The sequence below is a fragment of the Janthinobacterium sp. OK676 genome (assembly GCF_900103595.1).
Taxonomy (GTDB): domain Bacteria; phylum Pseudomonadota; class Gammaproteobacteria; order Burkholderiales; family Burkholderiaceae_D; genus Janthinobacterium.
In genome coordinates, this window is sequence record NZ_FNHA01000006.1 from 115,343 (window position 1) to 171,185 (window position 55,843).

62 protein-coding genes and 1 tRNA gene (2 of these 63 cut by a window edge) are annotated in these 55,843 nt (G+C 59.8%); 19 read left to right on the forward strand and 44 right to left on the reverse strand.

What is annotated here, in order from left to right; genetic code table 11:
* On the forward strand, positions 1–367 hold the 3' portion of the coding sequence (locus tag BLU39_RS13725) for a cupin domain-containing protein (protein ID WP_092713848.1). The gene continues 50 nt to the left of window position 1, outside the view; the window shows 367 of its 417 coding nt (coding positions 51–417); the start codon falls outside the window, past its left edge; it ends in the stop codon at positions 365–367.
* 313 nt (positions 368–680) lie between these two features.
* A complete protein-coding gene (locus BLU39_RS13730) occupies positions 681–1,136 on the forward strand; it encodes a hypothetical protein (RefSeq protein ID WP_092713850.1) in 456 nt (151 codons plus the stop codon).
* A 164-nt stretch (positions 1,137–1,300) separates the two neighbouring features.
* Here the strand turns inward: BLU39_RS13730 and BLU39_RS28175 are convergent, their stop codons facing one another.
* The gene (locus BLU39_RS28175; protein ID WP_139178265.1) at positions 1,301–1,732 is read right to left on the reverse strand and encodes a hypothetical protein; all 432 of its coding nucleotides are present in this window, start codon (positions 1,730–1,732) and stop codon (positions 1,301–1,303) included.
* 109 nt (positions 1,733–1,841) lie between these two features.
* Positions 1,842–2,630, reverse strand: a complete 789-nt coding sequence (locus tag BLU39_RS13735; protein ID WP_092713852.1) for a DNA adenine methylase — start codon at positions 2,628–2,630, stop codon at positions 1,842–1,844.
* Between the two features lie 374 nt (positions 2,631–3,004).
* Between BLU39_RS13735 and BLU39_RS13740 the strand changes: the two genes are divergently transcribed.
* Positions 3,005–3,520, forward strand: a complete 516-nt coding sequence (locus BLU39_RS13740) for a hypothetical protein (RefSeq protein WP_092713854.1) — start codon at positions 3,005–3,007, stop codon at positions 3,518–3,520.
* Between the two features lies 1 nt (position 3,521).
* Here the strand turns inward: BLU39_RS13740 and BLU39_RS13745 are convergent, their stop codons facing one another.
* The 33 genes from BLU39_RS13745 to BLU39_RS13900 all read right to left on the reverse strand — a co-directional run bounded on the left by BLU39_RS13745 (position 3,522) and on the right by BLU39_RS13900 (position 31,288).
* Entirely contained in the window at positions 3,522–3,764 is a 243-nt protein-coding gene (locus tag BLU39_RS13745) for a hypothetical protein (RefSeq protein ID WP_092713857.1), read from the reverse strand.
* Positions 3,761–4,156 carry a hypothetical protein gene (locus tag BLU39_RS13750; protein WP_092714188.1) on the reverse strand — a complete coding sequence of 132 codons (396 nt, stop codon included), beginning with the start codon at positions 4,154–4,156 and terminating at the stop codon, positions 3,761–3,763. The genes BLU39_RS13745 and BLU39_RS13750 overlap by 4 nt, the downstream gene beginning before the upstream one ends.
* Complete coding sequence (locus BLU39_RS13755; RefSeq protein ID WP_071076204.1) at positions 4,153–4,488, reverse strand: ubiquitination-like system serine protease family protein; 336 nt, start codon at positions 4,486–4,488, stop codon at positions 4,153–4,155. The genes BLU39_RS13750 and BLU39_RS13755 overlap by 4 nt, the downstream gene beginning before the upstream one ends.
* The gene (locus BLU39_RS13760; RefSeq protein ID WP_175539294.1) at positions 4,485–4,949 is read right to left on the reverse strand and encodes a D-Ala-D-Ala carboxypeptidase family metallohydrolase; all 465 of its coding nucleotides are present in this window, start codon (positions 4,947–4,949) and stop codon (positions 4,485–4,487) included. Before BLU39_RS13760 ends, BLU39_RS13755 begins: the two co-directional genes overlap by 4 nt.
* Positions 4,946–5,275 (reverse strand): hypothetical protein, encoded by a 330-nt coding sequence (locus BLU39_RS13765; RefSeq protein ID WP_227742029.1) that lies wholly within the window; start codon positions 5,273–5,275, stop codon positions 4,946–4,948. The genes BLU39_RS13760 and BLU39_RS13765 overlap by 4 nt, the downstream gene beginning before the upstream one ends.
* 166 nt (positions 5,276–5,441) lie before the next feature.
* Positions 5,442–6,473 (reverse strand): hypothetical protein, encoded by a 1,032-nt coding sequence (locus BLU39_RS13770; protein WP_092713859.1) that lies wholly within the window; start codon positions 6,471–6,473, stop codon positions 5,442–5,444.
* On the reverse strand, positions 6,473–7,303 hold the full coding sequence (locus BLU39_RS13775; protein WP_092713861.1) for a hypothetical protein: 831 nt from the start codon (positions 7,301–7,303) through the stop codon (positions 6,473–6,475). Before BLU39_RS13775 ends, BLU39_RS13770 begins: the two co-directional genes overlap by 1 nt.
* The gene (locus BLU39_RS13780) at positions 7,300–7,995 is read right to left on the reverse strand and encodes a hypothetical protein (RefSeq protein ID WP_139178267.1); all 696 of its coding nucleotides are present in this window, start codon (positions 7,993–7,995) and stop codon (positions 7,300–7,302) included. Before BLU39_RS13780 ends, BLU39_RS13775 begins: the two co-directional genes overlap by 4 nt.
* Positions 7,996–8,033: 38 nt before the next feature.
* On the reverse strand, positions 8,034–8,306 hold the full coding sequence (locus BLU39_RS13785; protein WP_092713865.1) for a hypothetical protein: 273 nt from the start codon (positions 8,304–8,306) through the stop codon (positions 8,034–8,036).
* A 2-nt stretch (positions 8,307–8,308) separates the two neighbouring features.
* Complete coding sequence (locus BLU39_RS13790) at positions 8,309–9,313, reverse strand: hypothetical protein (RefSeq protein ID WP_092713867.1); 1,005 nt, start codon at positions 9,311–9,313, stop codon at positions 8,309–8,311.
* Positions 9,310–10,785 (reverse strand): hypothetical protein, encoded by a 1,476-nt coding sequence (locus BLU39_RS13795; protein WP_092713869.1) that lies wholly within the window; start codon positions 10,783–10,785, stop codon positions 9,310–9,312. Before BLU39_RS13795 ends, BLU39_RS13790 begins: the two co-directional genes overlap by 4 nt.
* Complete coding sequence (locus BLU39_RS13800; RefSeq protein WP_092713871.1) at positions 10,782–15,059, reverse strand: hypothetical protein; 4,278 nt, start codon at positions 15,057–15,059, stop codon at positions 10,782–10,784. Before BLU39_RS13800 ends, BLU39_RS13795 begins: the two co-directional genes overlap by 4 nt.
* 74 nt (positions 15,060–15,133) lie before the next feature.
* Entirely contained in the window at positions 15,134–15,439 is a 306-nt protein-coding gene (locus BLU39_RS28180) for a hypothetical protein (protein ID WP_139178269.1), read from the reverse strand.
* Positions 15,440–15,481: 42 nt separating this feature from the next.
* Entirely contained in the window at positions 15,482–15,724 is a 243-nt protein-coding gene (locus tag BLU39_RS13805; protein WP_139178271.1) for a phage tail assembly chaperone, read from the reverse strand.
* Between the two features lie 167 nt (positions 15,725–15,891).
* Entirely contained in the window at positions 15,892–16,344 is a 453-nt protein-coding gene (locus tag BLU39_RS13810) for a hypothetical protein (protein ID WP_092713875.1), read from the reverse strand.
* A gap of 95 nt (positions 16,345–16,439) precedes the next feature.
* A complete protein-coding gene (locus BLU39_RS13815) occupies positions 16,440–16,913 on the reverse strand; it encodes a hypothetical protein (protein WP_139178273.1) in 474 nt (157 codons plus the stop codon).
* A gap of 65 nt (positions 16,914–16,978) precedes the next feature.
* Positions 16,979–17,386, reverse strand: coding sequence for a tail completion protein gp17 (locus tag BLU39_RS13820; RefSeq protein WP_092713880.1), 408 nt, complete (start codon positions 17,384–17,386; stop codon positions 16,979–16,981).
* The gene (locus tag BLU39_RS13825; protein WP_092713882.1) at positions 17,383–17,868 is read right to left on the reverse strand and encodes an HK97-gp10 family putative phage morphogenesis protein; all 486 of its coding nucleotides are present in this window, start codon (positions 17,866–17,868) and stop codon (positions 17,383–17,385) included. The genes BLU39_RS13820 and BLU39_RS13825 overlap by 4 nt, the downstream gene beginning before the upstream one ends.
* Positions 17,865–18,206: a head-tail adaptor protein gene (locus BLU39_RS13830; RefSeq protein ID WP_092713884.1), complete on the reverse strand. Its 342-nt coding sequence runs from the start codon at positions 18,204–18,206 to the stop codon at positions 17,865–17,867. The genes BLU39_RS13825 and BLU39_RS13830 overlap by 4 nt, the downstream gene beginning before the upstream one ends.
* Complete coding sequence (locus BLU39_RS13835) at positions 18,203–18,766, reverse strand: head-tail connector protein (protein ID WP_175539296.1); 564 nt, start codon at positions 18,764–18,766, stop codon at positions 18,203–18,205. The genes BLU39_RS13830 and BLU39_RS13835 overlap by 4 nt, the downstream gene beginning before the upstream one ends.
* Before the next feature lie 18 nt (positions 18,767–18,784).
* Complete coding sequence (locus tag BLU39_RS28615; protein WP_175539297.1) at positions 18,785–19,276, reverse strand: hypothetical protein; 492 nt, start codon at positions 19,274–19,276, stop codon at positions 18,785–18,787.
* A gap of 46 nt (positions 19,277–19,322) precedes the next feature.
* Positions 19,323–20,654, reverse strand: coding sequence for a phage major capsid protein (locus BLU39_RS13845; protein ID WP_092713889.1), 1,332 nt, complete (start codon positions 20,652–20,654; stop codon positions 19,323–19,325).
* A 60-nt stretch (positions 20,655–20,714) separates the two neighbouring features.
* Positions 20,715–21,389 carry an HK97 family phage prohead protease gene (locus BLU39_RS13850; RefSeq protein WP_092713891.1) on the reverse strand — a complete coding sequence of 225 codons (675 nt, stop codon included), beginning with the start codon at positions 21,387–21,389 and terminating at the stop codon, positions 20,715–20,717.
* Between the two features lie 10 nt (positions 21,390–21,399).
* On the reverse strand, positions 21,400–22,644 hold the full coding sequence (locus BLU39_RS13855) for a phage portal protein (protein WP_092713893.1): 1,245 nt from the start codon (positions 22,642–22,644) through the stop codon (positions 21,400–21,402).
* Positions 22,641–24,395 (reverse strand): terminase large subunit, encoded by a 1,755-nt coding sequence (locus BLU39_RS13860; RefSeq protein WP_092713895.1) that lies wholly within the window; start codon positions 24,393–24,395, stop codon positions 22,641–22,643. The genes BLU39_RS13855 and BLU39_RS13860 overlap by 4 nt, the downstream gene beginning before the upstream one ends.
* Before the next feature lie 2 nt (positions 24,396–24,397).
* Positions 24,398–24,934, reverse strand: coding sequence for a phage terminase small subunit P27 family (locus BLU39_RS13865; RefSeq protein WP_080753563.1), 537 nt, complete (start codon positions 24,932–24,934; stop codon positions 24,398–24,400).
* Positions 24,935–25,015: 81 nt separating this feature from the next.
* Positions 25,016–25,384, reverse strand: coding sequence for an HNH endonuclease (locus BLU39_RS13870; protein ID WP_092713897.1), 369 nt, complete (start codon positions 25,382–25,384; stop codon positions 25,016–25,018).
* Between the two features lie 375 nt (positions 25,385–25,759).
* Positions 25,760–26,401 (reverse strand): hypothetical protein, encoded by a 642-nt coding sequence (locus tag BLU39_RS13875; protein WP_092713899.1) that lies wholly within the window; start codon positions 26,399–26,401, stop codon positions 25,760–25,762.
* A gap of 3 nt (positions 26,402–26,404) precedes the next feature.
* Positions 26,405–26,686, reverse strand: coding sequence for a hypothetical protein (locus BLU39_RS13880; RefSeq protein WP_092713901.1), 282 nt, complete (start codon positions 26,684–26,686; stop codon positions 26,405–26,407).
* A 315-nt stretch (positions 26,687–27,001) separates the two neighbouring features.
* Positions 27,002–29,974 (reverse strand): DUF5906 domain-containing protein, encoded by a 2,973-nt coding sequence (locus BLU39_RS13885; protein WP_092713903.1) that lies wholly within the window; start codon positions 29,972–29,974, stop codon positions 27,002–27,004.
* Entirely contained in the window at positions 29,974–30,414 is a 441-nt protein-coding gene (locus tag BLU39_RS13890) for a hypothetical protein (RefSeq protein ID WP_092713905.1), read from the reverse strand. The genes BLU39_RS13885 and BLU39_RS13890 overlap by 1 nt, the downstream gene beginning before the upstream one ends.
* Entirely contained in the window at positions 30,411–30,878 is a 468-nt protein-coding gene (locus BLU39_RS13895) for a YmfL family putative regulatory protein (RefSeq protein WP_092713907.1), read from the reverse strand. The genes BLU39_RS13890 and BLU39_RS13895 overlap by 4 nt, the downstream gene beginning before the upstream one ends.
* Positions 30,879–30,952: 74 nt before the next feature.
* Positions 30,953–31,288: a transcriptional regulator gene (locus BLU39_RS13900; protein ID WP_368087025.1), complete on the reverse strand. Its 336-nt coding sequence runs from the start codon at positions 31,286–31,288 to the stop codon at positions 30,953–30,955.
* A gap of 64 nt (positions 31,289–31,352) precedes the next feature.
* Here BLU39_RS13900 and BLU39_RS13905 point away from each other — a divergent pair, with 64 nt between their 5' ends.
* The 7 genes from BLU39_RS13905 (at position 31,353) to BLU39_RS28185 (ending at position 36,406) form a co-directional block, all read left to right on the forward strand.
* Positions 31,353–32,033 (forward strand): S24 family peptidase, encoded by a 681-nt coding sequence (locus tag BLU39_RS13905; protein ID WP_092714199.1) that lies wholly within the window; start codon positions 31,353–31,355, stop codon positions 32,031–32,033.
* Positions 32,034–32,420: 387 nt separating this feature from the next.
* The gene (locus BLU39_RS13910; RefSeq protein ID WP_092713909.1) at positions 32,421–32,738 is read left to right on the forward strand and encodes a hypothetical protein; all 318 of its coding nucleotides are present in this window, start codon (positions 32,421–32,423) and stop codon (positions 32,736–32,738) included.
* Positions 32,735–32,980, forward strand: a complete 246-nt coding sequence (locus BLU39_RS28620; RefSeq protein ID WP_175539298.1) for a hypothetical protein — start codon at positions 32,735–32,737, stop codon at positions 32,978–32,980. Before BLU39_RS13910 ends, BLU39_RS28620 begins: the two co-directional genes overlap by 4 nt.
* Positions 32,973–35,129, forward strand: coding sequence for a ParB/RepB/Spo0J family partition protein (locus tag BLU39_RS13915; RefSeq protein WP_175539299.1), 2,157 nt, complete (start codon positions 32,973–32,975; stop codon positions 35,127–35,129). Before BLU39_RS28620 ends, BLU39_RS13915 begins: the two co-directional genes overlap by 8 nt.
* Positions 35,126–35,710, forward strand: a complete 585-nt coding sequence (locus tag BLU39_RS13920) for a hypothetical protein (protein WP_092713913.1) — start codon at positions 35,126–35,128, stop codon at positions 35,708–35,710. The genes BLU39_RS13915 and BLU39_RS13920 overlap by 4 nt, the downstream gene beginning before the upstream one ends.
* A gap of 241 nt (positions 35,711–35,951) precedes the next feature.
* Positions 35,952–36,152 (forward strand): hypothetical protein, encoded by a 201-nt coding sequence (locus BLU39_RS13930; RefSeq protein WP_092713917.1) that lies wholly within the window; start codon positions 35,952–35,954, stop codon positions 36,150–36,152.
* Positions 36,149–36,406 (forward strand): hypothetical protein, encoded by a 258-nt coding sequence (locus BLU39_RS28185; protein WP_139178275.1) that lies wholly within the window; start codon positions 36,149–36,151, stop codon positions 36,404–36,406. The genes BLU39_RS13930 and BLU39_RS28185 overlap by 4 nt, the downstream gene beginning before the upstream one ends.
* Before the next feature lie 18 nt (positions 36,407–36,424).
* Here BLU39_RS28185 and BLU39_RS13935 read toward each other — a convergent pair whose 3' ends face one another.
* The 5 genes from BLU39_RS13935 to pepN all read right to left on the reverse strand — a co-directional run bounded on the left by BLU39_RS13935 (position 36,425) and on the right by pepN (position 42,398).
* Positions 36,425–36,982: a DUF2335 domain-containing protein gene (locus BLU39_RS13935; protein WP_092713919.1), complete on the reverse strand. Its 558-nt coding sequence runs from the start codon at positions 36,980–36,982 to the stop codon at positions 36,425–36,427.
* 305 nt (positions 36,983–37,287) lie between these two features.
* Positions 37,288–38,253: a tyrosine-type recombinase/integrase gene (locus BLU39_RS13940; protein WP_092713921.1), complete on the reverse strand. Its 966-nt coding sequence runs from the start codon at positions 38,251–38,253 to the stop codon at positions 37,288–37,290.
* Between the two features lie 154 nt (positions 38,254–38,407).
* A tRNA-Thr gene (locus tag BLU39_RS13945) sits at positions 38,408–38,483 on the reverse strand.
* A 117-nt stretch (positions 38,484–38,600) separates the two neighbouring features.
* A complete protein-coding gene (locus BLU39_RS13950) occupies positions 38,601–39,602 on the reverse strand; it encodes a class 1 fructose-bisphosphatase (RefSeq protein ID WP_092713923.1) in 1,002 nt (333 codons plus the stop codon).
* Between the two features lie 141 nt (positions 39,603–39,743).
* Entirely contained in the window at positions 39,744–42,398 is a 2,655-nt protein-coding gene (pepN, locus tag BLU39_RS13955; protein ID WP_092713925.1) for an aminopeptidase N, read from the reverse strand.
* 197 nt (positions 42,399–42,595) lie between these two features.
* Here pepN and BLU39_RS13960 point away from each other — a divergent pair, with 197 nt between their 5' ends.
* On the forward strand, positions 42,596–43,225 hold the full coding sequence (locus BLU39_RS13960; protein ID WP_092713927.1) for a DUF4136 domain-containing protein: 630 nt from the start codon (positions 42,596–42,598) through the stop codon (positions 43,223–43,225).
* A gap of 169 nt (positions 43,226–43,394) precedes the next feature.
* On the opposite strand, the gene BLU39_RS13965 is transcribed toward BLU39_RS13960, so the two are convergent.
* The 4 genes from BLU39_RS13965 to BLU39_RS13980 form a co-directional block, all read right to left on the reverse strand.
* On the reverse strand, positions 43,395–44,384 hold the full coding sequence (locus BLU39_RS13965) for a quinone oxidoreductase family protein (protein WP_092713929.1): 990 nt from the start codon (positions 44,382–44,384) through the stop codon (positions 43,395–43,397).
* Between the two features lie 22 nt (positions 44,385–44,406).
* Positions 44,407–44,796: a methylglyoxal synthase gene (locus BLU39_RS13970; protein WP_034786684.1), complete on the reverse strand. Its 390-nt coding sequence runs from the start codon at positions 44,794–44,796 to the stop codon at positions 44,407–44,409.
* Between the two features lie 28 nt (positions 44,797–44,824).
* The gene (locus BLU39_RS13975; protein WP_092713931.1) at positions 44,825–45,745 is read right to left on the reverse strand and encodes a DMT family transporter; all 921 of its coding nucleotides are present in this window, start codon (positions 45,743–45,745) and stop codon (positions 44,825–44,827) included.
* A 99-nt stretch (positions 45,746–45,844) separates the two neighbouring features.
* Positions 45,845–48,316: an alkaline phosphatase D family protein gene (locus tag BLU39_RS13980; RefSeq protein WP_092713933.1), complete on the reverse strand. Its 2,472-nt coding sequence runs from the start codon at positions 48,314–48,316 to the stop codon at positions 45,845–45,847.
* Between the two features lie 155 nt (positions 48,317–48,471).
* Between BLU39_RS13980 and BLU39_RS13985 the strand changes: the two genes are divergently transcribed.
* From BLU39_RS13985 to rlmH, 8 genes are all read left to right on the forward strand, one after another.
* Entirely contained in the window at positions 48,472–49,197 is a 726-nt protein-coding gene (locus tag BLU39_RS13985; RefSeq protein WP_072455668.1) for a YebC/PmpR family DNA-binding transcriptional regulator, read from the forward strand.
* 60 nt (positions 49,198–49,257) lie between these two features.
* On the forward strand, positions 49,258–50,526 hold the full coding sequence (gene purD, locus BLU39_RS13990; RefSeq protein ID WP_046686096.1) for a phosphoribosylamine--glycine ligase: 1,269 nt from the start codon (positions 49,258–49,260) through the stop codon (positions 50,524–50,526).
* 105 nt (positions 50,527–50,631) lie between these two features.
* A complete protein-coding gene (locus BLU39_RS13995) occupies positions 50,632–51,438 on the forward strand; it encodes a hypothetical protein (RefSeq protein ID WP_139178277.1) in 807 nt (268 codons plus the stop codon).
* Between the two features lie 70 nt (positions 51,439–51,508).
* Positions 51,509–53,059, forward strand: coding sequence for a class I SAM-dependent methyltransferase (locus BLU39_RS14000; RefSeq protein WP_092713937.1), 1,551 nt, complete (start codon positions 51,509–51,511; stop codon positions 53,057–53,059).
* A gap of 107 nt (positions 53,060–53,166) precedes the next feature.
* Positions 53,167–54,081 (forward strand): oxygen-dependent coproporphyrinogen oxidase, encoded by a 915-nt coding sequence (hemF, locus tag BLU39_RS14005; protein ID WP_092713939.1) that lies wholly within the window; start codon positions 53,167–53,169, stop codon positions 54,079–54,081.
* Positions 54,082–54,101: 20 nt separating this feature from the next.
* On the forward strand, positions 54,102–54,749 hold the full coding sequence (gene nadD, locus BLU39_RS14010) for a nicotinate-nucleotide adenylyltransferase (protein ID WP_269800014.1): 648 nt from the start codon (positions 54,102–54,104) through the stop codon (positions 54,747–54,749).
* The gene (gene rsfS, locus BLU39_RS14015) at positions 54,750–55,439 is read left to right on the forward strand and encodes a ribosome silencing factor (protein ID WP_092713943.1); all 690 of its coding nucleotides are present in this window, start codon (positions 54,750–54,752) and stop codon (positions 55,437–55,439) included.
* Between the two features lie 6 nt (positions 55,440–55,445).
* Positions 55,446–55,843, forward strand: partial view of a 23S rRNA (pseudouridine(1915)-N(3))-methyltransferase RlmH gene (gene rlmH, locus BLU39_RS14020; protein ID WP_034747108.1) — the 5' portion only. The gene runs 73 nt beyond the window's last position; only the first 398 of its 471 coding nucleotides appear in the window; it begins with the start codon at positions 55,446–55,448; its stop codon lies beyond the right edge, outside the window.

Sequence of the window (55,843 nt, forward strand, 5' to 3'; positions counted from 1 at the left end):
CCTGGCAGGCAAGATCGACCTGATCGACGGGCACTGGCAGCCGCGCGTCATCGCCGAAATGAATGACTACCAATTCAAGGTCGTCAAGGTACTGGGTGAATTCCAGTGGCACCGGCACGCGGACACGGATGAAACCTTCATCGTGCTGGACGGCGAATTGCGCATCGCCCTGCGCGGCCCTGGCTATGCGCAAGGACACGCCATCGTGCTGACTGCCGGCCAGATGGCCGTGGTCCCCAAGGGCGTGGAACACAAGCCGTGCGCCCTTGCCGAAACGAGGCTGCTGCTGATCGAGCCGCGCGGCGTGGTCAACACGGGCGACGGCGGCGCGGGCGAGCGCACGGTGGAGAACGACCAGTGGATATGACGCCGGAACGATGACAAAAAACAAAAAACCCGCTGACTTTTGCAAGTGAGCGGGTTTTCTGATGAAACTTGGTGCCGTTGGCCGGAATCGAAAACACATTAAAATCATCCACTTATAATAGAATTTTCCAAAAATTTTCCATTGTCTACACAAATAGTTAAAGTTTTATACCGTGGAATACGGTGTTTTCCTGCTTTTTTTTGTAGTCAGGAAATATTTTTAAAGGACTCTGTTTTTTTGCTTTTTTAGTACTAAACTGACTTTGGCATTGATGAGCCAGTCCCATCCAACGTGAATACATTCTGGAGGAAGTATGTTTGATAAATCTTCAGTCCGTGCAGTCCAGCGCTTAACGAATCTGGATCAACACTCCGAAGGCCTTCTGAGAAATTTCTCAGGACTGCTCGCATCCGTTGCTTTAGTAGAAGAATATCATAATCATAAGTTCCATTCGTTGCACGTGGAGCAAGTCGACGACTACATTATTGATACTTCGTACTTGGGAAAAACGGTCCGCTTCCAGCTGTTTTTGACCTATAAAGAAGACAAGCCCATTGGGCGCGTGGTCGGCCTACTCAAGTATCTAATATTTGAAAAAGTACATTTTGAATTCTTAGGCGAGTTCACTTTTGACTCACTCGGACATACGAATTTGCCGCCAGAAAAAAGTAACGCACCACGTACAGTCGCTAGAAATGCTGATGAAATTGTCATCGATTTTCTAGACAAAGCAATCGCACTCACCCCTAAGGAATTTGCTGCGGAATAGACGAAAGCCATGCGGTTAGGATTGTGATTCCTGTTGTCGTGGGTTCGAGCCCCATCAGCCACCCCACAGAATGAGTAGGAAAATCAAAGGGTTACACGCTTCGGCTTGTAACCCTTTGTTTGCATTTTCCAACGGATTTTCTTATTTTCCAACACGATCAAATTTCACCGCTTCCACTGCGCAGGGCCAGGTCGGGCGGCGGCCGCCTTTTCCAAGTCCGCTTGAGAGGTAATTACTGAAATCTCTGCTTCCCCATCAAGTGGTACCAGTACGCGGCCAGGCCGCTGATCTGCCACAATCTCCGCGCCCCAAGCCATTGCCACATGAGCCATAGTCATGGGGTTGATTTCAAATCCACGGACCCGCAACTTCCCATCCCCCACCCACACAATGGCCGCGTCATACAAAGTCGGAAGTATGGAGTCTCCGCCGCCGATTGGCCACAAATTCGCCACACGCACTGTTCGCCCGAAGTCTTTTTCATAGCCCTCCCTCATCGAAAATTTACCTACAGCCGTATAGCGCAAGGTAATTTCCCTGTGCCGAGGCAACGGAACGCCTTGATCGGAATACAATTTTGCTGCGATTACAAGCATGGCGACACCTCAAATATACTGTATATTTATACAGTATATCCAAAATTTAAGCGCTGTAAAGTAAACATCGGACGAGCGTGCAGACGTCTGCACACCCGGCCGCTTAGACTTAAAACAACCCAGCCGGCTCTGCTTCCTTATCCCAGCTATAAATAATCAGTTCTCTGCGTTCGACTGCTTTGCCACCTCCACCCACGTTGTAGTGAATGCCGGTTGAGTCCATCTGAAAGCCGGCGAACACGCGCCGGATGTCCGGGTGGTCATTCAGGCTCAAGATGGCCTTACCCTTCAGCCTGGCCATCAGCTCGGCCATCTTCTCGTACTGCTCGAACTCAAATTCCACGCCATACCCGGCCGTCTCCCAGTACGGCGGGTCCAGGTAAAACAGTGTGTGAGACCGGTCATAACGCTCCATGCACTTGTACCAGTCCATGTTTTCGATATAGGCGCCAGACAGGCGAAGGTGCGCGGCCGACAGATTCTCTTCGATACGCAGCAGGTTGAGCGGCGGCGCGGTGGTGGCCGTGCCCCAAGTCTGGCCGTCGACCTTCCCACCGAAGGCATGCTGCTGCAGGTAGAAGAAGCGGGCAGCGCGCTGCAGGTCCGTCAGGGTATGCGGCGGCGTGTCCTGCAGCCACTTGAACACCTCGCGGCTCGACAGCGCCCACTTGAACTGGCGCACGAATTCCTCCAGATGGCACTTCACGACTCGATATAGGTTGATCAGCTCGCCGTTGACATCGTTCAGCACTTCGACCTCGGCCGGCGGCCGCATGAAGTACAGCGCGGCGCCGCCGGCGAAGACCTCGACGTAGCAAGTGTGAGGCGGAAATTGCGGAATGATGCGGTCGGCCAGGCGTCGTTTGCCGCCGATCCAGGGGATGATGGGTAGTGCCAAAATGTGTACCTCCTAGTGGTAAAGTCGAATTCCTCCCATGAGGCAATCCAAGCCTACTCACCAGGCACCGGCTGATTGCTGCTGTTAGCGCAGCGGCGATCAGCCATTCTTACTATGGCGCCATGCCATTTTCACGCGCGAAGCTCTGGCATGCGCGGCCTGTTGCGGCCGCCTCCTCTGTCGGCAGGATCAAGGCTTGAATATCTCGCGCCACTGCGTCAGGAAATAGCCCGCCGGCGGAATCGGCTGGAGCGCCTCCTTCGGCACCACTGGCACCGGCCGGGGCGGCAGGCGAAGACCTTGGTGAAAATTCCGTTGGTGCAGGTCAAAAAAGGAGTACTATAAATTATCACTTAAACCACCAAGGATTAATAATGAAACGTTTTACAGATGCAATTAATTTTGCGGTCAAATCGGAAAATTGGTTAAGTGCCCTTTCGCTCAGTCTTACAATGCCTGATATTTGTGGGCGCCTAGAAGATCCCGCAATGAAAAGCGGCGCAAGATATGTTTCTTGGTTTGAAAAACATCTTCAGCATAAGTACAGCGCGCTGATCGGTCCGGCCCGTCAACACCATGTATTCTTGAGTGGCGAGGACTGTTTCGCCTTAAGATGCAGCTACCTGCACGAAGGCGCAGATGACATTTCAACCCAAAAAATCAGAAAAGCTCTCGACAGTTTTCACTTTATAACCCCACCAAAAAATGGAAATATTTTCCATACAAATCAGTCCGACAATAAACTGCAATTGCAGATTGACATTTTTTCGTCAGATATTGCCGACGCAGTTGATCAATGGGCAGATTCAGTTAAAGGAAATTTCGCAATTCAAGAACGTATGAAAAACTTAATCGTAGTTCACAATTCAGATCATGGGGTACGTTTTTAGATTAATCGCATGCAGATAACGTTGCTTCCAGCTGCCCTTCATATTGCCTGCCGCGAATCCAGTCCCGTACAAGCGCCAATACGATCTCGCCGTCTGTTGCCGTCGACGGCAACTTGTCGAATTCGTAGGCCGGCCGCTGCGGCACCGACTTTACACATGGTGTAAAGACGGGAATTTCGACCGGGTGCGGCGCCGGCGGCGCGCTGCCGCAGCCGGCCAGCACCAATACAAGCATCCATTTCATCGCACGCCCTCCAGCAGCAGCCTGACGGCCGGCATCGCCTCGTCGCAGGTCGCGGCGCGCGCGCCATCGATCCGCGCCAGGGCCACGTCGTACTTCTTGCCCTTGGCGGCGGCTGCCGCCTGCGCCGCAGCGCCGCGCTCCTGCGCCGCCAGGGCTGCCTTGGCCATGCCATCGATGGCACGGTTTTGCTCGGTGATCGACGCGCGCAACGCAGCGCTGACGCCCTGCTCCTGCACCAGCGCCGCGCGTGCAGCGTCGCGGTCGCCAGCGGCCAGCCACCAGCCGGTGCCGGTGGAGCTGGCCACCAACAGCAACGCGGCGGCCAGTATGATGGCGACCGCCTTCCAGATGCCGCTGACGGCGCCGGCCGCCAGCGCGCTGATGGCGCTCAAGATGCCCGCCAATCTGGCATTTCAACAGTCTGGCTGGCCAGCTCATGGTCGCAATCGCCGAGGAACTGGATCCGGCCATCGATGACGAATGAATGGCACACCTCCGGCGGATCCCCCTCTTCTTTCACAAATGACGAATCGACCGCGCGACCTGTCGTGACCAGCACGGAGGGCGAAAACGTCGGTTTATCGCCGTTGCCATTGAACGACCAGGTCGGGCCGGACCACCCTTGTCCGGCTTCGTGGACGACGTGATCATAGCCGCAACCGGGGCAATGAAACATCAGCCCGCCCAGCTGGCTGCGCCACAGCTTGCTGCCCAGCGCACTCAAGGCCGCACCTGCAGAATGCCAGCGCGCGTGCCGTGGCGGTCGATGGTGATGATGCGGTTGACAGGCCTGGCCACCGTGCGTGTGCTGACATGCACCCAGGTCAGCTCATTGATGATCTGGCCGATGCCGAACTCGTCCAGTTTTGGCAGGAGCGCCTGACATACCTGGTACGGCGTCATGCGCAAGGTCTTGAAGTCTGCCGCGCAGCCCCGCACGTGGTCGCTGCCGTCGGTGCTGCCGATGCCGCGATTCACGGGGATCGAGCGGTAGCCGCTGATATTGGCCAGCGGCGTGTCGATGCCGGCGCAAGCCGTCAGGTAATTACGGATGCGCTGCAGCAGCTCGGCCGTGCGTTGCAGTTCGGCCAGCACAACGGCCGGCGGCGTGTTGTCGACACCATGGCGCGCGGCCCAGTCGGAGGCAGTTAGTTCCTGCAGGGTAAAATTCTTGGTCAGGTTCACAGGCCACCTCGCACATCCTTGACGACGGCGGCCGCGTCGCGCGCCAGCTCGCCGATGTCCTTGTCGCGGCGCTTGTCGAACCAGCGCACCGTGGCGCCCAGCACCCACCAGGCAGGCAAGCCGGCGGCCACCATCAACGGCGCGGCAATGAAGAGGAAGCCCAGCGCCGGATCGCTGCCGTACAGCACGGCCACGGCGCGCGCGCTGTCGAACAGGCCCGGCATCCAGTTGCGCACGACCACGACCAGGGCCGGGCCCATCAGGGCAGAAAAGAGAATGGTGACGAAGAAGCGCACGCCCGCTTCCTTGGCAGTTTTTGGCCACATGAACATGAATCCCAGTGAAGTTGCGGCAGCGCCGGCAAGAACCGGGATGCCAAAAATTTTGATCAGTGCGCCGCCGGCGGCGGTCGTTTCGATGGCCATGTAGTGCCTTTCAGGTGGTGGAAATGAAAAAGGCCGCCCGAAGGCGGCCTGTGGTGTAGTGCTGCATTTACGCGGTCATGGCTTCCAGCGCATCAATGCGCGCCAAGGCCATATTCAACTGCTCACGTAATTCGCCAATCATCTGCCGGTCTTCCAGCAGCGCCTCATCCATCTCAAGCTGCGCCCCGTACATGCGCGGGATGAAAAAAGTTTTGTCCATAGACTGATAGTCTGGTTCAAGCGACACGACTGGGTTGCCCTCCGCGTCGTACCGCGTTACCTCCTTCATGGCGTCTTTCACGCCGATAACCGCTTGAGGGCAGAACTCCTGCGCCTTATGTGCCAGCCATCCCTCACCAGGAGATCCATCTGGCCATGTCCAGCCTTCCGGCGGAAGGTTGCGCATCGATTCCCTACAATTAGTTAGCAGGTACACATTGCTTTTCAGCCTATAGTCCGAGGTGGAGGCATAGCTGGTCGTGTTTCCGCTGGAGAAAATGTTGCCGGCACCGACGAACGCGGTACCGTTGTCCGTGTAAAACTGGATATGCGAACCGCTACTACCTGGAACTCCGAACTCGTGCGACGACGTCGCTCGAATGGACATCGCTTTTGTCGTCGGATCGATCCGGAACCCGTTTGTCCGGTTGGAGATAGGGCCGCCACTGATTGTGGTACCAAACAGAAATTCACCATTGACCCCGAAGCGGGCGCGTTCAGCCCCTAACGTATCGAAGCTCAGGGGCAAAGGAGGCGCTCCACCTGTAGAGATCGAAATCACCGTCGCACGAGTCGCGTCCACTTTCAACTGGACTACCCCTGCGCTATCTGGATTTGCCCCGTTGTACGCATTAAACTGGCCAGACGTCGCGGTCCCTGAAGGAACGACACCAAACACCGAGGGACTGTTAGCCGCACTGGTCTGCGCCAGCAGCCTGTTAGCATGCAACGCGTTCGACAGGTCGCCTTTAATGCGGAGACCGTTGCCGGAAAAATTCAAATTGACGAATAATGTACTGATGGCGGCAAGCTGGCCTTCTGCCAGCGTATTGAGCGCGTCCAGCCAATTGGGCATGCCAGGGTAGAAAATTTTAGCCATTACAGTTCCTCGATATCAAGCGATGTTGCGTAGGTTTGGAAATACGGTGTCGAGATAGCGGCCAGTTCAGCAAGGCGGCCGTACAGCTGATGGGCCTGCTCCAGCTCGGGATCGGCATCGTCGGGAAACAGGCTCACCAGGATTGGCCGGCGCTTGCCGCTGCCGCGCACCAGGCGCCAGGCACTGGCCCGGTCCAGCGGCGTCATGTGCTCGAGGGCCAGCGTCAACTTGCGATACGCGCTGCCGGCCTCGACGCCCTGCTCGCCGGAGCCCTTGCGGTATTGCGTCGACGTATCGACCGGCGTCACGCTGGCGCCATAGCTGGCGTTGTTCTCCGGCTCCCAGTAGTTGCCCAGCACAAGGCGCGAGCACTCGATGTAGCCGGCAGGATTGTCCGGGTCGGCAAGTTCGATGAAGAAGTGGCGCGCCGTCGTGCGCGGGAACCAGACGCGTGCGTAGGTGCCCCCGCCGAACGAAAAGGCATTGACCGCCAGTGCAGTGGCACCAAAGTCCCAAGCGCCCAGCGGCGCGTAAGCACAGGCAAGAACCGCTCCTGTGTCGAACACTGGCGTGGCATCACCCGGTGCGGCATATCCGCGGACGCGGATTAGAGCGCTTGCGGTGAGATTACAAAAAGGCAGCACAACGCCGCCGACGATTTCGCCAAGCGGCAGTGTCGCCGTGATCTCTAGAAACGGACCGACCGAGCGGAGCACCGCTGACTTGCGCTCGCGCTGCAAATTGGCCGGGCCCAGCGTGCCGGCCTGGCTTGATGCGGCGAGCACGGCGCGGTCGGCCGCATTGTCGTGAATGATGCGAAGATTGCTCATGGGAGCAGCGCCCCTTCCAGGATGAGGTAAGTAGTTGGCGAGATATACCCAGCGGCAACGCCGATAGGCTCGGTGGCGGCATATTCCCAACGCTGCTTCGCAACCATTACCTCGACTATCTCGGTGCTGGACGTGCGGCGCCACATACCGCGATAGAACTCGGCACGCCAGCGATTGGGGCCGGCGCTGGGATCGTATGACGGGTCGGAGGTTGGGCAGCCCATCACTACAGGCCGGGTCAGCGCCGGAATCGTCGTGACGGCCCCATTTGCCACACCAGATGCGAGCGGGAAAAGCGGGTTGGGACGGCTGAAGTCGTAGGCAAGAGCGCCGCTGGCGTTGTAGAACGCCGCACGGATGCCGCCGTCGTATAGCGTCGATACGAAACCGTAGGCCCACACCGCCAGGGGCGACTGCACGGAATCGAACTGATACGCGTCGAGCGACGAGCCGCAGTAGCAGACGACCTCCCACAGCCCTGGCGATACCTCGGACGATGAAATGATGCCGATGTTGCTATCGAGCGGCATATCCAACGCCCATATCACCGGACCATCATGCGCGATACGGTATGTGGAGTAGCCCCATCGGCGGCCGGGACTGGTTCCGGTGGCATCGCCGCTTGCCTGGACGACACCCTGAAGGGCGGCGCGGCCAATACAGGTCAAGCCCCGCGCGGCGCCGCTGATCACCAAATCCTGACCCGGATTTCTAAAGCGTAGTTTAAATGTCATTTTGCGAACAGTACGACTGTCTGGCCTTCGGAAAAACGATGAAAAACAAATCGCAAATGCCCAAGCGAATTGTCGGTGGTGTAGTTGACGTAGCCGCCCGTGCGGCCGGCGGCGATGGCGTAACCACCGGCGCCGCTGTAGTCGGGGAATTCCCATGTCGACCCGCCTGGAGCGACGGTGTAAAAGCCCAGCGGTACACCGCCGACAGCAAGGCTCGAATCAAACACGATGCGGTTCTGCGCATCGCGTACGCGAAAGCGTGGTGCCATGACTATTCCCCCAGCTCGATGCGCAGCACGTTGTTCTCGTCATACCAATTCCAGCCGGAGCCGGTCAGATCGTAGCCGGCGCCCGTGCCCGTCGCCACACGCCCCGGGCTGCGGATCAGGCCGAACGAACCTATCACGCCCGTGAGCATGCCGCCGAAGGTGGCGGCACCGCTTACTACCTTGAACTGCGGCGTGTAGATATCTCCATTCGGATCAAAACGAGCATATTTGCCAAGATTAGCGTTCCCCAAAAGCAGGCCATCCTGGCTCAGATGAAACCCAATGCCGCCGTTTGTGGGCCAGCCGTACGCACCTGTCGGATACCCTGTACCGCCGTGAATTGTCACGCTGTAAATATCGCCGGCCGTGACCTTGCCAAGATCGGCAGAAATCGCACTCAGCTGACCCACTTTCCAGGCATTCAGGTATGGCGCCGCCCAGCTCGTGGTACCGCTGGCGGGATTGAAAATCCCATCCGATCGATACAGCAACTCCCCTGCGCCGAACAGCGGTGGCGTCCCCTGCCATACCGTCCCGATGCCCCATGTATCAATCGGTGGATAGGATGTCGCGCCTTGAGTGCTGAGAGTCGCCGGTGTGCTGGACAGCGACAGCAAGTTGCTCTTGCTATAGCAAATGCGCGACGAATTACCCGCCACCCCGTCAAAATTCTTGCTGACGGTCTGGCTGGCCGTGTAGGTCAGACCTTCGACCACGATGCTGGCCGTGATCGTCACGCTTTCGCCCACCATGCCGCCATACGTCAGCGTGGCCACGTTGCCGACGCGCGTCAGCACGCTGGCATTGCTGGCGGCGAATGCCACCTGGCCCTGCATATTCACAAAGCCGGCCGTAAAATCGATGCTGGCCGGCGTGGCGATTGCCGTGGCCGCCACCTTGAAAGCCTGCGCCGTGGCCGCCAGCAGCAGCACGCGGTCGTTGGCCGGCTGGAAGCGCGGCACGGTATTCATGATGAGGTTGTCGCGCTCACCCGCGACGAGCCTCATACCAACACTCCCACGGTGACGCGGCCTGTCAGCCAGTAGCGTGACAGCAGCACCACCACGCCTGGCAAGCTATCCTGCAGGCCAAAGCGCGCATCACGCAGCAGTACGGGTTGCCCCAGTTCCAGCATCATCAATTCAGGCTCCCCGTCCAGTTCATAAATGGTGCGCGGCACCTTGTTCATGGCCAGGCGCCGCGCCGCCTCAGCATGCGCATCGGCGCGCGATTTCAGGCATGTTTCCACCTGCACCGGGTCGTCGGTCAGGCGGTAGCGTGCGCGCACTGCCTCATCAACCACCGTTTCGGTCAGCCATTCAGTCGCATACAGGTCGGCATGCGCCGGCGGGATGGAAGTGACCAGGCTCGACTGCACGGTGTAATTGCGGTCGAAAGCGATCTTGACGGCCGCAGCCACCGGGAGGCGCTGCGCCGGCCGCAGCGAGTGCTCCAGCATCTGGTCCGGCCCGATCTCCACCGGCACGCCGAGGGCTGGCAAGGCGATTTGCACCAGGCGCAGCTGGCCAGTGCGCGACATCAGCGCCTGCGCGCCCACGCTGGCGGCCAGTTGCTGAATAGCCTGCGCCTGGTTCATCCGGTCCGCAACGTACAGACCCACCATTTGCGGATGGGCGGCGTCGAAGGCGGCCAGGTTAGGCAGATCCAGATCCGCCACCGTGAAGCGGTCGGCCGCCTTGCCGTAGCCGGTGGCGATGCGCTGCACCAGCGGTGCGATACGCGGCGCGTAGCCGCCCACGTTGTCGCCCTGCACGCTGGTGGTGACGGCATTGGCCAGCGGATTGATCGGCAGCTTGAAACGGCCCGTGACCAAATTGATCTCGGTCGGTACCGGCTTGCCACTGGTGCGCGCCTCGTCGTTGATGAACCACTCGACCGGCCCCAAAAACCCGTATTCCAGCGTAGCCGGGTCGGTCAGCAGCGGGGTGACGTTGTGGCATTCGCCGAACGGGATCGGCAAAATCGCGTCCTTGTTCTGTGATGTGCCACCCAACTTAGCCTCGGTGATCGGCGTATTTAAGCGCTGCAGTTTGTCGCGCAGCACCAGGTTGACCGTCTCACGGCTGGAGCTGCCCACGTCATCGATGATGCCGTCGAACACCAGACGGAAATCGGCGCGCGGCCATCTGGGGTCGCCCGTCCAGGCCTTGATGGCGCGGTTGCGCCACACATCCCCCAGCCAGCCGTCGAGCGCCCCGTCACCGTTGTCCAGCTCGATGTCGCCGCCCGACAAACCCGCCTCGCCCGTCAGGCTGACCTGCTCCGTGAAGGCCAGGCCGCCGGTGGCCAGCGGCAGATATTCGGTGTTGGCCGGCACCTCGGCCGGGCCGGTGACGTATGGCCGCGAGGCGATATACCGCGTCACCTCCTGGCCGGCCACGTTCACCTGGGCCTCGATCAGCACCATGCGGACGGCCGACGGGCTTTGCAGCCATTGTAAAAATTGCTCGTCGGTCATGCGTATTCACCTTTCACGGTACTGGCCCAGGCGGAGCCTTTGGCCGATTTATCAACACCAGCAACGACCGTCTTGGCGGCACTGGCGTTCGACTCGACCGTGGCCTGGATGGCGGCGCCGGTCTGCTTGTGCTGATCGGCACGCAATCCCTTGACCTCTTCGCGCAGGCTCTTGATCTCGGCCACCAGGGCGTCGTTGTTGCCGCCGCCCTGACTTGGCGCGCCGCCGAAATAGCGCCGCATGGCTGCCGCCGCTGGCGCGTCGACCACCACTTCACCGCGGTGCAGTTCGGCCGCGTAGCCATCAAACGGCACGTTGGCCAGGCCGCCGGCATGGGAACCGTCAAACTGCACGCCCAAGCCGCTCGCGGTGCCCATCGCCGCATGCAGGTTGGCGATGGCTTGCGCCACCGTCAGCACGCTGTCGTTGATGGTGATCAGGCCCGACACCTGGGCCTTGAGGGCATCCAGGCTGGCCTGCTGCACGTCGACCTGCGCAGCGGCCCATTTCGCCGCATCCTGGTTCGCTGCGATGACGCGCGCGTAATCCGCCGCGTACTTTGCGTCCGAGGCGTTGACCACCTGCGAGGCCGTCAAGAAGGCCTGTTCTGCGGCCGACAGGCCAGACTGCGCCGTCGTGTCGCCAGCATTGGCCGCTGCCAGAGTCTTCTCGAACTGGGCCCGGGCCTCGGCATACTTTTGCTCCGGCGTCAGCACGGACTGACTGCCCAAGGTCATGCTGTCGTTCATGCCGTTGAGGTTAGCCAGCCACGACTTCGATTTGTCCACCGCCGTCTGGGCCGCTGCCGCCTCTCTGTCGTAGGCCTTGCCCAGTGCGTCCTTGGCCGATACCACAGCCTTGGCGGCCTGCACTTGATCGAACAGCGCACGGTTGACGGCGGCGATGCTGGAGCGCTGGATGGCCAGCAACTCCGTTTCGCTTTTCGTCAGTTCGTTGAGCTGTTTTTGCAGGTCCATCCGCTCGCTGGCGATTTCGCTGGCCGTTTTGACCACGGCGGCATAGTTGCCCGTCGCGGCGGCCAGCTGGCTGCTGTAATCCGATGCCGCCTTGAACGCGGGCGCCAGAGCCAGCAACTTGATATACAGCTCCTGGTCCGCCGCGCTGGCCAGGTTCAGGCCCAGCACCTTCTTCTTGTAATCGTCCATGGTCGTGGTGCCGGCCATGCCCAGCTTGCCCAGCGTATCTGCCACAGTCGACAGCACGGGCGCCATCTGTTCGGCTTCCGTCAGGAAGTTTTCGGAAAAGAAGCTGGTCCCGCTGGTGAGCGAGTCCAGGCTGCCTGCCAGCTTGATCAGGTTTTCGCGCGCGCCAATGGTGGCCACGCCCACAGCGCCGAAGGCATCTTGCGACGTGCGGCCGATCAGCTGCAGCGCAGCGTCGACGCCGGCGTAATTGCCGGCCACGCGCTGCAAGGTAGCACTCAGTTCCTCGTTGCCCTGCTTGAACTGGCCGACATTGGGCAGAAGCTCGACCGCGATAGCATTGCCTACACCTTCGAAGAACTTGGTAACGGCGCCCAGCCTGTCCGCTTCCGTGGTGAGGCCGGTCAGGTTGATATTCAAAGCCTGCGCTCGGGTGGCCAGGCTGGAGGTATCCACACCGAGCGTATTGGCCAGGGTTGCAGATACGTTACGAATGGCGGCGTATGTTTCCACAAACGCATTGGACGTTGTGGCGTCGACGGCTTTTCGGTCCGTGCCTGACTTATCACTACGGAACACGCCACCTTTCTGCGTCCATTTGGCATACTCGTTGCCCGTGAACCCAGTACCGGACAGCGTCCCGGTGATGCCAGTTTCCCCATATTTCTTGTCACCCATGCCGAAGAGGCGGTTGCCGATACCGCCGATCAAGCCGCCCAAGGCGCCGCCAATGGCCGCGCCGATAGGGCCGCCCATGAATGCGCCAGCGACGGCACCAATGCCGGTGCCGCCAATTACCGTGGCGTTGCTACCATACTGGCCGGAGATCAGTTTGCCGCCCAGCACGCCAGCAGCGATGCCGGCAGCGGCCGTAACCGCTGCACCAGCGAAAGCGCCAGAAGTCAGCGCCGTTCCCGTTCCGGCCATGCCCGCCGAGCCATAGGCTGCCGAAGCAGCAGCCGCCTGCGCTCCCGTCATCCCCATGCCGGCGCCGAAAGCGGATACGGCGGAGGAACCAAAGAGATTGCCCAAGGTGGCAATGCTGCCGCCGATGCCGGCAGCCACACCAGAGAATCCCTGCGTGGCAATGGTGTAGGCCGTTTTGGCGCTCTGCGCCAGGCTGGCGACGCCGCCCAGGCCACCACCAACCGCGCCGCCAGTCAGGCCCATACCGTCGGCTGTGGCCAAGCCAGCAGCGCCGCCGCCGGACACCGCCGCACCGATGTTGAGAATCCACTTCTTGATAGTCATCTGATACAGCAGGTCGAGCAGTCCATTTTTCAACGTGTCGCGAAGGCGATCCAAAGTAGACTTACCGCTATCGAAAATCGATACGAAAGTGTCATGCGCCCTCTGATCGACCGACTCCCACATCTTGGTTTGTTCCGCAAGATTGTCTTCGGCCACTTTCTTTTGCGCGGCCAAAGCTTCCAATCCACCCAGCGCGGTGGCGTTCTGCTTGCGCAGGTCGATCTCCCGCGTCAGCTGTGCAACATATGCCTCGCTCATGTCGAGCTCACCCCGGCGCGCCAGCCGATCCTCCAGCCGAGCGATCGTCACCAGTTCAATCGATTCTTTCGTCAGGCCGAAATTTGCCACCGCATCCTCGTTGCCCTTAACCTCGGCAGCCAGGCTGACATAGGCCGCGTTCTGCTCGTCCGTTAGCGCCTGGATGGCCTCGCGCACCTTCTTGGCAGATGCCGCCGATTTATCCATGGCATCAGCCTCGGCCATCAGCGTGCGCACATGAGCCAGATGGCCGGCGCTCAATTTCGTCTTGCCACTAGCCAGTTCGCTATCGAGCTTGATGGTGGCTTTCTCGGCCTCGGTCAATTCGCGTCCAGCAGCCAATTCCGCTTTCCCCGCTGCGATACGTTCAGCCAAGGTCGTCAACAGATTTCGATATGCCTCCTGTTCTTTCTTCGCAGCAGCGGCTGCCACGTCGGCCAATTTTTTGGAGGTAGCTTGCTGCTCCGCGTATTTAACAAAGGCATCGGCGCGCGCGGCATTTTCTTCTGCAATCTTGCCGTCGATACCGAATGGGTCGGGAAACTCGACAGCATCCAGCCCCTCTTTCGCTTCCTTACCGGCATTGATGACGCTTTCAGACCACTGGTCGATGGCCTGGCGCGACTTCTCCGCGTCCTCCTTCATTTTGTCGCCCATCCCGCCTTTACCGAAAGCGATATTGAAGTCACGAGCTGCGGCTTTGAAATCAAGTTTCAGCAAATTGGCCACTGCGCCATAGGCGACAACGATCTGCGCAGCAATGCCGCCGATCTCCTGTCCAATTGTTTTCAGTACATACAAGACATTGCCACCAAAGACCACAATGGCCTTGAACGTTTCGGTGAGGGGTTTGAAAGAGGTGTCGGCAGCATCGGCAGCTTTCGACGAATTCAACGCCTCGTCAGTGAGGATCTTGAGCACAGGCAGGAAGTCCACAGCGATCTTGACACCGACACCTTGCGCAACGGCACCCAGTTCGTCGAGCGCGTCATTGAACGCCGCTGCGTCTGCAGAATTTTGAGTGGTGATACCCGACAGTTCCAGGCCACGCGCGACTAAGTCGCTAATGCCTGAGGAACCCTCGTTCAGCAAGACCGCAGCCTCCTGCCATGACTTACCCAACGCCTCGGCACCGAACGCTGCACGTGCCTGCGGGTCTTGAATGGATTTGAAAATGTCAGCGAACTGCTTGAAAGCTTCCAACGGCTCCTGCGCCGTGATGCCAAGCTTGGCATATCGATCCGCATCCTTACCCATGTTGACGGACAGTTTCGAGATCGAAGCTGCAGCTGCCTCCAATTCAGTGCCGGACAACTTGGCACCGTAGCTAAGGCCAGCCAGATCCTCCACGCTGATAGCCGTCCTGGTACTCAGGTCGGTCAGACTATCGACAACATCAAGCGTCCCCTTGATGAAGGATCCCATCGCGAAGACCGACATGCCGGCGGCCAGACCTGCAAACATCGACATGGCGCTTTTTACCTTTGCACCGATGTTATCCATCGCGCTGCCGACAGTGCGGCGGGCCGCGTCCATATCGGACTGCAGGCGCGCGATATCCGCGCGCAGGCGGATCTCCATATCACTGATGATCGTCGACATATATGCCCATAAAAAAACCACCCGAAGGTGGCTGCACTAAAAAAAAAGCCCTGCAATCAGGGCCATTTCAATATCTACTTCTTGGCGAACATGCGCCCTATTTTCCTGCCGAATTGCTCCGCTGCCGGCGAACCCTTATATGCTGGCGGGGCCTGATAACCAGCATCTGCTGCCAACTTGGCACCAACAGGCGTATCAAGCGGAATCATGCTTTGTCCGCCGCAAGCCGCGCAGACCTCATGACGCTTAGATAAGCGCCAGAACGAATAAATCAGGCCCGGCACAATGAAACAGCACCAAAGAACAAGCTCAATAAAAATGGAACCTGGTGTATTATTTTTCACCTGTCCGACGGTGCCGCATTCCCTGCATATCTGCATACGCCCTCCTGATTCTAAAACGGCAATACTACAGCACCGCACCTATCCCAGGAACTGATCCAGCTTTCTGCTAATCTCTTTTTGCGAGGATTTGATGAATTGCAGTGACACGCCGTAAGGGGCTGGGCAATCGATTTTCGTTGCGGCGTGCGATTCGCCGAAGTATTCAACCGAAAGGCGGCGCAACAACTGCGCCTCAAAGGGCGAAAGACAGATACCCACTGTCCGCTGCCACGCCTCGATTTCAGAAAATGTCAACGGGCTGCCCCCCATACCGCTGGCCATCGTCGGTCCTACCTCGAAGAGATAGCCCAGGATGTAATCACCCCACTCAATCGGGGGCATTTGAACGTCGGCGCCCCGCTTCTTGAAAGCGTCTCGACGCGACAGAGGTTGCGGAGTCCTTGCCGCACGCTTGGCCGGTGCCCGATCAGGCGCCTCCGGCACGGCGTTTAGCCAGGCTGCATGACGGACGAAGATGGCGAGCTCGTCTCCGAGCTCTTTTTGAAGTTTCCCCGGTCACCGTTGAATTTATCGGCATCGTCGGTAATGTGACCCAGCTCAAGATCGGAGTAGGTTTTCATGAACAACTGGTGGCCCGTCAAGTCACCATTGCCGAAGTTGTTAAAAGAAACGGTGATCGCCGACAGAAAGGTGGCGCGCTCCTGCAGTTTGTCGTCGGCCGACTGCTTGGCCTCGGACTTGCCTTGCATGCGACCGAAGACGCGCGTGTTATTACGCTCCTCGGCCGCATGCTTAGCGGCCTGGTGCACCTTCGTTCCGGGGCTGTGGAAGGTGATACTCAGCGCATTGCCTTGTTCGTCGAACTGGGCTTCGCCAGTCGCGTCACGTACGGGCATGGTTCCGGTTGCTGCGATGGCGAGTTTTTTGATATTGAATGTCATTGGAATTACCTTTCATAGAAATTAGAATCGCCGCCTGCAAAGACGAAGCAGAGCATGCGGCGATGAGGTGGCCTTGCAGCCTTTTCAGGCGGGGCTTACACAGGTGCCGGAACGCGGATGGTGTCGCTCTGGCGCAGCAGCGAAAAACCGAACAACACGGCGTCATCAATGCCCGAGGCAGTTTCGGTGGGGGACATAGCCTGGGCGGTGAAGCAGCGCTCGGAAAGATCCTGACGCACCACCTTGTACGAGTTGATCGAGTGATTGCTCGCGCTCGCATAGGTACGGATCATTTTTTGACCTGGGTCGTCCTCGATCAGGGCCGTCTGAAATTCCGCAGTAGAACGCGTGCCTGCTCCTTTTTTCACCAGCTTGAGGGCGCGGCCGATATCATCGACCGTAGCCGTACCCGAGCTCTCGCCGACCACGTCGCCCATGGAACTGACGGCGCCAACCAGCACCCAGGTCAATGCGGCAAACGCTGCAGCAGTATTTGTAGTTGGCCGGCCGGCGGCGACATAAAGCTCGCTGCCGGAATTGGTTTGGAAATCTGGATCAAAATCAGCCATATTTGCACCTTCAAAAAAAAGCCCACCGGCATGTGCGGGTGGGCGGGTTGAGAACAATAAGTAAGTCAGCTTGGTGCAATAAACGAAACAAAAAAGTCGCGCGACTGCTCATAAATGCCGGCACCTTCATCGCTGAAATCAGGCCCCACATCACCACGCCGAACACTGCGAACCGGCACCCCTGCGACGGTTCCTGCGTAAATTCCCTTGCCTAATTTCGCGGCTTGCAGCAGCTTCTTTTGCTCGGGATAGCTCTTGGCGTACACCGTCACCTGAACGCGAGACCGCACCAGCGTTCCCGGCTCCCGTTGCGCAACGGTCAAGAACTCATTGCTACCAATCTCCTTGATACCGATCGCAGGTAGCACAGTCGCCTGCGGCACCGTGCCAGCGACGATCTTTTCGGCAGGTAGCAAAGCCGCTAACGCCGGGTGAGCCAACAGCAGAGCGCGCATCACCTTGACCGCGCTCATGACTGATCCGGCGGAACATCAAGGCCAGCCAGCGTCAATCGCTCACGCAATTTATTCACGACCGCTGCAAGCGCTGCGGCGTGACTGGCATCGGCACCAGGCCGCATGTATGGGTGCGCCTGGGCCCCGGGATGGTCAACGGCCTCTACTACCGCACCGCCGATCTCCAACGCCTTCGCATCCTTCGGCTGTATTTTGTGAGGCCGCGTACCAAATTCGACAAGCTGGGCATACCAGGCCTTGCGGTTACCAGCCTTTAACGATCCGATGAGGACGCCGTCCTTCACCTTGATGGACACACGAACGCTCTTTTTCAAGTCACCCAATTGGACCGGCACAAGCTCTTTCACCGCCTTGCGGTAGACGACCAGCCCGGCCCGCACTGCCGAACGCATCACGTTCTTTTGCACCTTGGCAGGCAAGGTCTTCAACAGGTCATCCAGTTTTTTACCGCCGGAAATTGCCAGATCATCAGCACTCATGATGAAAACTCCTCAACCATAAATTCAAGCTCTGTTCGACCTGTGATCACTGCTGGTCCGGCTACAATCTGCAAGGTTCCCGGTGTTCCTGTCAAACGGACAATGCGCATTGCGCTTGTGACGTCAGCACGGTAGCGAATGCGGATGCGTGCCGAATTGGCGGCCAGCCTTATGCCATTGGTCACGGCCTCCGACTTGCTCGGCATCACGTCGACAATCTCCGCCCACACTTCGGCCACTGGTAGCCACGAGGCGGGAAGCTGCGTCCCGTAATCAGGGTCCACGGCAGCACCGGGCTTTTCAATCCTGATGCGGTCCTTGTACTTGAGCGCGCTCATTCGTATGTCCGGCAAGCATCAAGCAGCCGATCAATAAAAGTAGACTGTACCGTGTCACGCTCGCTACGCGTGGCTGGATCGAACTGCTCCACCAATTTCGCGAGCAAGTAGAGCTGAATGTTCGCTGGCGTTTTATCGGGCGTATTGCCGTAGCCACACTTCACTGTCACGACCACAGTGCAGACGTCTGCACTCGCCGGCCACGCCATGTCCCGTGCCGGAACCAAGCTCGACTTATAATCGCCGCGCACCAGCTGATATGCCGCTGGCGCCAGCGTCTGGCCGATGCCGTTGGCATCGAGGTACGTGATCGATACCACATCGTCTTTGCTGAGCACGGGATGCGGCAACGGAATTGACTCTGGAAAACGATCCATGTGAACTTCCCACGTCTGCTCCATCAGGCGTTGGCCAAGTTGAAATTCGGCATCAGCGATAATGCCGCTCAGCCAGGTGGTGATCAGCGCGTCCAGATACTCTCCGTCGACGCGCAGATTTTCGCGCGCCTTGGCGAGTGGGACGGCCAGCACAGTCGGCCCCTCGATGCAAATTTTTCTCATGCGCATCTTTCAATAGGATTACTTCGATGTGGCGCTCTTCTTCGCCGTTTTGCTCGTGGCTTCGGCCGCTGCCGCTTCCGCTTCCTTCGCTGCCGCCGCTGCTGCTTCTGCTTCCTTCGCTGCCGCCGCTGCTGCTTCCGCTTCCTTCACTACCGCCGCTGCTGCTTCTGCTTCCTTCGCTGCCGCTGCTGCTTCCGCTTCCTTCGCTGCCGCCGCTGCTGCTTCTGCTTCCTTCGCTGCCGCCGCTGCTGCTTCCGCTTCCTTCACTACCGCCGCTGCTGCTTCTGCTTCCTTCGCTGCCGCTGCTGCTTCCGCTTCCTTCGCTGCCGCCGCTGCTGCTTCCGCTTCCTTCACTACCGCCGCTACTGGCTTCGCAAATTCGCCAGCGCAGCAGTCGTGGACGAGGTGGTTGGCAAATTGCGCATCGGTCAAAACGCTATCACCAGGATTGAGCGTGCCGTAGCGAGCAGTCAACGCCTGAGTGGTGATATTCACTTTTACGAGTTCCATAAAGTTCTCCTGTGAGGGCCGGTCGGGCTGACCGGCCCATTTTTGGTTAAGCAGGCACCAGCTCGCCGTAGCGAGCGGCGCCTGGTTTCTCGACCGTCAGCGCCGCGCGGCGTTCAGCGCGAATCGTCACCAGGTTGTTGATGAAGTTATCACCGTCCGAGTCGGACAGGTCGATCGCGACGCCTTCACGAATCCACAACGTCGCCGCCTGCGACAGGCTACCGACCCACACGCGGCCGGCCACCATGGCATTGCTGGCGACCACAGGCAGGCCGAACAAAGTGGGCGGGACGGCCGAGCCGGGGTCGCCCAAGATGTAACGACCGGTGTCGTCTTTGCTGAGGCGCAGGGTCCACCAGTCAGCGGTATTGAGGACGATGGCCTCGGCCGGGTAGTCAGCCAGCGCGCAGTCACCGATCATCTTGCCGATCAGGTCGAAGCGGTTGTTGACCAGGCCCAAACCCGTCAGCAATGCAGCGGTATAGCCGTGAGGCGTAAAGTTGCCGGCGTTGGTCAGGCCGTTGATGTTGGGCGATGCACCGTTGCCGGAGACGATCTGGTTTTCCACGCGCAGATTGACGCCATACACCATGCGACGGTTGATATACGCCGCCATCGCCGCATTGTCCATGGCCAGCTGACGGGTAATTTTGATCCAGTGCGCGATCGTGCTGACTGGCATGGTGCCCGGCAAGAACGTGATCGAACTTTGCGGCTTGGTAGCACCTTCCGCCGTTTCTGCTGCTGCATTGGTGAACACGTTTTCGCGCACCCAATCGATCGCATTGGCCGACGTGGGGATCTTGGTCAGCAAATCTTCGATCGTGAAAACGCGGAAGGCACCTTCGACCAGGTTGGGACGGCGCTCGCTGAAAGTGTTGGCGATCACATTGGTCACCGTGTTTTTGACTTCGACGCGGGTTTTGATGCGACCATCAGCTTTGACGAAGGAATCATACCCCGCATGCTTCGTGAACTGACCACCCACGGTTTCGTCGGCTGCCGGTGCATCGTCCTGCGCGCCTGCCTTCTGCTCGATGATCAGCAGGCGATCGGCCAGTGTGCGCTGCTCGACGCCCAGCGCTTCAATGGCCGACTTGGTTTCGGTCGACGTCTTGCCCAAATCTTTCATTTCCGCTTCAGCCTTAGTGGAAATGACCCCCAGCTTGGCTTCGACCGAATCGAGCGCCTTCATGATCGCCGCGCCGTCAACTTCGCCCATGACGAACAAACCAGCCAAGCCAGCCATCACGGGGCCGTTCTGGCCCATCAGGGCAGGCACATCGACACCGAAGGCATGCGCCGCAGCCCCCATCGATGCCAGAACCAGTACCAGCACCATACGCGCGGGCACACCAAAAAATTTCGTACGATTCATATTTACCTTTCAAGTATAAAAAAAACCGCCATCAGGCGGTCGTCGTCACGGAATGCGCGTCTACTGGGCGAGTTTCTGCAGCCTGGCAAGAATCTCGTCCATTTCCTTCGCCTTGCCCTGATCGGCGGCATCCCGCGCGCCGAACAGCGTTTTGACGCGGGCGGTCAACGCTTGCGCCGCCCCTTTGCTGAAACTGCCTGCATCCCGCAAGAAGTATTCAAAATCCCTGATCGTGGCAATTTCAGCGATCTCGTCGGTGAACGACGATTTCACGCTATCGAGATTGATACGTGCAAATTTATCGGCAGGAAAAACCACAATCGACGTCTCTTTGAGCATGGCAACCTTGCGAATGAGGCGGCCGCCAGTGGTCTCATCAAAGTCACCCTTCTTCAAGCCGTATCCGATCGACAGGGAGTCGATAGTGCCGTGCTTGAGCGCCGCCTTGACTTGCTCGCCCATGACATTACCAGGCGTAAATTCACCGGTCAGCAGCAGACCATAGTCGTCTTCCTCGGCTTTGGTCCATTTGCCGATGGGCACGGAGTAGCTGTCGTGGTTGAAAAACATTTTGGGTAGGCCGTTCGCCTTCAGCGTATCGACGTAGGCGCCCTTGAGAATCGTGTCGCCATAGCTGTCGACCTGGTTAAACGCCGATGCGTAACCGGTAAAGGATGCATCGTCGGCCGCCAACTTGAACTGCACAGCCGCGAAAGCGAGTGATTTAATTTCCATGTATTAGTTCCTATTGAGCGATGTTATTGCCATTGCCGCCGGCGGCGGGCGGCGTTTTTCCAAGCATATCCAGCGGTACCAGGTTGCTCTGAGCTGTAAGCACGTCGCTGCCTGGAACGAACGGCAAACCTTCAAGCTGGCGAACCTCGGCACGGGTCGATATGCCGTTCTGCACATTCTTGGCATTGATTTCAGCGCGATCCTTGGGATTGCCGCGCAGTAGCGCATCCAGGCTCATCTCGCCAACCATAGTTACTCGCTGGCGAGGTGTCATGACGCGCTTGCGCACCGACTGCTCAATGCAGATCAGCATGGGCCGAATCGACAACGAAACCCACCCGCTATAAATCTGCTCAACCCCTGACCCCCACGCCGTCACGTTGGCGTTATGCACCAGCACCGGTGGCACATCGAACCAGCGGCAAATCTCTTCGACCGTGAACACCCTGGTAGCCAGCAGTTGCTGATCCTCTGGCGTCATCGACAACTGCTGGTATTTCATATTGGCTTCCAGCACATGCAGCCGGGCGGTGGTACCCTCGGCCATCTCGGAGAAGTTCAAACGAACCGCCTCTCTTTGCTCCTTGTTCAGAACCTTATCAACCATGAGGATGCCGGTCGGCTTTCCGCCAGCGCCGAAAAGTTTACTGGCGGCGTTTTGCGCCTTGACTGCCTCATCCATCGTGCCACGCATGAAATCCAGTTTGGCCAAGCCGGTCGTACCATTGCCGAGGTTCTTCAATACCAGCACGCTTGACTCAGCTAACACCGCAATATCGTTGCCGAAGGAGTACAAATAGACCATTGAACCGTCTTTGAGCACTTTGGCCTCTACTTGGTCGGTTGGCATTGGCCACAGCGCCACCGCTTCGCCACTTGCATCACGTTCAATCCGGGCATAGCCATTGCCCCGCAAGTCATGATTCATGATCAAAGCCCGCCAGAATTCATACGGCGTCATGCGACTATTCGGAGAATCATGCAGCAGCTGGTACAAGCGCGAGGTTCGCGCGAGCTTTTTTTCACCAGCTATCTGCTCATAGACGAAATATGGCAGGCTGGCGATCGTGGTAGCTCGGCGATCAATACATGCCCACACGGTGCTGATCTGCAGTGCCCCATCGACGCCGACATTTGCCGTATCCGGTATCAGTGCAGTGCCGGGGATACCGCTTTGCGTACCCTCGGTCTCGGCAATCGCACCAGCGCGCCCGAGCCAGCTCCGCAGCGAGCCAAAGGAGTTAAGAAAGTTCATGTGCTGATCGGGTTGTTGAGGAAATCATCGATATCTCCTGTTGAAGGGTGGGTCGTCATCGCACGGTTCAGACACATCAACAGCGAGATAACGCCGTCGATTTTGTTTTCGAGCCGCTCTTTGTTCGGGAAAATATTTTCTTTGGCGTCACGGTGGCAAACGGTATTGCTAACCATCCAGGTCAGCACCGGGTCACCGTCATGATGAAAGCGCCGCTGCAGCACCAAGGCTTCGAGCCATTTCATCGGTTCACTGAAATTTTTCACCGTCGCGCCGACCTCGATCATCGGCAAGCCTGCCGCCACCATGCGCTGGCTGAACTGGGTTGCCTGGAACGGGTCATACGGCGCTTCGATAATGCTGAACAGGTCGCGATCTTCGAGCAGATCCTCTTCAATCACCCCAAAATCTGTCACGTCCCCAGGCGTCGACACCAGCAAATTGGCCTTGGCCCATCCCTTGTACTGCGAATTCGTACCCTCTTCGACGGCTTTCTCGTTCAGCCAATAGGTGTTGAAACCGTAGTAGTGCCGCACACCGTCGATGTCGCGCCAGAAAAGCTTGGTTTTCGCCGCGATATCGACCTTGCTGGCCAGGTCATGCGCTGCGATACACTCGCTGCCGATGAACTGATCGATGCTCATGGTCGTATCGAGGCACGTATCCCAGGCTTTCATGTCCATCCAAGCACTGTCTGCGTTGACCCAAATATTGACCCGCTTGGTCAGGAACTCGTTTTGCGCCGACATCATCTTTTGCGCCTTCCGGCACGCCGCGCGCATGTCGGCCAGCTTAACGGACACACCCAGGTTCGGATTCGCCTTGCGCCATACCGCCTCGTCGGCCCAGTCGTCGCCATCATCGAGCGTAAAGATGATGCTGAAGAAGGTTTCGTCGACGGCACATTCGCCGGCCAGCTTGTAGCCCATGCCGCCGTGCGCGTGCAGCGTGGTATTCAAAATCATGCATGAGTAGCTGCGCTGCTCATAGCAAACCCCTGCCCTGTCGCTGCCTGCGGTGGTGATGGCGAAGCCCAAGGGCTGCGATCGCGCGCCGGTGGAACTGTCCACCACGTCGTACAGCCCTCGGTCCTTTTGCGCATGCAACTCGTCAGCGATAAACCCGTGGGTATTGAGGCCGTCTAGGGACTCGAAGCCGCGCGCCAGCGGCTCGAATTTACTGTTTGTTTCTGTGTTGTAGATGGACGTCTTGCTCGCCTGCAGGCCAAGCTGGCCGAAATCGGGCTCGCGCTGCATCATCGCGTGCGCCGTCGACCAAACGATCTTGGCCTGTTCCTTTTTGGTAGCGAAGCTGTACACCTGGGCTCCCGACTCGTCGTCGGCGCTGACCAGGTACAGGGCAATGCCAGCGGCCATGGTGCTCTTGGCGTTCTTGCGCGCCACCTCTTCGTACGCGCGTCTGAAGCGGCGCAAGCCGCTGCTTTTTTCCAGCCACCCGAACAGGTTCACCAGGATGAATACCTGCCAGTCCTCAAGGCGTATCTTTTGGTACGTCTTGACCTGGCCAACCCAGATTGGCTTGCCCCACTCCCCCTCAACGTGCGGCAAAAGCTGGATAAATTCGCAGATCCGCACCCCTTCGGCGTGGTCCAGCCGGTATGGCCAGTCCGTTTCTTCACGTTCCAGGTCGTCCAGGAAGCGCTGGCAGGCCGCTTTTTCCCACTTTCCAGCCACTTCATCGCCCGCTACGACGGCATTTGCGTACCGCAGAGCCCGCTCAATGAAGTCCATAGCTACCTTTTATTGAAGTTTCCCAGGCTTTTTGCACCAGGATCAGCACCAGCTGGCGCCGTTTCTGCGCCGACAATCGTCGGCGCGAACAGCGAAAGCTGCGTGGTAGCCGGGGCCAGGTTGACGCGCGACGATGGTGTGAGGCCAAAGTCGATACAGAGCTTGTAATACAGCTCGATGGCGCGGTTGCTGGCAACCAGTGCCATCGAATGCACCACGTTGCCGTTCGCCGTCAGCGAACTGAGGCCGCCGCTCTCTGGCCGGGCCTTGGCGTCGGCCGCGATCATGTCTTCGGCCTCCACATACCGGCCCCACTGCGTGCAGAGCATCGCCAGTGCGCCACGGTCGACGGCCGAGATCATTTGATACGCGGCCAGTTCGGCGCAGACACGGGTCCACTCTTTTTTTGCCTCGCCTTTGAGATGGCGCGGGCAATCTGGAGCTTCGGCAACCGGTCGAAATTCGTTCTTGTTGACTGGCCGACGCCCTGCGTTTCCATCGATCGCACGCAGCGCGCTTGGCTTAGCTTTACGTCCCATGGATACCCCCCCCTCCTAAAATAACGCGCTCGAAAAAATGTGACTATGAGCACGGTCTTCTGCAAAATCCCGTGCGACTTTTCACCCGCCCCGGCCATACCCCCCGTCCTCGGTCGCCGTTTTCCGGCTGTGGCATGGCTTGCAGAGTGGCTGCCAGTTTTTTGAATCCCAAAAGAGGATCTGGTCGCCCTTGTGCGCGACGATGTGGTCGACCTCGGTGGCCGGCACGACCCTGCCGTCCGCCTCGCAATGGCAACACAGCGGATGGCGCGACAGATACGAGGCTCTGGACTTTTGCCAAGCACGCCCGTAACCGCGCTTGCTCGACGACTCGCGCCGCGCGTCAGACTGGCTCCGCACATGCTTGGCATGGGGTTCGCAATAGCCACTGACATCGAGCAGCTGGCCGCAACCAGGTTGACGGCAGATGGACTTCGATCTCAATGCCATAGCGCCCCTTCAAAATAAAAAACCCGCACTCGGCGGGCAAACGAACAGCTACCTATAGGCACCGCTTATTCTGCGGGTCAGACGGGATCACCTCTTTCGTGGTTGATAAACTTGTGCAGGCGTCTGCACTATCGACGCCACAACCTTTACAGATTCACTGCCCAACATTTCCTTGATGACGATCACCAGGTCGAATACCATCAAGCCACTGGTAGGCCTCGGACGTAGGCGTAAAAAAACCCCGCGAGGCTTGCCGCCTGGCGAGGTTAATCTGGTCCTGCGTCTCAGAGTCGGCTTGTAAATACTGCCTTGGATACAGTTACTCCGAGAATGACCGAAATATACAGCGCTTGTCACAGGGGCGTCAAGCGATAACTAATTATTGCCAACAACTCCCTGCGAAGTGAAACTCGGCGCCAACCTCTTGAATGCGATCTCTTCCATGTCCCGCAGGTGATCCTGCATCTTCTTCGACGCGCGCTGGTAGGTCATGCGGCTGCCACCAAATGATGCGGCCAGATCGCGCACCGTAATGTCTAGCTTCTTATGGTTGGCAAACAAACGTCCAAGCATGCAGTCGATGGCCAAAGGATTCACCGTTGGGAACAATGGCCGGAACCAATCCGCCAGTCCCTTGATAGCTTCGATGCGCTCGGCCGAGAAGGCAAAGCGGCGCTTGCCATCCACATCTTCGAAATCCGTCTGCCCGTACTTCGCCTGCAACACCCACATTTCTGTCTTCGGCAACCGATGCTTTACCGCCTGCAGCACCAGCGCGCACTGGGCGCGGACCTCGTTGCCATCCAGTCCGCCGAAGTTAATTGACCCCGACACCGTGCCGCGCAGCTGCTCCAGCCAGCAACGCTGCCTGCCGTTCAATTGCACTGACTCCATCGCCTTGATCAGCGCCGCCCGCAACGGCGCGTCCTGCTTTGCCTCCTGGGCCATGATCAGGAACGACACATGCACCGCTTGCCCAACGTTTTCAAATACCGCTTCGTCCGCTTTCACTTCCATCGCCTAGCCCCTTTTCTCGTTATCAATCGCTTGCTGATCCAATGCTGCCTGCCATGCCACTTCACCCGTCCGCCTCTCATACTGCCCAGGCGTCCTATCCAGCGGTACGCCCCGATATACCGGCGTGCCCACCTCATGCCCATTCTCAGTAGCGTGGAACCCTTGCCCACCACGCATACCGCGCCGTATCGCCGCATCCACCACTTCCACACCAAATGCCTCGCGGAACGCATCGATGATCGCTGCCACCTGGGGCATTTGCTCCCGCATATTCGATTTCGTCATCGCCTCTCCCGGCCGTCTTTGGTTGTTCAACTTCGTTAACAGTGGTTAACCATCCATTAGGCAAACCCTGATACATCACAACCCGCATGAATACTTACTTTGATCATGGTTAACAGGGTTAACATGGGTAGTTACACGTGTGAGAGGTACTGCATTACCGCACTCACCTTGCAGCACCAACACCAGCACATACGCGCACACACGCGGCGCACCCTGTTAACCCTGTTAACCATGTAGAACCCGCATGGATACGAACTCTTGCGCTATCACGGTCTGCTGCAACCCGGCACAACCCTGTAATAAAATGAGTAAGCATCACAGCTCTGCCCGAATGTCGGCCAGGTCACGGAAGACCTTGCACTGTTCGCTGATCGATCCCTCGCGCCCCACCTCGGCCTGCTCGCCTTCAGCCGGCACGTACGGCACGTGAAACACCGACAGCAGCTTCCCCTTACCCGACGTCGTGAAATTGACCCACTGGCGGTTCTTCTTCAGTCGCTGCCCTATCAGCTCATTGAACTTAGTCATGGACATCGAGCGCAGACCGTACTTGCTGCTGTAGCGAGAGAACACGTTGTAGAGGTCTGTCGACAGACAGGTGCAGTAAGGCGCGGCCAGCTCGCCATTGCACCAAGCTAAATAGAACGCCTCCCAGTCCGGCCGCCCAAAGTTGATCACGCGCTCTTTCGACGGCGTCATCAACGGCTTCGTGTGCGGGGTGAATGTGCCCAATGGGTAGGTGAGCAAGAACGCATAGAACGCCTCGATTAAGCCGTCATCGAGTGCGGCCGTGATCCTGGCCAGCAGCTCAGGGGATAAAGGCTGGCGCACGTCTACCACCAAGAATCGCCGGTCTTCAGGCTCCAGCGGGATAGCCTGAAACTCGTTCGACAACATCACGCAGTTCATGTGATTGGCCTCGACTCGGTCATCCTTGAATTTCTGGCTGATGGGCGTGTCGCGGCCGGTGATCATGTGCTTGATCAGGCCGAAGTACGAATACTTGTCCTGCCTGCTCAATATCTCCTCAAACAGTACGAACAGCTTTTGCGAGCGCCACATGGTGTATGTACCTTCGAGCTGATGCTGCCCGCCTGTGGCTCCGTGGGCGCCATAGATCGGCTTGACAATTCCCTCAAAAAACAGCGACTTGCCCGTCCCCTGTTTCTCGCCGAAGAACAGCAGGCCGGTCTGCATCTTGGCGCCAGGATGCTGCAGTGGATACGCAAGCCAGTGCAACACCCAACGGAACACGTCCGGCCCGTTCACCTCGGTGGCGCAAAGGCTCCACAGCAGTTCGAGCACCAGCTGCGCCTTGGCCTCGTCTGGCCGGGGAGTCAACGGAAACCCCTCGAACAGGTTGATATGCGTATTCAGGTCGACGCGCTGCGTAGGGTCGAACACGACCTTGTCGTAGTCCTTTTCCATGTGTAAGGGATGGGACAGCCAGCGCGAGGCCAAGTCATTGCCGCGTGCCAGGGCCATAGCGTCATAAGCGATAATCGATTTCTTATCCGCATCGAATACTGTCTTGGTTCCATAGAGCAGCGTATAGCGCTCCAGCATCATGACGATGTTGTCGCCCCCCGCCACCCCGTCTTGTGATGCGACGCCGCGCACAGTCTTGGGCAATGCCCGAGGCGAGATCGTCCGGCGTACCGACGCCGAGGCCCACCCCTTGGCCACGTCCTTGCCGACCATATCGACAAATGCCGCTTTCTTCATCCGCAGCTTGTTGAGGCTGTCCCATATATCGGTCGATCCCTGCACCAGCGCGCAATGCGCCACCGCCCATTCCAGCGTGAACGCGCCTGTCTCTCCCGGCGCCGCAGTCGTTTCTAAGGGGGGCGGGGAATTGGCATGTGCTTCACCAAGGACGTCAATCGACGCGGCGACGGCTGGCGCCGGATCGGCGCCGCCTTGCATAACGAGGGGCGCGGGGGAGGCGTCGGCCACGCCCTCGGCGAACAGCACGTCCATGTCAAGGAACACCGCTGGCGCAGCGTCACCCCCAAGAGAAACGAAATCAGGCTGCTGCGCAGCAGGGGGCGTCGGGCTATCGGCTTCGGCGCTGCCATCGGCCCCTGCAACGTCAGCGGCATAGGATGCGGCCGCTGGCGCGGCAGGATGAACGGCAAGAGTAGAACTGGGCTGCTGCGCAGCAAGGATGGCAAAACCAATTTGCGCTGCGGCCGTATCAAACGATTCCTCAATAGCCAAGTCATTGAAATCGCTGATTTTGCGGCCGCCGCGATCCCTAAAAACTGGCAACACCACAGATGCGTTGCCGACTGCAGCTGCCGCAGCGCGGCAACTGGAAACGCCGGCATTCGAAAACTTCGGTGTCCGCACCGTGCCACGCGCGCGGCGCACGTCCGCAGCGATGAAGTCGACGCCCTGGGCGTCTTTCATCCATTGCGCCATGACCTCCACGATCTGGCCGTCATCGCTGCGCACCATGTGCGTCTGGCCATCAATGGCTACCGGCACCGAGACACCAAAGTCTCCCGCCAGATCGCGAACGAGGCGCTCCTGCAGCAAATAATCGTCATCAGCAAAAAACAACAGGTGCGCATCTGGATGCGCCGCCCGCAGGCGCAGCGCCACCGCCATGATATTGCCGGCGGTAAAGGCCACCTCGACAGGGAACCCTGCCGGCGCCAACATCTGTATGGTGCGGCTGGTGGCATAGCCCTCACCCACACCAATCACCGGCGCGCCGGCCAGCACGCCCAGCGTATGCGCGGCACCAATCGTATCGCTATCGAAGTTGAATTTTTTCTCGCCGGCCGGGTCGATCTTTTGCACCGCGACCATCTGTCCATCACGCATTGCAGGAACAAGCAGGAGCCCGTCATCACTGACACGAACACCCTCAGGCGTAATCTGCTTTCGTTCAAGGTACGGATGCACAACAGGCAGATGCTCAGCCTTATTCCACTGGTCACGTGCCCTATTGGCCGCCAGACGGGCCTTGTTACGGCGGTCCTCGGCATCCTTGGCTGCCGTCTCTTTTTGCTTCCGATGATACTCAGCGACATCCTCAGCAGGCATCGCCCCTACATCAGCATTTACTTTTACCTTGCCTGAATCCTGCCCTTGGTACAGCCCAAACGAACCGACGATGACGCGCCGGCCAGACTTGAGGTCGATTTCACGCAGCGAGTACCAGGCCTTCCTACCCTTGCCGTATTTGTGCAGCTTTCCATCTGTGACCAGTATGCCGTTCGGAGGACTTGGCAGGCCGCAGGCCTGCATATCGATAAGTATCTGACTAACGTCGCTCACTATTGCTGCCCATCCGTAATGCCAGGCATAGCCAAGCCATGCGGGACGCGCTGACTACCCATACGGGAAGGAATAGCTGCATAGTCAAATGAGCCCGGGCGAGCCAGCGGCGCGCGAACCATGTTCGCGGGAGACAAAGGGAGTTTCTTGCCGACATAGCGCGGCCCTGCAACCTGGCCTGCCGGCGCCACCGTGGCTTGAGTCGAGCGGCCAACAAAATCCCAGCCTTTTTGCGTCACCACGTAATCGCCTGCCTCGCGGCGCACGACATGACAACGCATCAGCGAATTGATAATTTCTCGCTCAAACGCGGTAATCGGACGCGTCCAGGTCAGTGCATTCATCCAGCCATGCAGGCCGGCACGGCCGCCCAACTGGGCGAGCTTGCGAAAAGCAATATCAGGGCGCGTTCCGGCGCGAGGGCCAAAATGCGCACTCATACTGCACCATCCTGGCCGCCATCCGGCTTGCAATAGACACGGATTGTCAACGCCATTAGCTCGGACAACCCACGCTGCAGGCCGTCGATATCAGCATCAAGGCAGGCCCTCTCACGTGGATCGATCAGTTCGTCTGCCGTCGCCTCTTCAAAGTGGGAGGCGAAGATGCCCAGGCGGACGTAAATGTCGCGGAACTTTTTTGCCAGCACTTCGTTGCCGTCGGACATATCTTCCGGCAGTTTTACGAAGGCGCCACCGCTCGATGCGGCCACAGCCTCAGCGAACAGCGTAGTGCCGGAGAACGCCTGCAGCTGCAGGGCAGTGTCCACAGTGACGCCCTGCCCTTTGCGTTCGTAGACGCGGTTTTCCAATCCGTTGCGGCTCATGCCCAGGGCGGCTGCAATTGCATCCCAACCGCCAGGAAATGCCTTAATCATTCCAAGGTACGATTTTTTAATTTTCACAACATTTCCCTCTACTTGGTGGTTGTTCTTGTCATGCGGTCAAACTACGCTTGCGACATGAAACTAAATCCTGCTCATTCCCTGCTTCGCGGATCGACACCTACAACGGAATGCTCCGGTACGGTATCGAGAATATTTGTTGACGATGGCAGCTGACGACCACCATGTCCCGAATCCATCGCGGCAAGTTCGGGCCAGATATTCATCCAATCGACTGGGCGCAGGTCTTTGCGTGACACTCGCCCTGCTGTTGCCTTTTCGATCGAAAAACAAAACTCAATTGGGACCCCTCGTACACGCCAATTCCCCAGACGTGCGGGGCTTACCCCAATTGCCTTCGCAAGAGCGGAGGACCCGTTGCATAGATGAATTGCTCTGTCTAATGGATTCATGAAAAGGATGATACACATTTTGTGTATTCACAGCAAACAATTTGTGTAACACGCTTTGTGAAGTGTTGACTATCCTGTGACCATGAATAAAAAAGCCAATATCCCTTGGGAGGTAGTCGAAAATCGACTAGCAGAACTCAAGAAAGATCAGCAGTGGTTGCGCGAGGAACTGCAGCTCTCGCCAAACGTTGTGACAAACTGGAAAAATCGCGGAGTCCCGAGTGGGAAGGCTGTAGCTGTCGCCAGGATTCTTGAGCTCAGCACAGACCAGCTCCTTGGGCTGGAAAGCTACGAAACTGTCGCCGGGGCATCTCGCGTGCAAGCTGTGGAACGAGGGGACCCCTCATATGTTCACATCAAGAAAGTAAAGCTACGATTGTCCGCCGGAGTTACTGGCTTTCAAGCCGACCCAGAATTCGATAGCGGCGGCACGGTAGCCGTCGATCCCCGCTGGATAGCGCGCAATGGCTATTCACCTGATCGCCTGATAGCGATCAAAGTACATGGACAAAGCATGGAGCCCACACTTTACGAAGAAGATCTGGTAATCCTCAATACGGCAGACAAAGCAATGATTGATGGCGTTGTGTACGCGTTCAACTACGAGGGTCAAGCTGTCGTAAAGCGCCTGTCTCGTGATGCCGGTGAATGGTGGCTTACCTCAGATAACCCAGATCAGCGCAAGTATCATCGAAAATTATGCAGGGGCGGCGATTGCATCATAGTTGGACGCGTCGTACGCAAAGAGAGCGACCATATCTAATAAGCAACGTATAAACATCGCCATCTAAAAGCTCACGCCCCCCAAAAAAACCCGCAAGTTGCGGGTTTTTTTACATCTAGCTCTTTCAATAAATCCTCTTCACGTCGCCCACAGAATACACAAGTACACAAATCAATACACGTTTTGTTTGATTGAGTACACAACTTGTGTAATACTGCATTCCATCAAAAACAGCTACCACAACGATGGGGTGATGCCGATGGGAAATTCAAACGCCTTTACTGTCACGGTCCGTATGCCTGGTCAACTGCCTTGCGATGGGCTTCCACTTTCCGCCATCGCCGTAGACGCTGCGTCCGTAATCATGGACATGATCGACCGTTTCGGCCCTTGCTTGGTTTCCGTTCGGCCACTCAAGGCGCCGCAATGAAGACCGGCGCCAAGCCGCTGGCGCACGATCAGCACCTGAGCCAGGCCCTGGCCGCGTCCGCCGCACTGGCGCGCCTACAGCACTTGGCCAAGTCCGTTCGATGCGCACCGATGGACCTGTCGTCCGACGGCGGCCGCAGTATCGACATGCTGCGCCTGCTCGACGTCATGCGTGCACGAGGCTACCGCATCGATCCGCCCGTCATGGCCGCCGCGCAGCCCAACCCGCTGCACACCATCTGGCTGATCAACATCGCCGTGCCGACAGGCGTCGGCGTCAGGCTGGGCGTGCCACTTCCACGGGTGCCAGCATGACCGCTCCGCTCGTCCACCTTGCAATCGATGTGCGCAGCGTGCTGGCCAGGCCACTCCACGAGCTGCGCGGCTTCACCCACCCGGACGGCCGCGCCATGACGCCACGCCAGGCCAAGGCAGCCCTGGTGGCGCAGTTGGCCGAAGGCCATGAGCTGCTCCCCATCGGCAACAGCACCCCTTTTGATTTCATTAAACGCGAACCGGGCCGTACCCGCCCACAACCAGGAGCCGCACATGAGTAGCGACCTAGTAATACCCACCATCGGAGGCATGAAGAAAGCCCCGGCCCGCAGCGAGAAACGCATCGTCGTCGACGAGCTGGTCAACGACCAGGTATTCGCAATCACCGACTGGGCCGACATCCGCCCCAGCTACACCAACCGCAAACGGTTCAACCAGACCGCTCTGGAGCAACTGGCCGCCAACATCAAGGAAGTTGGAATTGTCCAGCCCATCCTGATTCGCCCTGTCACGCCAACCGATGACGCGCCTCAGCATTTCGAGATCGTCGCCGGCGAGCGCCGTTGGCGCGCTGGCAACATCGCCGAGCTGCAGCGCGGTCCGACCATGATCCGCAATCTGACGGACCTGCAGGCGCGCGAGATCCAGCTGCTGGAGAACCTGCAACGCGAAGACCCGCACCCGATGGAAGAAGCCGAAGGGTTCCAGGAGCTGATGCTCAATGCCGGCTACACCGCTGATCGCTTGGTGGATAAACTGAAGAAGTCGCGCAGCCATATCTATGGTCGCTTGAAGCTGTGCGCCCTGACGACCGAGGTGCGCGAGAAATTCCTCGATAACGTGATCTCGGCGTCGACGGCGCTGCTGATCGCACGTGTGCCCGTGCCGGCGCTTCAGATCAAGGCCCTGGCCGACATTAGCGCACCATACCAAGGCACTGGCGAGCCTATGCCCTACCGCGCCGCGCTTCGCCACATCCAGGAGCGCTATACCGTCGACTTGACGCGCGCGCTATTCAAGCTCAGCGATGCCACGCTCCTGCCACTGGCCGGCGCCTGCACCAAATGCCCAAAGAAGACCGGCAATCAGCCGGAGGTATTCGGCGACATCAAAAGTGCAGACGTCTGCACAGACCCGGACTGCTACGCCGAGAAGCGCATGGCACACGATACGCTGACCATTGCTGCTGCAAGTAAAACCGGCGTTCCGGTATATGAAGGCGTCGAGGGGGAAACCATCTATCGTAAAAACACCTACGACCGTTATAGCCTGTTTGTCATGGCCAACTCTCCCCTGTGGGTGTTTGATCGCAATTCGCCTGCCACCCAAAACCAAGGCAATGCAGCGACTTACCTCGATGGCGGCCTACTGCCTGAGCCAGCGTGGTATGTAAAACACGAAGGCGGCGAAGTGACCCCGTTTTACGACAAGGCTCCAATCCAAAAATTGCTTGAAGACGCTGGCGCATGCGAAACGGTCGAAGTTCATGCGGCACGTATGGCCAATGTGCGCGCCATAGCTGAGAAGAAGGAAGCGGCAGCGAACACGCCGGCAAAACAGGCTGAAATAGCCAAGGCGCGCGCGGAAGAGGCAGCAGCCGAAAAACAGGCTGAACAGGACGAGCTCTACCGCATCGAACTGTACAGACGTCTGCGCGCTAAAGGCGCTAACGGGTTCTCACTGGCCTCGCTGCGCGAATTTACCAAGCTCGCGCTGACCACCCACGAGCTGCCGGACCAGGAACTGGACTATCCGTTTGACACGTCTACCACCGAGAGCATTCACGCGTACATCGACCAGGCCGGCCTGCCCGACGTGCAACTGCTGCTGGTCGATATGCTGCTGGGCGACTGCCTCGCAGGTGACCGGTACTTCAGCGACGATGAATACTCAACTCAGGAGGCAACCATGCACGCCATGGCTCGCCATGAGGGCATCGATCCCGATGCCGTACGCCTGCAGCTGGAAATGGACGAGATTCCATTCGAAGACGTCCAGGTACAGCAACTGGGCGACTTCATCGCCAACTCACCAGGCCGCCTGAACGATCTCACCAAGTTCATCCTCGCCGAGTGCCCGCTGATGATCAAAGCCCTTGAACAGGCTGCAAATACCCACGGCTGGTATTACGCGCCTGGTCAAGTCTGGCTGCGCGCCGACGAAACAAGCACACCTGGCGCGGCCCACGTGGTGCCGGAGCAATCCGACGACGAAGATGCCGACGACCTCGCAGATCAAATCAACTTGGCGCCGCAGGACGAAGTCGCCGCAATCGAGCGGCCTGCAGCAACTGCGGTCAACCAGCCAGAGCCAGAAACCAAGAAGCCGGCGCCGCGTTTACGCAAACCCAAAAGCCCTACGAAGCCAGCAGCATGGCCCTGGCCAACATCCGCAACCGCATTACCTACCACCGCGAAGGAAACACAATGAACAGCGAGAGCATAGCGGCCACGCCCGCACAGGAACGTATTGACGCAGTCGAAGTCCAGGAGCGCCTGTCCTGGCCAAGCGCTCCAGCCACCGGTTACTGCGACACCTGGCTGATGGTCAACGCCGGCGCACTCAATTTCAAGGCGAGTGAAGAACATCAGGTAGCAGCCATGGCCAACATTGGCCACCAGCTGCTGCAGGAGATCGCCGCATATCGGCCAGGCTTCAAATGGACGAATAGTCCGGTCGAGATTATCGGCGCACTGATCGAAGACGCCACCTTAAATGACGCGGCGCGTGACGTGATCGCCGAGCGGCGCCGGCAACAAAGTGCGCATGGCTGGACAGCCGAGCACGATGATTGGTATGAGTGGGGCGAACTTGCGATCGCTGCCTCTTGTTACGCACGGCACAGCGACCCGACCCAGACGCCAACTGCTTGGCCATGGGCCGATATCTGGTGGAAGCCAGCAACGCGACGCCTGAACTGTGTAAAGGCTTCCGCACTGCTAATGGCCGAAATTGAGCGCCTTGATCGTAAGGCAGCAGCCGCTGGCACCAACGACGAAGGGGCGGCGTAATGAAAATGTTAAGCCCCGAATTCAGGCGCACGCTGCGCAGCATGGAGAAGCACTTCGCCGCACAGGCCGACCAGCGCGAAGACAAAGCTATCGCGGCCCATCTAGCGGCCGTAACTGCATCTATCGGCGCCCCGAGCTCCCGGCGCCAAGACGGCGCTGAGCCAATGCAGTACCGCTTTCGGATTGTCATCGCGTTCGTGGTACTAGCTGGTGCCCTAGCAGGATTGTCTTGGTGGTGCCCATGACAGCGGCCAAAACCGGCACGATTGCCGCCCAGCTCCACCGTGCCGAGCTCAATTTCAACAACCTGGTCGACGTAATTGTCAGCGATCACCTGGCAGCCAGCTGTCAGTCAATCGGGCAGTATCGAAGCATGCTTATTAAATTTGCTGCACAGATCAAAACTGTATCGCTAGCAGAGAACACGAAAGGAAATGTATGAGTACCGAAGAAATGCTGGTGAAGCTGCTTGAGCGCCTGTCCAAGCCACTACCTCCACCGCTACCTGTCGAGGTTGACTTATGGGATACCAAGAACATTGGCGCCTACCTGAAGCGCTCGGTGGACACGGTACGCGACGATATCGTATGCCTTCCGTCGTTCCCCCGGCCTATTCGATTACCGACACCAGGACGCGCTCAAGCACTGTACAAGGCGCGCGAGGTAATCAAATGGGCTGAAAGTCACGTCTCATGATCCGCAACCAAAAGGCAATCACTCTTCTCCGCTCTTGCCTTTTGGTTCATCATCACCGGCTTCGGCCGAACCGCGCTGCTGGAGAAATCCTACAACGGTACCCACAATGGTAGTCGACAGCACTATGCCGGCGAGTACATCCTTATTTAAGTAAGCAAATAAGCCGGACATCGCATACCCCCCAACAATGAGGCAAAATGCCATCCAATGGATGCGTTTATTGTCTGCACGCTGAGCAACTAACGCGGACTTAGTGATCTCACGTACATGTTGCGAATCTGCCTCAAAGACACGAAGTATTCGCTCGGGGGCGTCTGGGATGACATCTCCATACTTGCGAAATATATCAGGATGTGGAATGGGGCCGTTAAAGCGCTCTGTGCGCGTCACGGTTCTACGCGCAGCAATTGGGGCAGTTCCGGGGAGGAACTCGCCCGCAATACGCTCTAAAGGATTGGTTTCAGGAACAGGCCTCAGCTCCCCGAGCGCCACTTCGGCGCTCTCTTTGTGTTGTGCAGCGGATGAGGCGCGCCTAGGGCTACCGCTTTTCGGCCTGTTTGGATACTTTTTCGACATCTCTACCGACCTCTGCGATTGAATGGTTTAGCCTTTTACCAAGGTTAATCCAAGTATCGCACATCATCTCGCTTGCATTGTTGTAAACAACAAACTTGCTATAGTTGCTGTTCGGCTGCAACGAGAATACTGTCGGAAGATTTTTAAGGAGTGAGCGTTTCATGAGTCGAATAATACACTGATTACTCAAATTTGTTGACGGAGCTGTCAACAACCCTTGATCAAATCGTACATCGTTGCGAATTCGGTGGGCGCGCGATTGAACGTACCCTAATCTATAACTAATATATGGTCAATTCTTGCAATTACAATCTTCCCGCAATGTCATCTGCAGTAGCGTTGTAGTAAATCTGCAACTGCCTAATATCTTGATGCCCAACCATCCGAGCAAGGTCCAACACAGTAAGCTTGCTTGCCAGCCTAGTGATAGCCTCATGCCGGGTGTCGTGGAACGTCAAGCCCTCAATCCCCGTAGTATCACGTGCCCTTCGGAACATCGCATCAAGCGTTGCTGGCGTTAAATCAAATCCATCTGACACCATTGCCCACAGCTCCACTGCACGCGGGGACAACGCCACCTCGCGAGGTAAGCCGTTTTTCGTCATCCGCAGCCTAGCCACGCGACCATTCACATCTTCCGTCTTCAACGAGCATATTTCCCCAGCACGCATCGCAGTCTCAATGGCAAAGAGGAAAGCTATTGCTATGCGCTGCTGCTTGGTCTTTGGGACGACACCGGCCGCCTGGTGATCCCAACCAAGAGCGATACAAATCTTTTTGATCTCTTCGGAGCTAATAAGGCGATCACGGGGCGGCTTAGCCTTTGGCCGCGCGACGTCGGCCGTAGGGCTGGCCGATATCCATTTCCACTCCTTGCGAGCGACGGAGAATACGTGCGACAGCAGGTTCATTTCTCGGGTTACCGAACCGCCCTGGACGGTCAGCAGCCGTTCATCGCGCCAAGCGGCAATATGGGTAGCATCCAAATCGCACATCTTGACGGAGCCGAGGGGCATCTCCGCAAAGAATGCCAAGCGGAACGCCTCCCATCGGTGGCCTCGCTTTAACTTAGATACCTCAAGCTCGTACTTGCGAAACGCATCGGCGCAGGTCTTCGTATTGACCACTGCTTTTTTCCCGCCAGCATTGATTCGCTGCTCAGCCTCCCAGGCCAAGGCAGCCGCCTTCGTGTCAAATGTCCCGCTGAAGCGTGTTCCGGCGACCATCACCCTGTGGCGCCATTTTTTGCCGTCTTTTGTTGGTGCTGCCATTTTTGCCAAACCCTTTGCCAATTTTTGGCAAATGGTAGCAGTATTTCACCGTTTTATACCGGACTACGCCGAAAACGCGGACGTAAAAAAACCCAGCCTCTCCCTATGAAAACGGGTTAATCTGGGTTTTTCCGTACTACCACTTACGAATACTTGGTGCCGTTGGCCGGAATCGAACTGGCGACCTTCACATTACGAATGTGCTGCTCTACCAACTGAGCTACAACGGCGAAGACCCACATTCTACAAACAATGCACAAAATTTGCTAGTGTCAACGCGAACTTTTTTGCATTTTTTTAGCGGCCCGGCTGCGGGCCGCTGAAAATCGTGGGAAAGTGCCGTTTTTTTACTCAGCGTGATAGGCCGTGACGCGGGCCACTTCGTCTTTCGAGCCGAGGAAGACGGGCACGCGCTGGTGCAGCTTGTGCGGAGCGATGTCCATGATGCGCTGCTGGCCGTCGGTGGCGGCGCCGCCGGCCTGCTCGACGATGAAGGCCATCGGGTTCGCTTCGTACATCAGGCGCAGCTTGCCCGGCATCGACGTGTCGCGCAGGTCGGCCGGATACATGAAGATGCCGCCGCGGTTCAGGATGCGGTGCACGTCGGCCACCATCGAGGCGATCCAGCGCATGTTGAAGTTGGTGCCGCGCGGACCCGTGTCGCCGGCCAGCAGTTCGTCGACATAGCGTTTCACGGGCGGATGCCAGTGGCGCGCGTTCGACATATTGATGGCGAATTCCTTCGTCGTCGGCGGAATCTGCATATTGCTTTGCGTGAGGACCCACGAACCCATCTCGCGGTCCAGGGTAAAGCAGTTCACGCCATTGCCGAAGGTCAGCACCAGCATGGTTTGCGGGCCGTACACGGCGTAGCCGGCCGCCACTTGCTTGGCGCCTGCCTGCATGAAATCCTTCTCCGTCGGCTCGCCCATGCCTTCCGGCGCTTTCAGCACGGAGAAGATGGTGCCGATGGAGACGTTGACGTCGATGTTCGACGAGCCATCCAACGGGTCGAACAGCAGCATGTATTCGCCCTTCGGATAGCGGTTCGGGATCGGGTGGATCGACTCCATCTCTTCCGACGCCATGGCCGCCAGGTGGCCGCCCCATTCATTCGCTTCCAGCAGGATCTCGTTGGAGATGATGTCGAGCTTTTTCTGCACTTCGCCCTGCACGTTTTCCGTGTCGGCCGTGCCCAGCACTTCACCGAGCGCGCCCTTGCTGACGGCATGGCTGATGGTCTTGCAGGCGCGCGCGACGACTTCGATCAGCAGGCGCAGTTCGGCCGGAATGCTGTTGTTCGAGCGCTGCTCTTCAACCAGGTATTGCGTAAGACTGATGCGTTTCATGAATTCCCTTAGTTAGTTTTAAATATGTCTCGTTCGGTGCCTGTCGGCTTACGCGCCGCTGGCGCTAAGCCGACCTACAAATAATGAATCCCGTTGCATACGTAGGTCGGATTAGCCCGCAGGGCGTCATCCGACGTGCAATCAATTGGCCAGCGCCTTGCTGACCACTTCCATCACGTCGTTCGACAAGCTGGCCTGGCCGGCGACTTTTTCCAGCGCGTCGCGCATGGGGCTTTGCAGCGCGGGCACGTAACGGCGCCAGCGGTCCATCGAGCGCGCCAGGCGGGCCGCCACTTGCGGGTTCAGGGCGTCGAGGGCGATGACCTGCTCGGCCCAGAAGGCGTAGCCGCTGCCGTCTTGCGCATGGAACTGCGATGGATTGCCGTTGGTGAAATTGAAGATCAGGCTGCGCGCGCGGTTCGGATTTTTCAGGGTGAAGGCCGGATGCGTCATCAGCTGGCGCACGGCTTGCACGTCGGTCGTGGGCGCGGCGGCCTGCATGGCGAACCACTTGTCGACCACCAGCGCCTCGTTCTCGAAGTCGGTATAGAAACTGGTCAGGGCCGCCTGCGCATGCGGCTGCGAGCCGGAATGAATCAGCGCCGCCAGCGCCGCGGCGCGGTCCGTCATGTTGCCGGCATTGTCGAACTGCAGACGCGCCAGGTCCAGCTCTTGCGCGCCTGGCGCGATCAGCAGATACGACAGGGCCAGGTTCTTCAGCGCGCGCTTGCCGGCCGACAGGGCGTCGGGGCTGTACTCGCCCGGCGTCTGGTTGGCGTGGTACTGCGCCAGCAGTTCCGGCTTCAGGGCCGCGGCAATCGTGCGGCGCATGAACTGGCGCGCCGCGTGGATCGCTTGCGGGTCGACTTGCGCCATGCGCTCGGCGATGATGGTTTCCGACGGCAGGATCAGGGCCAGCTCGCGGAAGGCGGGATCGAGCGTGTCGTCGGCCAGCAAGGCGCGCTGCGCTGCGATGAAGGTGTCGTCCAGCGCCAGGGTCTCGCCGGCGGCAACGGCGGCCGTCAGTTTCAGCAGGCGCTCCATGGCCAGGCGTTGGCCCGCTTCCCAGCGGTTCACGGGGTCGCTGTCGTGGCGGAACAAGTGCAGCAACTCGGCGTCCGTATAGCCGTATTCGAGCACCACGGGCGCGGAAAAGTCGCGCAGCAGCGACGGCACGGGCACTTCCATCACGTCCGTGAAGCGGAAAGTCTGCGACGCCTGCGTCAATTCCAGCACGACGCTGGTGGCGCCATGGGCTGCCACGCCATCGACGTGCAGCGGCATATCGCGGCCATCGGCAGCCAGCAAGCCGACGGTGACGGGAATGTGGAACGGCAGTTTTTTCGGCTGGCCCGGCGTGGCGGGGCAGCTTTGCGCCAGGGTCAGCTCGAACGTCCGGCTGGCCGCATCGTAGCGCGTGGAAGCGCTGACGATGGGCGTGCCGGCCTGGCTATACCAGCGTTCGAATTGCGTGAAGTCGCGGCCATTCGCGTCGGCCATGGCGGCGCGGAAGTCGTCGCACTGGACGGCCTGGCCATCGTGGCGTTCAAAATACAGGTCCATGCCCTTGCGGAAGCCATCGCGGCCCACGAGGGTCTGGTACATGCGCACCACTTCGGCGCCTTTTTCATAGATAGTAACGGTATAAAAGTTATTGATCTCGACAAAGGAGTCGGGACGCACGGGATGGGCCATCGGACCCGCGTCTTCAGGGAACTGCGCCTGGCGCAGGGTGCGCACCTGGTCGATGCGCGTGACGGCGCGGCCCGTGTCCGTGCCGATCATGTCGGCCGAGAATTCCTGGTCGCGGAAGACCGTCAAGCCTTCCTTCAGCGACAGCTGGAACCAGTCGCGGCACGTCACGCGATTACCGGTCCAGTTGTGGAAGTATTCATGGCCCACCACCGCTTCGATGCCCGCGTAATCGACGTCGGTCGCCACGCGCGAATTGGCCAGCACGTACTTGGTGTTGAAGATGTTCAAGCCCTTGTTTTCCATGGCGCCCATGTTGAAGTCGCCCACGGCGACGATCATGAAGCGGTCCAGGTCCAGTTCCAGGCCGAAGCGTTCCTCGTCCCAGCGGATCGAATTTTTCAGCGACTGCATGGCGTAGTCGGTCTTATCGAGGTTGCCCTCTTCCACCCACACTTGCAGCAGCACTTCGCGGCCCGACTTCAAGGTGTAGCGCTCTTCCTGGCACACCAGGCGCGCGGCGACGAGCGCGAACAGGTACGATGGCTTCTTGAACGGGTCTTCCCACTTGGCGTAATGGCGGCCGTCGCCCAGGTCGCCCTCTTCGATCAGGTTGCCGTTCGATAGCAGCACCGGATATTGTTCCTTGTCGGCGCGCAGCATGACCGTGTACTTGGCCATCACGTCCGGGCGGTCCGGGAAGAAGGTGATGCGGCGGAAGCCTTCCGCTTCGCACTGCGTGAAGAAATTATGGTTCGATACGTACAGGCCCGACAGCGAGGTATTGTCCTGCGGCGCCAGCACGGTCTCGATATCGAGCAGCACCTCGTCCGGTGCCTTGGGGATGGTCAGCATGCCGGCCGTCAGCTTGTACTGCGACGGTTTCAGCACCTTGCCATTCAGGCGCACCATCACCAGTTCGATGTGTTCGCCGTGCAATTCGATGCTGCGGCTGGTACTGGCCCGGTTGTGGCGCATGCGGATCCGGCTCGCCACCACTGTGCGGGCGGGATCAAGATCGAAACCAAGTTCGACGCTGTCGACCAGGAAGCTGGGCGGCGTGTAATCTTTGCGGTAAATCGTCTGAGGGCTGTCTGTGCGCATAGGGATTTGGGTGGGAGCGGAGGCAAAAGCCTATTTTACCAACACCAGCCCCCGATAGTCGCGATTCGGCTCAGGAATGTTGGATTCCCTTACAGGCCGACATGCTCCGTAACATTCTGTAATAATGAATAGAAACAAATAGAACTATTCTTATAATACTAAGCGATGAATTGTGTCTACTATCAGGAGGTCATGCAATGAAACGTTATCTCACCATCATGATGGCCGCATTGACCGTGTTGCTGACCGGATGCGCCACCACCATACGCAGCGATGTGACCGTCTTCCATGAATGGCCTGCGCAATTGCAGGACAAATCATATGTATTCGAAGCGCCAGTGGCGGAAAACGATACGCTGGAATACCGCAGCTACCAGAACCTGGTGCGCGCGGAACTGGCAAAACACGGCTTCGGCGAAGCTTCCGGCCCTGCGGCAGCCAATTTGCGCGTAGCAATGGATTTCTCCACCGTCGATTATCCTGAGCGCGTGCTGCAGACCACGGACCCATTCTGGTATGGCCCCGGCTACTGGCCTGGCCGCTATGGCTACCGCTACGGCGCATGGCCAGGCTATGGCCGCTTCGGCTACAACCCCTACTGGTATGGCCCGCTGGACGTGGAAGAAAGCGTGCGCCACAAATACGAACGCGAATTGCGCATCACGATCAACGACCGCAACGGCAAGAAACTGTACGACGTGACCGTGCAATCGACCAGCAACAAGCGCGCCACGTCGCAAGTGATGCCGGCCATGGTGGCCAGCGCCTTTGCCGATTTCCCCGGCCAGAGCGGCGTGCCCCGTAAAGTCGAAGTCAAGATAGAGTAATGACGCGGCAATACAAAAAACCGGCTGGCGCAGCAATGCGCCAGCCGGTTTTTTTTCACCTAAGAATAATACGCCTCGGCGGCAAAAGTCAGTGCGCCGATCAGGGCCACGGCCAACAACAGCACGATCAGCAGGCGGCCGAACTTCGGTGTGCCATCACTGCCGCCGCTCATGGCACGATGACGGTCGAACCGGTCGTCTTGCGCGCTTCCAGGTCCGTGTGCGCCTGGGCGATATGGGCCAGGCTGTAGCGCTGGTTGATCTCGATCTGCACTTCGCCGCTGCTGACGACGCCGAACAGCGAGGTGGCCATCTCTTCCAGGTTGGCGCGGTTCGAGGCATAGCTGAACAGGGCCGGACGCGTGAGGAACAGCGAACCGCGCGAGGCCAGCTCGCTCAGCGTAAACGCCGGCACGGGGCCAGACGCGTTGCCGAAGCTGACCATCATGCCCAGCGGCGCCAGGCAGTCGAGCGAGCCGATGAACGTATCCTTGCCGATGGAATCGTAGACGACGGAGACACCCTTGCCGCCCGTGATCTCGCGCACGCGCTCGACGAAGTTTTCCGTGTTGTAGTTGATGACGTGTGCCGCGCCATGCGCCTTGGCCAGCGCCACCTTGTCATCGGAACCGGCCGTGCCGATCAGGTTCACGCCCAGCACTTTCGCCCACTGGCAGGCGATCAGGCCCACGCCGCCCGCGGCCGCGTGGAACAGGATGGTGTCGCCCGCCTTCAGGGCCACCGTGCGGTGGAACAGGTATTGCACCGTCAAGCCTTGCAGCATCATGGCGGCCGCCGTATCGAAAGCGATGCGCTCGGGCAGTACCAGCAGCAGGGCCGCCGGCAGGTTGCGCTGCTGCGCATACGCGCCATTGATGCGCGCCGCATACGCCACCCGGTCGCCGACCTTCACTTCCGTGACGCCCTCGCCCACCGCCTCGACGATGCCCGCGCCCTCGACGCCGAGACCATTGGGCAGCGGCTGCGGGTACAGGCCCGTGCGGAAATACACGTCGATGAAGTTGAGGCCGATGGCCTCGTGTTTCACGCGCGCCTCACCGGGACCGGGCGGCGGCAGTTCCACGTCCACGTATTCCATCACTTCCGGGCCGCCCGTGCGCTGCACGCGGATGGCCTTGGTGGTAATCGTTGCGCTCATGCTATCTCCTCGTATAGGTGGATCAGGCGGCCGCGCTGGCGCGCGCCTGCAGCTGCGACAGCACCAGGTGCGCCGACGACAGATTCGTCGCGCACGCCACGTTGTGCACGTCGCAGGCGCGCACCAGGGCGTTGATGTCCGGCTCGTGCGGCTGCGGCGTCATCGGGTCGCGCAGGAAGATCACGCAATCGATCAAGCCTTCCACCAGCAGGGAACCGATCTGCAAGTCGCCGCCGAACGGGCCCGAATGCTTGCGCTCGACCGCCAGCCCCAGTTCATTGATCAGGCGCCCGCCCGTGGTGCCCGTGGCCGACAGTTCGCAACCCTTCAAGAAATCCAGGTATTCGCCCGCCAGGGTAATCATGTCATCTTTTTTCTTGTCGTGGGCAATCAGGGCGATGCGTGTTTTCATGGTGAGGACTTTTCAGTGGGTGGAGGAATTATTTCTTTTTCGACAGCAAGTAAATACCGGCCAATACCAGGCTGGTGCCAGCCAGTTGCCAGTTGGTGATCGGTTCGTCGAGGATCATGGCGCCCAGGAACAGGGTCGACACGGGGCCGATCATGCCCGCCTGCGAAGCGACGGGCGCGCCGATGCGCTCGACGGCGATCATCGTCATGAAGACGGGCATCACCGTGCAAAAGATGCCATTGAGCAATGACAAACCATACACGGGCATGGGCTGTATCAGCAGTTCGACAGGGCGCAAAATGAAAAACTGGGCGATGCAGGCAAAGCTGGCCACGCACATCGCGTAGCTGACCAGACGCATCGAACCGATGCGTTTCACCAGTTCACCCGAGCCCAGCAGATACACGGCATACGAACAGGCCGAGCCCAGCACCAGGGTCGAACCCAGCGCCACATTGCTGGCCCCGCCCTGCAAGTCGTGCACGAACACGAGCACGATGCCGCAGTAGGAGGTGAGCAAGGCCAGCCACTGCAGGCGGCTGATGCTCTGCTTGAAATACACGGTGGTAATCAGGAGCACGAAGGTGGGCGTGAGGAACAGGATCAGGCGCTCGAGCCCCACGGAAATGTATTGCAGGCCCAGGAAATCCAGATAGCTGGACAGGTAATAGCCGACGAGGCCCAGCCCGACGAGGCGCAGGCGGTCGCGGTTTGATAGCGGCGGCTCCGTGCGCATCTTCCAGTACGCGATGACGGCGAACACGGGCAGCGAAAAGATCATCCTGAAGGCGATCAGGGTAACGGCGTCGATCTGGTAGCGGTACAGCAGCTTGGCGACGATGGCCTTGGTGGAAAACAGCACCGCCCCGCCCACGGCGATGGCCAGGCCACCGAGGTAGACGGAACGGGGAAGCGAAGACGGGGTTGCTTGCGGGGAACTGGAGCTCATGTCCAGATTGTAAGGCAAAAGCCAAAGACGGCTGACAACCCCAACGGCAAATACTGGGGTCGGACCCTGAGGGTCCGACCCCAGCCCTTGCATTTTGGGCTAGGAAATAAGCACCGCCGCCGCGCCCGCCGTCACCGTCGCCGTCGTCACGCGGGCAATCACGTTCGACGGTGCCGCCGTACCGATCAGCTTATTCACCTGCTTGAACTGCGCCACCAGCTTGCCCGGCGTTACAGTGACCACCGTGTAGCCCTGCGCATCCGTGTTCAGATGCTTGATCCACGGGTTGTTGCCCAGGCCGGACAATTGCTGCGCCAGGCCCAGCAGGGTCGTGCTGAAGTCAGTGCTCGCTTTCAAGCCGGCCTGCACGGCGGCGACCGTCGCGTCCAGTTGCGCTTCCGGTACGCCCTTGGCGGCCAAGGCGCCGCGCAGCTGCACACGCAATTGCTCCAGCAGGCTGTCGACGGTGGGCGCCGCCTTGCCCATGGTGTAGTCGAGCAGGTTGATGTCGAGATTGACCGTGCCCAGGCCCGTGACGGGAATGGCCAGCGGATAGCTGACGAGGGTGCCGATATCGCCCATGCTGCCGGCCGCCGACTTCAGGTAGCTGAAGAAAGAGTCCGAGCTGACGCCGGCCGACACCAGGTCCACCATGACGGGCGTGCCGCCGCCTGCCGCGTCGAAATCGTCGCTGACGGTGCCGACAAAAAACGAGTGGATATCGCCGGTCAGCGCCACCACGTTGCCGATGGCGTTCGTTTTCAGATGCGCCATCAGGTTCTTGCGCTCGCTGTTGTAGCCGTCCCACTGGTCGCAATTGAGCAGGAAGCGCGTGAAGAATGGCGCCAGCGCCGCTTGCTGGCCCGATGCGGCGACAAAGCTCGAGGCCGCGCCCTTGGCCTGCACGTCGGGCTTGATCCAGCCGAAGGCGATCACTTGCGCGGCGGCGGCCGGCGAGGCGCTGTTGTAGGCGGCCACCGTGATGCCGGCCTGGGCCGCGCTCAAGCCGGCGCCCACGGCAGCGGCGCCCTGGGCGCTGGCGTTCGCTGCCGCGCCGGCAATGGCCATGGCCACCGCTTGCGCCACGTTTTGCGCCGCGCCCGCCGTCGATGCTGCCACGATGGCGGACGCCAGCGGCACGCTGCCGCCCACCAAAGGCAGGGTGCTGGCGATGGCCTGGCCCACCTTGCTCATGGCGCTCAAGGCCAGCAAGGTGGCGATCGCGTCCGTGCCATTCAAGCCCATGCGCAGCAAGGACACTTCATTGCCCCACAGTTTCCAGGTGGAGGTCGCCGCCTTCATCTTGCTTTTCCACCAGTCGCGCTGCGTGCTGCCCAGCATGCCGACAGCGGCCAGCGGGTCGGCGCCGGCCTTGGTGGCGGCCGCCATTTTCTGCCCTTCCACGCTGTCGAACAGCGCTTGCGGCACCAGGTAGCGGCTGCCGATGCTGCCCAGCGGCTTGCCCGTGGCCGGGTTGATGGTCGACTCGGCGATCGCATGGTCGGCGCGGTACAGGCGCTCGTCCGTCATCACCAGCTGCATCAGTTTGCCGAACTGGAAATCGCGATAGATCTGGATGTTCTGGAACGTGGTTGCGGCGCCATCGAACGTGACGTCGGCCGGCATGTATTCGAACCAGGCCTGGTTGGCGCTGCGGCGGCGGGCCGGCTGGTGCAGATCGCTGCCGTCAAGCGCCACGATGCCTTCGTAGGTGGACGCATCCTGCCAGGCGTCGTCCGTGAATTCATGGTCATCCCAGATGGCGATGAAGGCAAAGCGTTCGTGCACGGCTTGCAGGCGCGCATCGGTACGGTATTTCTTGTACAGGTAGCGGTAATCGGCCACGGTGGTCGCGTATTTCGCGCCGGACGTGCCGCTCTTGAACGTGCCGTCGGGCAGTTTCAGCTGGTCGTGGCGGCTTTCCACGGCCCCGCTCTGGAACGCTTCGCCCACCGTTTCATAGATGTAGTCGCCCAGGTGGACGATGAAATCGAGGTTTTCATTGGCCGCGATGTGCGACAGCGCGCCCCAGTGGTTGATGCTCCAGTCCTGGCACGTCAGGTAGGCGAACTGCAGCTGCGCCACGTCGCTAGTGGCGGCGGGCGCCGTCTTGAAGCGGCCCACGTTCGAGCGCACGTCGCCGGCGATGAACTGGTAAAAATACACCTGGCCCGGCTGCAGGCCCGTCACCTTGTGGCGCAGGGTATTGTCGAAATCGGCTTTCAGGGGCAGTTTCGCGTCGACGATGGGCGTGCCGGCCAGGGCCGTGTTGCCGCCCAGGGCGGCCGTATTGTCGGCGGCGCTGACGATCAGGCGCACGGCCACGTCGGCCTTGCCGGCCACGGCGGGCGCGACGGCGTCGAAACTGGCGGGCACGACGCGCGTCCACAGCATGGCGCTGTCGGCGCGCGGGTCGCCCGAGGCCACGCTTTGCGGGAATTTCCAGTCGCCGCCCGAAGCGAGCGGCACGCCGGGATCGCTGTAGTCGGTGCTGCCGCAGGCGGCCAGGCCGACGGTGGCCACGGAGACGGTAATGAAGCCGCCCAATTTCAGAAATTGCCGTCTGTCCATTTGACTTGCCATGATGTCGCGCCCTCGATATGGTGAAAGCGCGTCACTTTAGCAACAGATTGTGTCATCCTGATGACGGGGCCATGCCGCTTCGCAAGGGGCCGATATGCTAAAATGTCGGCCACAATTGAACACCCGTCTAAGGAAGATTCGACATGGCAGGACATAGCAAATGGGCCAATATCAAGCATAAAAAGGCTGCCACCGATGCCAAGCGCGGCAAAATCTGGACGCGCCTGATCAAGGAAATCACGGTTGCGGCCCGCATGGGCGGTGCCGACGCCATCACCAATCCGCGCCTGCGCCTGGCAGTCGACAAGGCGGCTGACGCCAATATGCCGAAAGACAACGTCCAGCGCGCGATCAACCGCGGCAGCGGCGGCGTCGATGGCGCCAACTACGAAGAAGTGCGCTACGAAGGCTACGGCGTGGGCGGCGCGGCCGTCATCGTCGAATGCATGACCGACAACAAGGTGCGCACGGTGGCCGAAGTCCGCAACGCCTTCAACAAGAACGGCGGCAACATGGGCAACGAAGGCTCCGTCGCCTTCATGTTCCAGCACTGCGGCCAGCTGCTGTTCGCGCCGGGTACCGACGAGGACAAGCTGATGGAAGCGGCCCTGGAAGCGGGCGCCGACGACGTCATCGCCGATGAAGAAGGCGGCTTTGAAGTGGTGACGCCCGTGCACGATTTCGCCGCCGTCAAGGAAGCGCTGGAAGCGGCCGGCTTTAAGGCCGAGGTGGCCGAAGTCATCATGAAACCGGCGACGGAAACCGTGTACTCGGGCGACGACGCCATCAAGATGCAAAAGCTGATCGATGCGCTGGAACTGCTGGACGACGTGCAGGAAGTGTTTACCAACGCGTTAATAGAGAATTAATCACTCTGTACTCAAGGGCGGCACCGCCGCCCTGCAACCCACATTGAACGAACGGTCCCTATGAAAATTCTGGTAGTCGGCTCTGGCGGCCGCGAACACGCCCTGGCCTGGAAACTGGCCCAGTCCGAACGCATACAGATGGTGTATGTCGCGCCGGGCAACGGCGGCACCGCGCGCGATGCGCGCCTGGTCAATCTCGACATCAGCGATCCGCAATTGCTGGCCGACTTCGTTCAGCAGGAACACATCGGCCTGACGGTCGTCGGCCCGGAAGTGCCGCTGGCGGCCGGCATCGTCAACCTGTTCCGCTCGCGCGGCCTGAAAATCTTCGGCCCGACGAAAGAAGCGGCGCAGCTGGAATCGTCGAAAGACTTCGCCAAGGCCTTCATGCAGCGCCACGGCATCCCGACGGCCGCCTACCAAACGTTCTCCGACGTCGCTCCGGCGCATGCCTACATCGACGCCATGGGCGCGCCCATCGTCATCAAGGCCGACGGCCTGGCCGCCGGCAAGGGCGTCGTCGTTGCCATGACCCTGGAAGAAGCGCACCAGGCGGTCGACATGATGCTGTCCGATAACCAGTTCGGCGACGCCGGCGCGCGCATCGTCATCGAGGAATTCCTCGCCGGCGAAGAAGCGAGCTTCATCGTCATGTGCGATGGCAAGAACATCCTGCCGCTGGCCACCAGCCAGGATCATAAACGCCTGAAGGACCACGACCAGGGCCCGAACACGGGCGGCATGGGCGCGTATTCGCCGGCGCCGATCGTCACGCCGGCCATGCATGCGCGCGTCATGCGCGAGATCATCGTGCCGACCATCCAGGGCATGGCCAAGGATGGCATCACGTTCACGGGCTTCCTGTACGCGGGCCTGATGATCGACGACAAGGGCACGCCGAAGACGCTGGAATTCAACTGCCGCATGGGCGACCCGGAAACGCAGCCGATCATGGCGCGCCTGAAAACGGACCTGGTCACCGTCATGGAACACGCCGTCAACGGCACCTTGGACGCCGTGGAACTGGAATGGGACCGCCGCACGGCCGTTGGCGTCGTGATGGCCGCCGCCGGCTACCCGGACGATCCCGTCAAGGGCACGGCGATCGGCGACATCCCGGCCGAAACGCCGGATTCCGTCACCTTCCATGCGGGCACCCGCATCGACGGCGAACGCCTGGTCACCAATGGCGGGCGCGTGCTGTGCGTGGTGGGCTTGGGCGACAGCATCAAGATGGCGCAGAAGCAGGCGTATGAAACCGTGGAAAAAATCCATTTCGACGGCGCGCAGTACCGCCGCGACATCGGCTGGCGCGGCCTGAAGCACTAAGCAGGCCGCTTGCGGCAAACGGCGGGGCCGGCGCGGAAGTCATCCGCCCCGGCCCCGTTTGCATGGGCGCGCCGAAAAAACGGGCCTTGCGCTAAGATGCGGCCCATGCCCAGCCACATCCATCCTTCCCTCGCCCAGGTGCGCCGGCTCGGCCTGATCACGGCCGAGGAACTCGACGACGCCATCGCCGAACTCGACATCATCGAACTGCAGCGCGAGCACAACGAAGAAGAGGATATCGACGTGCCGGAACTGGCCGCCGGTGCGGGGCCCGTCGACACCCTGGCATGGCTGCTGCGCACGGACCTGCTGCCACAGGACGCCTTCCTGCAGCGGGTGCGCGAGCTGCCGCGCCAGCATGACGGCGCGGCACTGCTCGAACGCCAGCAACTGGCCGCCGATGCGCTGCGGCAGGTGAACCGCCACGCCATCGACGCCCTGTACGACGAAGACGTGATCGACCAGTGGCAGCGTGACGCCGCGCACGCCAGCCTGCCGACGGACCGCCTGCTCGCCTCGCCGGTCGCCGCCTTGCGCGACATGCTCCGGCGAGGCACCTTGTCCGCAGCCCAATTCGAGGCCCTGCGCCTGCGCACCCGCCAGCGCGGCTCCGAGCTGGCCCGCATCATCGTCGACGCCGCGGCGCGCCAGGCCCGCCGCGAGCGCCCCGCGCATGCGCGCCCGGGAACGTGGGTGAAAGCCGCGCTGCTGGTGCTGCTGCTGGCATTGGCGGCCAGCGCCATTATCAGCAAGCAGGCGCCCTCTCCCGCCGCCATCGCCGGGCAGGGCATAGCGCGGCCTGACCTGCAACAGAACGCCGCGCACGCCGTCGAAAGCACGCGCCCGCCCGGCGCCGGGCCGGAGCTCTCCATCACCGTGGTGCAGGACGACGCCCCGCCACCGGCGCCCTGAGCCACAACGCACTTCCCGCGCAGGCAGCCATGATGGCATACTGCCGTTTTGCCACCAATGCGGGGAAACCATGGCCTGGAATGAAGGATATGTGTCGGATATCGAGTACACCAACGGTTTTTACAGCGACCTGAGTCCGCATCACCTCAATTTCAGCTGCATCCTGCACGGCGTCGAGCCGGTGCCCCTGGATCAGCCCTACACCTATTTTGAACTGGGCTTCGGCCGCGGCCAGACGCTCAACGTCCTGGCGGCCGCCAATCCCAACGGCCAGTTCTACGGCAACGATTTCAATCCCGCGCATGTCGCCGGCGCACGCGCCCTGGCGGCAAAAGCACAGCTGGGCAATCTGACCCTGCTGGAAAACAGCTTCGAAGAATTGGGCCAGGGCCGCGTGCCCGGTCTGCCGCAGTTCGACTTCATTACCCTGCACGGCATCTACACCTGGGTCAACCGCGAAAACCGCCAGCACATCGTCGACTTCATCGCCCGCTACCTGAAACCGGGCGGCATCGTTTCGCTCAGCTACAACGCCATGCCTGGATGGAGTTCCGCCCTGCCCCTGCAACGCCTGCTGCTGGAGTTTTCCAACAGCTTTCCCGGACGCAGCGACCTGCAGATCCAGGCTGGCATCGCCTATGTGCAGCAGTTGCAGAACCTGCAGGCGGGCTACATCACGGACAATCCCGCACTCGCACCGCGCCTCAATGCGCTCATCAACAGCGATCCCCATTACAGCGTGCATGAATACCTGAACCAGGACTGGGAACCGCTGTACCACACCGACGTGATGCGCGATGTGGCGCGCGCCAAGCTCGATTTTGCCGGCTCCGCCGACCTGCCTTTTGCCTTTCCCGAGCTGTACCTGAACGCCGACCGGCAAGCCACCATCGACTTGCTGCCCGATGCGGCCATGCGTGAAACGATGAAGGATTATTTTCTCGATACCAGTTTCCGCAAGGACGTGCTGGTGCGGGGCGCGCGCCGCATGGGCGCCGCGCGCCAGGCGGAATGCCTGGCCGATGTGCACCTGGCCATGCTGGTGCCGCGCGCAAAAATGACCTTTAGCTTCCAGACCAAGGTTGGCGTAGTGACGGGAAACGAGCAGGTCTACGGCGCCGTCTGCGACGCGCTGGCAACCGGCCCGCATAGCCTGGCCGAATTGGCCGCACTGCCCTCATTGCCCGGACAAAGCATGCAAAGCCTGGCGGAGGTGGCAGCCATGCTGGTCACCGGCGGCCAGGTCGTGATGTATTTCCCGGATGTGGCGCAAAGCGGCAGCGACGACGCCGCCGCGCACCGCCTGAACCGGGCCATCGGCGCACAGTTGCGCTATGGCGACGACCACCGCATCCTGTGCTCGTCATTGGCTGGCAGCGGTATCAACATGGAATTCATCGACCGGCTGCTGTTTTCTCTGCTGACCCAGGAAGGCGAGCAACCGGACCTGGCCAGCTTGCAGGCGCAGGCGGCCAGCGCCATGGCGCGCTGCGGGCGCCGCCTGCTCAAGGACGGCGCGGCATGCGACGACGAGGCGGCGCACCAGCAGCTGCTCAACGCCGCCATCGACGAGTTCCTGCGTGAGAAACTGCCCGTGCTGCAGCAGTTGCGCATGTTGTAAGGGGCGCCAGCCGCAAAACCACAGCGCCAGCGCCGGCCTATCACAAAAACGCGTAACAGGGTACAATCCGTCCTTACTTTTTTATTTCGGCCTCGTCGGCCCACGCGATGTCGTCAACTCCCTCCCCTTCGGCCGTCAAGGCTTATCTGCTCGATTTGCAAAGCCGTATCGTGCAGGCGCTCGAAGCGCAGGACGGCAAGCCCTTCCTGACCGATGCATGGCAGCGCCCCGAGGGCGGCGGCGGCATTTCGCGGCTGATCGAGGAAGGCAATGTGTTCGAGCGTGGTGGCGTGAATTTTTCGCACGTCACAGGCGCCGCATTGCCGCCATCGGCAGCGGCCGCGCGCCCTGAATTGGGCGGCAAGGCGTGGGAAGCGATGGGCGTGTCGCTGGTGCTCCATCCGCGTAATCCCTACGCGCCCACGGTGCACATGAACGTGCGCTTTTTCACCACCGTGAATGCCGATGGCGCACCCGTATGGTGGTTCGGCGGCGGCATGGATTTGACGCCGTATTATGGCGACACGGGCGACGTCAAGCATTTTCACCAGGTGTGCCATGACGCGCTGGCGCCGTTTGGCGACGAGCTGCACCCGAAGTTCAAGCAGTGGTGCGACGATTATTTCTACCTGAAGCACCGGCGCGAAGCGCGCGGCGCAGGCGGCATCTTCTTCGACGACTTCAACGCCCTGGGCTTTGACGACAGCTTTGCCATGATGCGCAGCGCCGGCGACGCCTTCATCGACGCCTATGTGCCGATCCTGGCGCGCCGCAAGGACACGCCCTACGGCGAACGCGAACGCGATTTCCAGTGCTACCGGCGCGGACGCTACGTCGAGTTCAACCTGGTCTTCGACCGCGGCACCCTGTTCGGGCTGCAGTCGGGCGGACGCACCGAGGCGATCCTGATGTCGATGCCGCCCGTGGTCAAGTGGCGCTACGACTGGCACCCGGAAGCGGGCAGTCCCGAAGCGGCGTTGTATACTGACTTCCTCGTGCATCGCGACTGGCTGCAGGCGTGAAGGAAAGCGGTACGGCGTGCGTGGCGCTGCTCGGCGGCAGCTACGATCCGGTGCACATGGGCCATGTCGCGCTGGGCGCGCATTTTTCCAGCCTGCTGCACGCCGATGAACTGCGCGTGATTCCGGCAGGCGCGCCCTGGCAAAAGGATAAACTGGGCGCCACCGGCCAGCAGCGCGCCGAAATGGCCGGCCTTGCCTTTGCCGGCCTGCCCCTGCCCGTGGTGATCGACCGCCAGGAAATCGAGCGCAGCGAACATGGCCAGGCCAGCTACACCATCGATACCTTGCGCCAGGTACGCGCCGAGCTGGGACAGCGCGCTTCCATCGTTTTCCTGATGGGCGCCGACCAGCTGCAGCGGCTCGCGACATGGCGCGAATGGCAGCAATTATTTGAATACGCGCATATCTGCGTCGCGGCCCGCCCCGGCTTCGCGCTGAATGACACAGCAGTACCGCAAGTGGTCGCCGACGCATTTTCGCGCCGCCTGGGGTCTCTGGAAAGCATCCGCAACACGCCGCACGGTCTGACTTATCTGGCACAGGACTTCGCGGTGGATATCTCCGCCACCGAAATACGTGCGGCATTACAACGGGGGAATCGGGCGAACTCGCTTGTTTCCCCGCTAGTGCTAGACTATATTGAACAACATAATTTATACAAAAGCTAAATGGACATCAAAAAACTGCAAACCCTCGTCGTCGACGCCCTTGAAGACGTCAAAGGCCAAGACATCGCCGTCTTCGAAACGAGCCACCTGACCAGCCTGTTCGACCGCATCGCGATCGTCTCCGGTACCTCGAACCGTCAAACCAAGGCGCTGGCCGCCTCGGTGCGCGACAAGGTCAAGGACGCCGGCGGCCAGATCATCGGCATGGAAGGCGAGGACACCGGTGAATGGGTGCTGGTCGATCTGGGCGACATGATCGTCCACATCATGCAAGCGCCTATCCGCGCCTACTACCGTCTGGAAGAAATCTGGGGCGACACCCCGGTCAAGCTGGGCGCCGCCAAGCGCGCGCCGAAAAAAGCGGCCGGCGACGAGCCGAAAAAGGTCAGCGGCCATCTGGCGGCAAGCAAGGCCAATGTGGAAGCGACGCCCGTGATCGAGAAAAAGGCGCCGGCCAAGAAAGCCACGGCCGCCACCGCCGCCAAGAAAGCCCCGGCCAAGAAAGCCGCCGCTTCCAAAGCCGTCGGCAAGACCGTGAAAGTCGCGCCGACCAAGACCGAAGCAGCCGCCGTGAAAGCGCTGAAAGCGCTGCCGGAGAAAAAAGTACGCGCCCCACGCGCGGCCAAGCCGGCAGCCGATGCTGCACCGGCAAAAACCGTGATCAAGCGTATCAAAAAAGTCGAAGCGTAAGCCTCGATGCAGCTCATCATCGCTGCGGTCGGCCATAAAATGCCGGCCTGGATAGAGACGGGCTTCGCGGAATACGCGAAGCGCATGCCGCCGGAATTGCGCATCGTGCTGAAAGAAATCAAGCCGGTGGAGCGTTCCGGCAGCAAGACCGCCGCCACGGCGATGGCGCTCGAACGCGAGCGCATCGAAGCCGTCCTGCCCAAGGGCGTGCGCATCATCGCCCTCGACGAACGCGGCAAGGACCTGACCAGCGTCGGCCTGTCGCAGCAGTTGATGGCGTGGCAGCAGGATGGCCGCGACACCGCCTTCCTGATCGGCGGCGCCGACGGCCTCGATCCGCAACTCAAGGCACGTGCCGAAGGCATGCTGCGCATTTCCAGCATGACCCTGCCGCACGGCGTGGT

Excerpts from the sequence above, each read along its gene's own strand:
- BLU39_RS13905 (WP_092714199.1), top strand. The coding sequence starts at position 31,353 with ATGAATAAAAAAGCCAATATCCCTTGGGAGGTAGTCGAAAATCGACTA.
- BLU39_RS13730 (WP_092713850.1), top strand. The coding sequence starts at position 681 with ATGTTTGATAAATCTTCAGTCCGTGCAGTCCAGCGCTTAACGAATCTG.
- BLU39_RS13935 (WP_092713919.1), bottom strand. The coding sequence starts at position 36,982 with ATGTCGAAAAAGTATCCAAACAGGCCGAAAAGCGGTAGCCCTAGGCGC.
- BLU39_RS28615 (WP_175539297.1), bottom strand. The coding sequence starts at position 19,276 with ATGGAACTCGTAAAAGTGAATATCACCACTCAGGCGTTGACTGCTCGC.
- BLU39_RS13745 (WP_092713857.1), bottom strand. The coding sequence starts at position 3,764 with ATGAAATGGATGCTTGTATTGGTGCTGGCCGGCTGCGGCAGCGCGCCG.
- pepN (WP_092713925.1), bottom strand. The coding sequence starts at position 42,398 with ATGCGCACAGACAGCCCTCAGACGATTTACCGCAAAGATTACACGCCG.
- BLU39_RS13830 (WP_092713884.1), bottom strand. The coding sequence starts at position 18,206 with ATGAGCGCGCTCAAGTACAAGGACCGCATCAGGATTGAAAAGCCCGGT.
- BLU39_RS13980 (WP_092713933.1), bottom strand. The coding sequence starts at position 48,316 with ATGGACAGACGGCAATTTCTGAAATTGGGCGGCTTCATTACCGTCTCC.
- BLU39_RS13910 (WP_092713909.1), top strand. The coding sequence starts at position 32,421 with ATGAAGACCGGCGCCAAGCCGCTGGCGCACGATCAGCACCTGAGCCAG.
- BLU39_RS13930 (WP_092713917.1), top strand. The coding sequence starts at position 35,952 with ATGACAGCGGCCAAAACCGGCACGATTGCCGCCCAGCTCCACCGTGCC.
- BLU39_RS14000 (WP_092713937.1), top strand. The coding sequence starts at position 51,509 with ATGGCCTGGAATGAAGGATATGTGTCGGATATCGAGTACACCAACGGT.
- BLU39_RS13800 (WP_092713871.1), bottom strand. The coding sequence starts at position 15,059 with ATGTCGACGATCATCAGTGATATGGAGATCCGCCTGCGCGCGGATATC.
- BLU39_RS13865 (WP_080753563.1), bottom strand. The coding sequence starts at position 24,934 with ATGGGACGTAAAGCTAAGCCAAGCGCGCTGCGTGCGATCGATGGAAAC.
- BLU39_RS13785 (WP_092713865.1), bottom strand. The coding sequence starts at position 8,306 with ATGGCACCACGCTTTCGCGTACGCGATGCGCAGAACCGCATCGTGTTT.
- BLU39_RS13965 (WP_092713929.1), bottom strand. The coding sequence starts at position 44,384 with ATGAGCGCAACGATTACCACCAAGGCCATCCGCGTGCAGCGCACGGGC.
- BLU39_RS28175 (WP_139178265.1), bottom strand. The coding sequence starts at position 1,732 with ATGCTTGTAATCGCAGCAAAATTGTATTCCGATCAAGGCGTTCCGTTG.
- BLU39_RS13815 (WP_139178273.1), bottom strand. The coding sequence starts at position 16,913 with ATGGCTGATTTTGATCCAGATTTCCAAACCAATTCCGGCAGCGAGCTT.
- BLU39_RS13825 (WP_092713882.1), bottom strand. The coding sequence starts at position 17,868 with ATGAGTGCTGATGATCTGGCAATTTCCGGCGGTAAAAAACTGGATGAC.
- BLU39_RS13950 (WP_092713923.1), bottom strand. The coding sequence starts at position 39,602 with ATGAAACGCATCAGTCTTACGCAATACCTGGTTGAAGAGCAGCGCTCG.
- BLU39_RS13875 (WP_092713899.1), bottom strand. The coding sequence starts at position 26,401 with ATGGAAGTGAAAGCGGACGAAGCGGTATTTGAAAACGTTGGGCAAGCG.
- BLU39_RS13880 (WP_092713901.1), bottom strand. The coding sequence starts at position 26,686 with ATGACGAAATCGAATATGCGGGAGCAAATGCCCCAGGTGGCAGCGATC.
- BLU39_RS28620 (WP_175539298.1), top strand. The coding sequence starts at position 32,735 with ATGACCGCTCCGCTCGTCCACCTTGCAATCGATGTGCGCAGCGTGCTG.
- BLU39_RS13820 (WP_092713880.1), bottom strand. The coding sequence starts at position 17,386 with ATGAGCGCGGTCAAGGTGATGCGCGCTCTGCTGTTGGCTCACCCGGCG.
- BLU39_RS13740 (WP_092713854.1), top strand. The coding sequence starts at position 3,005 with ATGAAACGTTTTACAGATGCAATTAATTTTGCGGTCAAATCGGAAAAT.
- BLU39_RS13975 (WP_092713931.1), bottom strand. The coding sequence starts at position 45,745 with ATGAGCTCCAGTTCCCCGCAAGCAACCCCGTCTTCGCTTCCCCGTTCC.
- BLU39_RS13805 (WP_139178271.1), bottom strand. The coding sequence starts at position 15,724 with ATGGCCAGCGGTATGGGGGGCAGCCCGTTGACATTTTCTGAAATCGAG.
- BLU39_RS13835 (WP_175539296.1), bottom strand. The coding sequence starts at position 18,766 with ATGAGAAAAATTTGCATCGAGGGGCCGACTGTGCTGGCCGTCCCACTC.
- BLU39_RS13900 (WP_368087025.1), bottom strand. The coding sequence starts at position 31,288 with ATGTGTATCATCCTTTTCATGAATCCATTAGACAGAGCAATTCATCTA.
- BLU39_RS13995 (WP_139178277.1), top strand. The coding sequence starts at position 50,632 with ATGCCCAGCCACATCCATCCTTCCCTCGCCCAGGTGCGCCGGCTCGGC.
- BLU39_RS13860 (WP_092713895.1), bottom strand. The coding sequence starts at position 24,395 with ATGGACTTCATTGAGCGGGCTCTGCGGTACGCAAATGCCGTCGTAGCG.
- BLU39_RS13960 (WP_092713927.1), top strand. The coding sequence starts at position 42,596 with ATGAAACGTTATCTCACCATCATGATGGCCGCATTGACCGTGTTGCTG.
- BLU39_RS13870 (WP_092713897.1), bottom strand. The coding sequence starts at position 25,384 with ATGGCATTGAGATCGAAGTCCATCTGCCGTCAACCTGGTTGCGGCCAG.
- purD (WP_046686096.1), top strand. The coding sequence starts at position 49,258 with ATGAAAATTCTGGTAGTCGGCTCTGGCGGCCGCGAACACGCCCTGGCC.
- BLU39_RS28180 (WP_139178269.1), bottom strand. The coding sequence starts at position 15,439 with ATGCAGATATGCAGGGAATGCGGCACCGTCGGACAGGTGAAAAATAAT.
- BLU39_RS13890 (WP_092713905.1), bottom strand. The coding sequence starts at position 30,414 with ATGAGTGCGCATTTTGGCCCTCGCGCCGGAACGCGCCCTGATATTGCT.
- BLU39_RS28185 (WP_139178275.1), top strand. The coding sequence starts at position 36,149 with ATGAGTACCGAAGAAATGCTGGTGAAGCTGCTTGAGCGCCTGTCCAAG.
- BLU39_RS13845 (WP_092713889.1), bottom strand. The coding sequence starts at position 20,654 with ATGAATCGTACGAAATTTTTTGGTGTGCCCGCGCGTATGGTGCTGGTA.
- BLU39_RS13790 (WP_092713867.1), bottom strand. The coding sequence starts at position 9,313 with ATGAGGCTCGTCGCGGGTGAGCGCGACAACCTCATCATGAATACCGTG.
- BLU39_RS13850 (WP_092713891.1), bottom strand. The coding sequence starts at position 21,389 with ATGGAAATTAAATCACTCGCTTTCGCGGCTGTGCAGTTCAAGTTGGCG.
- BLU39_RS13765 (WP_227742029.1), bottom strand. The coding sequence starts at position 5,275 with ATGTGGCCAAAAACTGCCAAGGAAGCGGGCGTGCGCTTCTTCGTCACC.
- hemF (WP_092713939.1), top strand. The coding sequence starts at position 53,167 with ATGTCGTCAACTCCCTCCCCTTCGGCCGTCAAGGCTTATCTGCTCGAT.
- BLU39_RS13855 (WP_092713893.1), bottom strand. The coding sequence starts at position 22,644 with ATGAACTTTCTTAACTCCTTTGGCTCGCTGCGGAGCTGGCTCGGGCGC.
- rsfS (WP_092713943.1), top strand. The coding sequence starts at position 54,750 with ATGGACATCAAAAAACTGCAAACCCTCGTCGTCGACGCCCTTGAAGAC.
- BLU39_RS13810 (WP_092713875.1), bottom strand. The coding sequence starts at position 16,344 with ATGACATTCAATATCAAAAAACTCGCCATCGCAGCAACCGGAACCATG.
- BLU39_RS13775 (WP_092713861.1), bottom strand. The coding sequence starts at position 7,303 with ATGAGCAATCTTCGCATCATTCACGACAATGCGGCCGACCGCGCCGTG.
- BLU39_RS13915 (WP_175539299.1), top strand. The coding sequence starts at position 32,973 with ATGAGTAGCGACCTAGTAATACCCACCATCGGAGGCATGAAGAAAGCC.
- BLU39_RS13770 (WP_092713859.1), bottom strand. The coding sequence starts at position 6,473 with ATGGCTAAAATTTTCTACCCTGGCATGCCCAATTGGCTGGACGCGCTC.
- BLU39_RS13940 (WP_092713921.1), bottom strand. The coding sequence starts at position 38,253 with ATGGCAGCACCAACAAAAGACGGCAAAAAATGGCGCCACAGGGTGATG.
- BLU39_RS13970 (WP_034786684.1), bottom strand. The coding sequence starts at position 44,796 with ATGAAAACACGCATCGCCCTGATTGCCCACGACAAGAAAAAAGATGAC.
- BLU39_RS13985 (WP_072455668.1), top strand. The coding sequence starts at position 48,472 with ATGGCAGGACATAGCAAATGGGCCAATATCAAGCATAAAAAGGCTGCC.
- BLU39_RS13920 (WP_092713913.1), top strand. The coding sequence starts at position 35,126 with ATGAACAGCGAGAGCATAGCGGCCACGCCCGCACAGGAACGTATTGAC.
- BLU39_RS13795 (WP_092713869.1), bottom strand. The coding sequence starts at position 10,785 with ATGACCGACGAGCAATTTTTACAATGGCTGCAAAGCCCGTCGGCCGTC.